Consider the following 56,606-nt stretch of genomic DNA (forward strand, 5'->3'; position numbering starts at 1 on the left):
CCCTTACAGCCCGTGCCGGGATCACGGGTTTTGAAAGCCCTGCGGCTGATTACTATCAGTTACCACTTAGCTTGGATGAGCTGCTAATTGAGCACCCCAGCTCCACCTTTATAGGCTTGGCGGCAGGTGAGTCGATGCATGGCGTGGGCATCTTTGATGGTGATGTGCTGATAGTGGATCGTCATGTGACAGTGCAAAGCGGTGATGTCATAGTGGCGAACCTTAACGGCGAGTTTGTCTGTAAGCTCATCGACACTCGCCGCCGGTTGTTGTTGTCGGCCAATGAATTCCATCAGCCGGTACCTGTTCAGGAGTGGGATCAGTTCTCCATCGAGGGGGTAGTGATCCGCTCCATTCGTTGCCACCGGCCAAGCAGAGTGCTGCAGGCCTGCTGATGTTTGCCCTGGTAGACGCCAACGCTTTTTACTGCTCGGCCGAGCAGGTGTTTCGCCCCGACTGGCGTGGCAGGCCTATTGTCGTGCTTTCCAATAACGATGGCTGTGTGGTGGCTGCCAATAAGCAGGCCAAGGCAGCAGGGGTCGAAAAGTTTAAGGCCTTTTTTGAAGTGCGGGAGCTTTGCCAACGCGCAGGAGTGATCGCGCTTTCTTCCAATTATGAGCTCTATGGTGACCTGTCGGCCAAGATGATGCAGATCATCGGACGCTTTGCGCCGGAGCAGCACATCTATTCGATTGATGAATCCTTCCTTTCTTTCCGCCGCGTTTATCCCGCCATTAAAGACCTGACCAGCCAGGGTGCAGCCATTCGCCGTGCCGTTTGGAAAGAGGCGAGGCTGCCTGTATGTGTTGGCATCGGTCCTACCTTGACACTAGCTAAAGCTGCCAACCATGCCGCCAAGAAACTGGACGGTTTTAGTGGTGTATGCGTCATTGATTCAGAAGAACGCCGTCAGCAGATACTCGAGCAAATGGCAGTTGGCGATGTATGGGGAATTGGCCGGCGTATTTCCGCAAGGCTTGAGCAGATGGATATCTGCACCGCTTGGCAGCTGTCGAAGATGCCACCCCAGCTTGCACGAAAGCAATTCAGTATCGAGATAGAGCGCACCGTGCGCGAACTTGGCGGCATACCCTGTAAACAGTGGGATGAGGCGAGGGCAGATAAAAAGCAGATATTCTCCACTCGCTCGGTTGGGAAGCGGATAACTGACGTTAACTCACTTAGCCAGGCCATTGCGAAACACGTAGGTATTGCCGCGGCCAAGGCCAGAAAGCAGGGCAGCCTCACCTCAGCAGTATTGGTGTTTGCCAACAACAGCCCCTATGACGAACGCCCTGTTGGCTTTAAACAAATAGTAAGGTTTCCTGTACCCACCAATTGCTCGGCGGTGATCACATCGGCGGTGAGTCGGGTGGTGCCTGAACTTTACCGCCCAGGAGTGCGCTACTACAAAATAGGTGTCGGGTTGCTGGAGCTCATCAGTGACTTACATTATCAGCCAGACCTCTTTGCTCCAGCCCCGGCTGATCCCCGCCTGATGCAAGCCTGCGATGCACTCAACAATCGCTATGGTTCCAGCACTCTGTTTCTTGCAGCTCAAGGTATCGAACAGAAGTGGGCTATGCGTCGTGAGCTACTTACCCCACAATACACTACTAATTGGCGGCATCTGCCGTTAATCATGTGTAAATAGTGCTATACAAGCTGTGAGTACATAAAATTGTACATTTTGAGATAGTGTCTTTTGATAAACCTATTCTATATCAATGCAATAGGTATCATGGTCTCATAAACGTGCCAGAAGATCGTGGGCTGAATGTAATGCTCCATCGGGAAGTCTCTGTCCGTGAAAAATAAAGCCGTATCTTATCATTTGTCGCCCCATAATCATCCTTTGGGCGAATTTGAGCCGTTTTATTGGCTGAATATACGTCAAAGTTTGATTTTTCGCCGAATTTGCCGGTGAAAGAGGATGAATGCAGATCTTATCGGGAGTAAAATGCGTCGCCAGCGAAAGGATTTGTGTATGTTCAATCAGTATTATCGACTGCCTGAGTTGTTAAGTGTTAGTCAGTCATCCCGAATAATTATCAGTTTGACTAAGGATGTCAGCGATTATGTGCTGATGCAGGCGATTCGTGCGCCGCTACTTGAGCTTGTGGTGGTCAGTACCGATGCTGATGGGGAATTGCTGCTAAGGCTGCAGGCCGGCTTCGATAGCGCGCCCTACGATGAAACAAGTGTCGACGTCTCCGATAGTGCCAAAACTCATGCCCTGAGCCGCGGCGTTGGCCAGGGAGTTCGCCTCTATGCCTGCGGCGCAAGAGCGCCCGCGCGGCTGATTGAGCGCCTGAGAAGAGGGCTGCTACTGTCGTTCACTCGCCTTGACGACGAACTTGCCATTTACCTTGAAAGTGATGGCGACTTTGAGCTTGTTCGGCTCGAAGCTGATTTAAGGCTGTCAGAAGATCCGGCGGTGTTGCAAAACGCCAAGTCGGTGCTCGCCAGAGAACCCGAATACGGCGCGCCCAGTGTCTCGTTGGCACTGCTTATCACCGAGCTTGAACAGGCTCGTCGTGAATTGCACGAATATCTTGCCGGAGCCGATAAACACCCCGGGCTTGCCGCCGAAGCATTGCGGCTGGAGCCTATGCTGGCCCAGCGGCGCCAGTGGCTTTTGCGCCAATACGCCTCAACCCAGGAGCGCCACCACCTCGGTGCGAGCGCCAATGACCTTGGCACAGACATCGAAAAGCTCAGGCGCCTGTTAACCTGTTATGAATTACTGTCGCCGCCGGACGTGAATGCCATGGTGCTCGCGATTGCGACAGACGAATAATCGTGGAGTGTTTTTTGCCAGCACAACAACCAGACATGCAGCTTCAACCACAGGGTGAGCTTAGCAGCGGTTTTATCTGCCCACTGTGTCAGCAGCGACTGGCCGCCGACGCCAACTCACTTGTATGCGCCAAAGGTCATCGTTTCGATTGGGCCAAAGAAGGCTATATCAATCTGCTGCCGGTGCAAAAAAAGCGCTCAAAAGATCCCGGCGACAACAAAGAGATGATGCAGGCCAGACGCCTGTTTCTCGAGTCCGGCTTTTATCAGCCATTAAGTGACAGGGTGAACGAACTGGCGGCATCCTTACCGCAGCCTATTCATCAGCTTTTGGACCTTGGCTGTGGTGAAGGCTATTACACCGCCAGGCTGGCAGATGCATTGACTGAGGGCGGCACAGAAGCTGCGGCAAAGGATACTGATAATGATGCTGCATACAGCAGTGCCCTGAGTCATCCGAAGCAAGTGCAAACCTATGGGCTGGATATTTCCCGTGCGGCCCTCAAAGTCGCGGCAAAGCGTTATAAGTCGATTCACTTTTGCGTGGCTAGCAGCTTTGATACGCCCTTTGCTGATGGCTTTTTCGATTTGGTGCTGCGGATTTACGCGCCATCCAAGCCACAGGAGCTTGCCCGGATTGTCGCCCCGGGAGGTTATCTGCTGACGGTATCGGCAGGGCCCATGCATCATTTTGCGGTAAAGCAGAAGATTTACGACACCCCAAGATTGCACGAAGATAAAGATGAGTGGCTCGAAGGGTTTGCGCCGATTCACAGCGAACGATTGCAATGGCAGCTCGAGCTCACTGAGCCTGAGCATATTCTCGCCTTTCTGGAGATGACGCCCTACGCCTGGAAATTCAGCCCGGAGGCGAAAATCGCGCTTGCTGCCAAGCCATTTTCCTGTGAACTGGATTTTCGGATAAATTTGCAGCAACGAATCGGACAAAGCGAGTAAATAGAACGGCTTGCCATAACCTTGAGTGATTGCACCAGAAAAATGGCATACCGTATTCAGGCAAATTTCAGAAAATTAAGTAAAAAATGCGTGTATCAGCCTCATTGGCATGTTGACTTATACCTTGAATAGGTTATAGTCGATGAGGCTTGAAGGTTGGATTTATTTTGTGTTCCGCACGACCAGTTTTGTCCTGTAAACATTAAGTAATACCGGCTTTTCCCGCTCCATCGCCAAATAATGGCAATTGTTAAATATTTAATGTTACAGGATTTGCATATGTCTCAAGTGACTGGTGTAGTAAAGTGGTTCAACGCTGATAAAGGCTTTGGTTTTATCGCTCAGGAAGCTGGCCCAGATGTGTTTGTTCACTTCCGCGCCATCAACACTGACGGTTTCAAGACTCTGGACGAAGGTCAGAAGGTGTCTTTCACCGTGACCCAGGGTCAGAAAGGTCCTCAGGCTGAGAACGTAACCGTAATCGGTTAATTCTCGAAAGAGATGTAAGAAAAGCCGTGGCAATTGCCGCGGCTTTTTTGTATCTGACATTCACCGCGCTGCGATGTTTCAGGGTTTGCCTTTTTACGACTTTCCGTGCCGCCTTTGTTTCTGTCGACGTTTTCTCTGTCTGCGTTTTCTCTATCTGAGTTTCTTTGTCCGACCGGCTTTGTTTTAGCTATTTTGTCTTAGCTGCAGTGTTTGAATTGCTCTGTCTCAAAACCTCGGTTTTAGCTCTTGTGTTTTAGCTCTGCTATTTCAGGAGCACTGCATAGTCCTTGCTGTTTTCTGTCATTTTTGTCTGCTTTTCGAAAGGCTAGGCTAACCTGTCACTTGGGATCTGGCTGCTGGTTGTTTGAACCAGAGACTGCACAGCCGCTGTTATCGTTTTACATTGCGCTGGTAGGCACCACCTCCATCGCAGCAAACCCTTTGCATCAAACCTTTTGCATTAAATTCATGGCGGCGATCGCCGACATAAAAAAGCACCCATCAGGGTGCCTTTGGATTTGGTCAGTATTTAAGAGAACAGCTTGTCTTCAAGGCTCTTGCCGTTCAGTAACTGACGGTATTTCACCCCTTGCTCGGCCATCAGGCCAAGCAGTGCCTGCTCCAACTGGTAAGGCGTATCGCCAAGCTGATAGCCGATAATAAACTCGCGGCCATTTTGCTGCAGCTTAACATTGGCCACACCGCCCAGAGCCGCCAACTTGCTTGCAAACGCTTCATCTGCGTTGTTTTGCAGGCTAAGGGTAAGGTAGCGCTCGTCCGTGTCGGATTTAATCGACAGAGACTGGCTGAGCTTGCCTTTGTCGAGGTAGAGCACGGTATCGCAAAGCCGCTCAAGCTCCTCAAGGTTGTGGGATGAGATAAGAAAGGTGGTCTTGTCTCCCGCGTGGGCGATAAGCTCTCGAATGCCACGGGCGTTGGCGGGATCCAGTCCCGCAGTGGGTTCGTCCAGCAATACCAGCTCAGGGCTGCCAATCAGTGCCTGGGCGATGGCAACTCGTTTTCCCATACCGTGGCTCAGCGCCGTGGGTTTGTGTTTGCTGGCTTCAGCAAGTTGCACTAACTCAAGCACCCGCTCGGTTTCCATTTTTGCCGCTTTCGCGCTGAATCCCTGCAACTTGGCAAAGAAGGTCAGTTGCTCGCCAACGGTGAAGTTGGGATCAAGCAAGGCATCCTGTGGCAGGGCGCAGACCCTGCCAAGCAGGCCGCGATGGCCCGGCGGTAAGCCAAGAATGTGGATGCTGCCGGCGTCTGGCTGAATATAGCCGCACATCAGGCTCATCAGGGTCGTTTTACCGGCGCCATTTGGGCCTACCAGTGCTACCGGGGCGCCGGCGCTAACTTCAAGTGTGACCGCGTCCAGCGCGGTCTTGCTGCCATAGTGTTTGGTCAGCTTGTCGGTCACAATCAGGTTCACAGTGCGCTCCTTCTCATATACACCAGTCCCAGTCCGAGCAGCACTGCGGTTTGGATAAGTGGCAGTGGCGAGTGAAGCAGGGCGCCTGCGGGGGTATTGTCTACCAGGTTGTCAATCTGACTGCCTGGCAACAGCCAGTCAATGGCAGGCAATCCCGGTACGTAATAAGCCACCAGTGCGGCAGCGATTTTAATCACACACCAAATAAGCACGGCAAACAGCGTAGCCTGTCTGGCGCTGGACGCATACAGTGACAACAGTGCCATCATGGCGATGTAGGGCAGGATCACAATCAGCAGGTTGAGCAGGACCAGCACCCCATCGGTAATGGCTACGCCCACCAGATCGGTGTCACGAACCATGGTCAGCAGCAGGGTCGCCACGCCCGCAGTGATGATATAAGCGCTTTGCAGTAAGGTTTGCCCCAACACCCTGCCAAAGAACAGCGCGTCGCGTCCGGTGCGCTGTACCAAAAAGCGGAAGGTTTTGCGGCTTTTATCCGAGGCGAACTGATCGGCACTGCTTAAAATGGCAAATAACGGGAACCAGTAGAGGCTTATCACCCAAAAAAGCGCAAGTTCTGCTACATCCCAATTCAGCAGGTATTTGGGACTGACAACCCCGAGCAAGTCGGTCAACATACTGCGCATATGCGGATCGGCCAGATACTTGGCGGCGCCGCGAATGGGGTAATACAGAATAAGCCCCCACACCAAACAGTAGGCGATAAGGGCTATCAGCCCCCGAAAGTTAAAAAAGCCCTTAATGACTTCCTGTCTGGCAATTAGCCACACATGGGTCAGGGCGCCCGGCTGAGCAGGGGCATTGGATGACATGGTAACGTCCTGTTTTTATGTTAGCTATTAGTTTTCGAGTGTATCAAGACGCGCCTCTAAGGCGGCGATGCGCGCTTCGAGGGCGGCAATCCGTTCATCATTGTCGGTGCTGGCTGTTTGGGATGAACTGGCTACAGAAAAGGGGGCGCTGCCAGCGCTGGCGACAATAGCTTCGCTCTCTTCCAGAATGAGCAGGGCAAACCGGCTTTCGCGTTTACCTGGCTCTCGGGCCAGCTGGCTTACCAGCGGCGTTTCACGGCCAGCGAGGGCTGCGAGAGTGCGTTCTACTTCCTGAATGTCTTTAAATTCGTGCTGTCGGCCGGCGCGGGTACGCAGCTCACCTGGTGTTTGTGGGCCACGAAGCAGCAACAGGGCCACCACGGCGGTTTCGGCTTTACTTAGCTGCAGATCAGAAAATTCGGTGTTGCAGAACCTGTGCTTGTATTTTACAACGCGGCTGCCAAAGCCGGACTGATCGCTTACCAGGCGCTTTTTCGCAAGACTATCCAAACCCGCCTGCACATCGGATTCAGACAGGTCCATAACGGGATCGCGGCTGGTTTTTTGATTGCAGGCCAGGGTAAGTGCGTTCAGTGACTGGGGGTATTGATCTGGAGTGGTGACTTCTTTTTCTAAAAGACATCCGATTATTCTGGCTTCGATAGCGCTGAGTAGCATGCAAATCTCCTTGTAAATCTTTGACCTGTTATATCAAAGACACCAGAGCTTGCCCATAGGCAACGCACTTTGTTACCAGATAAAAAAACGCGGTGAACAGTCACCGCGTTTTTTCTGAACTGGCAAACATCGACGTTAACTTAAGTAGATGCCGTTATTCTCGATGCGAAGCTTGCCTTGCTTGAACAGGCCGCCAATGCTCTTTTTAAAGGCTTTTTTGCTCATACCAAGCTCGGCATAAATCACATCGGCATCGGTCTTGTCACCAAGTGGCAAAAAACCACCGGCGGCGGACAGCTTCTTCAGGATCTGGGCTGAATGGGCATCGAGTTCGTCCTTGGTGCCTTTGTTCAGCACCAAATCGATTTTACCGTCGTGGCGGACCTGCTTGATGAAGCCTTTGATTTTATTGCCGGCGCGCAGTGGTTTGAACACATCGCTTAGATGGATGAGGCCCCAGTGGCGGCTTTCGATAATCGCCTTATAGCCCAAATCGGTGCGTCCGGCGATGGTCAGTTTCACTTCTTGCCCGGGCTTGTAGAAAGCCGGGGTTTTATCGAGGAATTTATCCAACTTGGCCGAGGCAACAATGCGATCGTCGGCGCGGTTGATGTGCAGATGCACCAACTGATACTTGCCTTCTTCCGGTGGCCTGGTTTGCTCAGCAAAGGGCAGCAGCAAATCTTTATCCAGTCCCCAATCGAGGAAGGCGCCGACACGGCTCACCGAAACAATTTTCAGGTTGGCAAACTCGCCTACCTGCGCCAATGGCTTTTGGGTAGTGGCGATGGGGGTATCCTCAGAATCCAGATACAGGAACACCTCCAGTTCCTGACCTGCTTCCAGGCCTTCGGGGGCGAACTTGTTTGGCAACAGTACCTGGCCAAGCTCTCCTGCGTTGAGGTAAAAGCCGAAATTGACCTGTTTAACTACCGGCAGGCGGCAGGTTTTTCCTAACTGGATCATGAAATACCTAAATCTGACAATGAATAATCTTGCCGGCTGATTATATCGCAACCGCTGCGTTTTGGCTCGCGGGAGTTTACAGTTGGCTCGCACTCTTTTTTGCTGTTTTTGGTATTAAAAAATATTGAACACCCGTGATCTCCAACGCTGCTTTGTTTAACTCTATCTTTTTGAAATTAAGTTAAATTGTTACGTATCAATACCCGCTTTCGAAGTGCGGATGTAGTATATTCTGCAACTCAGTTAACAAATCCGAATTCTTGCTTGCAATCTTGGTTTTTGCAGGGTTTAATTGCGCCGTTTTCGGGTATTCGCCCGAGCTTTATTGCCTGTTATCTAACAGGTCTTTTCTTCAACAAAGGTGTTTGGATGGATCTACACCGCAGCGCCCACTAGAAGGCAGTTGCGGCGGTTAGGGGGTTGGCTGATGTACTATCATTTGCTGTCTGCACATTGCCTTAAATTGGCATCCTGCCTGACCCAGGATTTGGTTAACGTTGATACCGACGTGAAACACCTTACGCTCATCCGCATCAATTCCGGCCGCGAAGAGGCCAATAGTCCCCAGTAAGCCGGTCTTTGTTGACCCTTCGGCTTGTCTTTCCCGGCGTTTCTCCAGAAATGGCCGGGCGAGCGCATTCTACACTTGTCATACCGACGCAATCGGAACCCGGATACATGCTAGAAAACACGCGATATTTCGAGACGCTGCACAGCAGTTATGGCCAATATTTCGAGATAGATAAGCTGCTTTATGAGCAGAAAACCAGCCAGTGGCACCTGTCGATATTTGAAAATGCCCGCTTCGGCCGGGTGATGGCCCTCAATGGCGCCATTCAAACCACCGAGGCTGACGAATTTGTCTATCACGAAATGCTGACCCACGTGCCGGTTTTGGCCCATGGCAAGGTAAAAAGCCTGCTTATCATCGGTGGTGGTGATGGTGGCATGCTGCGTGAAGTGGTGAAACACAAAGGTATTGAGCGTATCGTGATGGTTGAGATTGATGGCGCCGTGGTGGATATGTGTAAAACCTGGCTGCCAAATCATTCTGCCGGCGCCTACGACGACCCAAGGGTTGAACTGGTTATCGCCGATGGCATGAACTATGTTGCCACCACAGATGCGCGTTTTGATGTGATTATTTCAGACTGTACCGATCCGGTTGGCCCCGGTGAGGTGCTGTTCAGCTCCGATTTTTACGCGGGCTGCAAACGCTGCTTAAATGAAGGCGGCATTTTTGTGGCGCAAAACGGTGTGCCTTTTATGCAGGTAGAATCCCTGCAGGACACTGTGCGTCGTATGAGCAGTTATACCCGGGAATGCTGGTTCTATACCGCCGCCGTTCCCACGTACATTGGTGGCACCATGGCGTTTGCGTGGGCTACCGACAATCTGGAGGCGCGCAGGCTTGAGCTTGCAACCCTCGAGGCGCGTTTCAACGAGTCTGGGATCAGCACCCGTTACTACACGCCGGCTTTGCATCAGGCAAGCTTTGCTTTGCCAAAATACGTCGAACAGGCGATCCGGTCAGCCATGACCGTGACCGCATAATATCTCTCTTTTTATAGGCACAATTGAGATGAACGAATGGTCTATTGACGACGCCCGCGCCGGGTACAACGTTGCCCACTGGAGCCAGGGTTTTTACGGGATTAGCGACGAGGGTGAGGTGACTGTCTCCCCGGACCCCAAAAATCCGTCTTACAAGATTGGCTTGAATGCGCTGGCCAAAGACATGGTGAAAGCCGGTGTGAGCCTGCCTGTACTGGTGCGTTTCCCACAAATTCTGCACCACAGGGTGGATCACCTGTGCCAGATGTTCAATCAGGCCATTCAGAAATACGACTATCAGGCAGACTACCTGCTGGTGTACCCCATCAAGGTGAACCAGCAGCAGACCGTGGTGGAAGAAATCCTGGCAAGCCAGGTGAGCAAAACCGTGCCTCAGCTGGGTCTGGAAGCCGGCAGTAAGCCTGAGCTGATGGCGGTACTCGCCATGGCGCAAAAGGCCAGCTCGGTGATCGTATGTAACGGTTACAAAGACAAAGAGTACATCCGTCTGGCGCTTATCGGTGAGAAGCTGGGTCACAGCGTTTACATCGTGCTCGAGAAAATGTCCGAGCTGCAGATGGTGCTGGATGAGTCCAAGAAGCTTGGCGTTACTCCTCGTCTGGGTCTGCGTGCCCGTCTGGCGTTCCAGGGCAAGGGCAAGTGGCAGGCAAGCGGTGGCGAGAAGTCCAAGTTCGGTCTGTCTGCCTCGCAAATTCTCAAAGTGGTTGAGCGTCTGCAGGAAGAAAACATGCTCGACTCGCTGCAGCTGCTGCACTTCCACCTGGGCTCGCAAATCGCCAACATCCGCGATATCCGCCACGGTGTAGGCGAAGCGGCGCGCTTCTACTGCGAACTGCGTAAACTCGGCGCCAAGGTGAACTGCTTCGACGTGGGCGGCGGTCTTGCGGTTGACTACGACGGCACCCGCAGCCAGTCAAACAACTCGATGAACTATGCACTGGCAGAATACGCCAACAACATCGTCTCTGTGCTGACTGACGTGTGTAACGAAAACGAGCAGCCAATGCCACGGATCATCTCCGAGTCTGGCCGTTACCTGACTGCTCACCACGCAGTGCTCATCACCGACGTTATTGGCACCGAAGCCTACAGCCCTGAAGTGATCCCGGCGCCTGCCGAGGATGCATCTCAGCTGCTGCACAATATGTGGCGCAGCTGGAATGAAATTAGCTCGCGTCTGGATCAGCGTGCCCTGATTGAAATCTATCACGATACTCAGTCAGACATGGCTGAAGCCCAGTCTTTGTTTGCCCTGGGTCAGCTTAGCCTGGCCGACCGCGCCTGGGCCGAGCAGTGCCACCTGGCGGTGTGCCATGAGCTGCAGGGGCTGATGAATGCCCGTAACCGTTATCAGCGCCCGATCATCGATGAGCTGAACGAAAAGCTGGCCGACAAGTTCTTCGTGAACTTCTCGCTGTTCCAGTCGCTGCCGGATGCCTGGGGTATCGATCAGGTGTTCCCTGTGCTGCCGCTGTCTGGTCTGGACAAGGTGCCTGAGCGTCGCGCCGTGATGCTGGATATCACCTGTGACTCCGACGGTATTGTTGATCAGTACGTGGACGGGCAGGGCATTGAAACCACATTGCCGGTACCAGCCTGGTCAGCAGAAGACCCATACCTGATAGGTTTCTTCCTGGTGGGTGCGTATCAGGAAATTCTGGGCGACTTGCATAACCTCTTTGGCGATACCAACTCAGCTGTAGTGCGTATTGACGATGAAGGTCAGACCAACATTGAGTCTGTGCTCGCCGGTGATACCGTGGCCGACGTGCTGCGTTATGTAAACCTCGATGCGGTGTCCTTTATGCGCACCTACGAGGAGCTGGTGAACACCCATATCGTTGAAGATGAGCGCGCGATGATCCTCGATGAGCTTCAGGTTGGTCTTAAGGGCTACACCTATCTGGAAGACTTTTAACGACTAACAAGGCAAGGTGAATACAGGCCGGGAGCCAAGGGCAGTTGCCCTCCCGGCCCTCAGGTAGAGTAAAGATGTTTTTTGAAGGCTCAGAAAAAAAAATAGAAGTTATCGTCACGCCACAGTTTGGCTCCCTGCGGGCGCTTGGGCGTGAGTTTTGGACAGAAATGGTGGCATGCGCCAATGCCGAAATTCTCTCCAGTATCAGCAATGAAAAATGCGATGCATACCTGCTCAGTGAATCCAGTCTATTTGTCTGGGACGACAGATTCCTGATGCTGACCTGCGGCACCACCACCCTGGCAAATGCCGTGGTGCGCTTTATCGAACGTGTCGGCGCCGACCATATCGCCTTCGCCAGTTATCAGCGTAAAAACGAGTACCTGTCGCACCTGCAATGCAGTGCTTTCAGCGACGACTTGACCGCCATTCGTGCACTCCTGCCCGGAGATGCGTTCCGTATAGGCCATCTGGACTCGCATCACCATTATATTTTTACCAGCAGCCAGCCCTACGAGGCGGCAGCAGACGATCACACCAGCGAGCTCTTGATGTACCACATCCGTGGTGAGGTCGCTGATTACCTGCGCAGCGAACAGCAAAGCGCCGCTGAAATCCGTCGCTTACTGCAACTCGATGCCATGCTGCCGGGTTTTGTGTTCGATGATTTCCTGTTCGAACCATTTGGCTATTCCATCAACGGCATTCGTGGCGATCGCTATATGACCATTCATATTACGCCGCAGGAAAACAGCTCCTACGTAAGCTTTGAAACCAACTTGCCGCTGGAAGGTGACTATCGGCAGATTTTCTCGCGCCTGCTGAGCATTTTGAACCCCGGCAGCTGGGATGAAATTGGCTTTAATGCCGAGCGCCACACCGAGAACTACCCGGCGCATTTATGCCTTGGCAGCTGCAGCTTGGCCATGGCGCAGGGTTATAAGGTCGAATTCAGCCACTATCAGCAGCTGTGTCACGAAGTGCTGATCCCGGAAGCCATGTGATTTTTACAAAGCTGGCCAACGGCGCCGTATCTCAGTAATTGCTTAAATAATTGCCAAGTGCGCATTTGGTGGGATAAAAAACAAAAGCCGACGTCACAGTCGGCTTTTTTGTTGCCCGTCAAGCGGCTAGAATGCCTCAAACGATACTGTGCCCATAAGGATTTACCATGACAGATCTGAGCGACATCCGCCGTGAATACACCAAAGGGGGACTCAGGCGCAGCGAGCTGCCCACCGAGCCCATGGCACTCTTTGAACGTTGGATGGAGCAGGCCAAGGAGGCGCAGCTGTCAGATCCCACTGCCATGTGCGTGGCCACAGTGGATGAGCAGGGCCAGCCGTATCAGCGGATTGTGCTGCTTAAACGCTTCGACGAGCAGGGCTTTGTGTTTTTCACCAACCTTGGCAGCCGCAAAGCGACTCAGCTTAAACAAAATGCCCATATCAGCTTGCTGTTCCCCTGGCATCCACTCGAACGTCAGGTGGCTGTGACCGGCATCGCCGAGCAATTGTCGACCGCTGACGTGCTCAAATACTTTATGACTCGTCCGAAAGATAGCCAGATCGCGGCCTGGGTATCTGCACAGTCATCCAAGCTCAGTGCCCGCCAGGTTCTGGAAGCCAAGTTTATGGAAATGAAGCAAAAGTTTTCCAGCGGTGAGGTGCCTCTGCCGTCATTTTGGGGCGGTTATCTGGTTCGCCCCAGCAGTATTGAGTTCTGGCAGGGGGGCGAACACCGCCTACACGACCGCTTCCTGTACAGCAAAGAGGCCGATGGCTGGCAGATTGACCGTCTGGCGCCCTGAGGGCTTACAGCGGGGTGACGTTCTCGGCCAACAGACCCTTTTGGCTCTGAACCACCATAAAACTGACTTTTTGTCCTTCTTTCAGGGTGCGACGACCCTGGGAGTTGATGGCGCGGTAATGGACGAACACATCGGTCTCGTCCTCGCGGCGCAAAAAGCCAAAGCCTTTTTCATCGTTAAACCATTTTACCGTGCCTGTTTCCGGAATTGCTGACATCACTCGCTCCTTTGCGGGTTGGATTAGGGAATTGCTGGCCTCAGGCTAACGGCCTTTTATTGCAACCAATTGACAGCCAACTGGTGCATTTCGGTCTAGAGTAGTATCAGACCTGCGCATCCGGGGCTTGCAAAGCCGGGGAATAACCCCGCAAGATAGTTAAGCAATTACCTAAATACACAAGGAGATAAGTGATGTTTATCCGTACTCTTTCTGCTGCAGCCCTGATGGTGACCAGTCTTGGCGCCTTTGCGGGCTGGCAGGTAAACAGCGACGCCTCCAACGTAAGCTTCGTGTCGGTGAAAAAAGGCGACGTTGGGGAAGTTCACCGATTTAAAGCTTTGCAGGGCAGCCTGAACGATACCGGCGAATTTGCGCTGACCATTCCCCTGGCTTCGGTGGATACCGGCATTGAAATTCGTGACGAGCGCATGAAAACCATGTTGTTTGAAGTAGAGCAATTTCCCTCGCTCACACTTTCTGCGAAAATAGACAAAGCTGCGGTGGATGCGTTGCCGGTGGGGCAAATTCTGCAGCTGGAATTACCTGCCGAGATTTCACTGCACGGTAAAACCGACAAGGTGAATGTGGATGCCACAGTGGCGCGTCTTGCCGATAATCGTTTGCTGGTGACCAGCCGTGGTATGGTGATGGTTAATGCCGGTAATTTCGGTCTGACCGGTGGGGTGGAAAAACTGCGTGAAGTCGCGGGTTTGTCTGCCATCAGCAAGGCAGTACCGGTTTCTTTTGTTTTGGTGCTTGAAAAATAAACGGATTGCAGCGCTTTAAGGAAGAAGACTTGATTTTGTTCCATACTGAATGAGTCGGGACATTCCCGACAAAGACATGCAATACGGGATTTGACATGGTCACAGATAAAGACGGTTATACGCATCTCATCCAATACCTGACGGAGAATCTCGGGCTGTTCGAAACCCCAGAGGGGCAGGGGCTGTCCGATGAAACCGTAATGGAGCTGTTTGAAGAGCAGTTGTCTGCGCAAATCATCATGGTCTGTGGCCAGAATCCCGAGCTGTCCTTTGCCCAGCGCAATATGATCATCCGCGAGGTCGATGCCATTGTGTATGATCTCGAAGAGATTTTGGCGCATGTGGGTAAAAAGAAAGCCACGCCGGAGCAAACGCACTTTATTTCGGATTTCTCGGGACTTATCAAAAACCTGTTCGATCAGGAAATCGTTAAGCTCACCGCCTGATGCGTCCCCGTCGTGGCCCATTTTCCAAGGGAGGGGCCATGATAAGCATTGAAACCGGATTCGAACACGACACCCTGGCCGTTCGTGCCTCGGGTGTTATCTCTCCTGAAGACTATACCGAGGTGCTGGTGCCGGCACTGGAAGCGCGCCTGCGTGACCATGCATCGGTGCGTCTTTGGTATCAAATCGACGACAAGTGCCGCGGCATGCGGTTATCTTCCCTGTGGCAGGACTTTCTGCTGGGTGTGTTTCATCTCGATGATTTTCGCTGTGTGGCCATCGTCACCGACCGGCCGCTGTTTCGGCGCATGGGGGAAATCATGGCGATTTTTTTGCCCTGTCCGGTCAAGGTGTTTGCCCAGGAACAGCAGCAACACGCCCGTGAGTGGCTGGCCCAAAAAGGCTGAATCGTTCGTTCCTGATTGGTAATTGCAGCGGCTTTCCGTTATGGTGTCTTTGGTCAGACACCATGAATACCTATTTGTAATCATAATGTTTTCAGGATGTTATCTATGTTTCGATCCGGGATTGCCCTCATTCTTTTGTCTTTGTCTGCATCGGCGCTGGCAGATAAAGCTGTCGTTGGTCAAACTACAGAAATCCATCTGCCTGGCGCAGGCCTCGCCATGACAGCCCGGGTTGATACCGGTGCTTCTGTCAGCTCCATTCACGCCTTTGATATCGAAGTGGTGGGCGGCGCCGGCAAGAAAATGAAGGACGATATTGGCAAGCTGGTACGCTTTTCCACCGAAAATGCCAAAGGTGAAACCCAGCGCCTCGAAGCGCGTATCGTGAAGGTGAGCACTGTCTCCAACTCTCAGGGCACCGAGAGCCGCTATGCGGTGGATCTCGAACTCTCCCACGACAAGGATGTCCGCAGCATTCGCGTCAACCTGCGAGATCGTGGCCATATGGACTACAAACTGCTGCTGGGGCGCAATTGGCTCGAGGATACCTATGTGGTGGATGTGGCTGAAAAGAATGTGATTGGCCCGCGCGCACCCATTCATATTGTCGAAGCGGATTTGACCATAGATACCCGTATCGACACAGGTGCGGTGGAAAACAGCCTGCATGCTGTTGATTTAAAGATTGAAAATGAAAACAAAACCGATATGGAAGCCAATGTCGGTAAAAAAATCAGCTTCACCACCGCCAATGAGAAGGGGGAAAGCCGCCGGGTGCACAGCCGGATTGTGGAAACATCGCTTATCCGCAACGCCCAGGGCAGTGAAATCCGTTACATGGTGGAGCTGACGCTGGGTGAGCCCGGTAAAGAGTTCAAGGTGAAGGTGAACCTGAAGGACAGAACAGATATGACCCATAAGCTGCTGATTGGCCGCAACTGGCTGCAAGGGCATTATCTGGTCGATGTAAGCCTGTAACTACTCCACCAGAGGCAGACGGCAATCAATCAGGGTTGCCACTGCCAGGGTGGGCAGCTGCGAGAGACTGCCGCCAAAGTGCTGCGACAGCCACATAGACAGCTCTTCGAGTTCTGTTGCAATCGCCGCCGCACCTACACCCTGACGTTCGAAGCGAAGAATACAGTCGCTGCCATCTTTTTGAATATCGATATTGATATTACCCGCAAAGCTTACAGCATCGTTGCCGCCAAGGCTTATCAAAAGCCGCATCAGCCCAAGGCTCAGCAGCGCCAGTTGCCAACCTTCAAGCACGGTCACCAACCTGCGCTCGCCGCTTAAGTGAATTTCGATGTGACGGCTGGCAAGCTCGGCCTTAAACAGGGTTTTCAGCGCCTCCAGTACGTCAAACGGCACAGCTGCCTGGCCCCCTTTATGCTTGCCGGCCAAGACATCGAGCAGTCGCAGACGCTCAGCCTGTTCGCTGAGATTATCTCTTAAGCTGTCGAGGCTTGCCTGACTGCTGCAGGCGCGGGAAAGGAGCGCATCCTGCTCGTGGGCTATCAGGGCTACCAGATCGCGATACCAGGCTTTCACCAGCCGCCGCTCGGTCTGCCAGGCATGGTCACGAATATCGCTGCGGGCGACTTCTGTGTCTTGTTGGCCGAGGGAAAACTCCGCTTGCCTCAGCATGGTATCCAATTTGAGCCGCTCTTTGGTGGACTCTTCCAGCGCGCTTTCCAGCTGGCTGACCCGGGTTCGCAGTTCATTTTCCAGTCGTTTACGGCTTTGAATATCAAAGGCGATGGCGCCGATGCCGCGCAGGTTATCGTCTTCATCGCGGATGGCAAACTTGGTCATCTGAAACCTGAGCTCGCCGAGGCGGGTCGGCAATACTTCTTCGTATTGCAGCGGCGCATCCTGTGACACCACCCGCTGATCGCTCTCGGTGTAGCTTTGCACCAGGTCTGAAGAGAAAATTTGATGGTCGGTAGCGCCTACCACCCGGTTACGATCCAGGCCAATGGTTTCACAGAATTTATCGTTCACCAGCACATAGCGGCCAGAGATGTCTTTGATATAAATAAGGTTGGGTGAGGACTTCAGCAGCGCCAGCAGGTGCTCTCTGTGGGCAAGTAAATCCTGCTGGGCTTCGCGTTGCACCTCGAGTTGCTGCTCGAGGGCGAGGTTTGATGCATCAAGGCTCGCCATGGCAATTTCAAGCTGGCGGGTGCGGGCCACAAAGGCGCTGGCAAGTACGCCAATCTCATCCTGACGGTCACCGGCTTCCAGTTCAAGGTAGGCGGCATCATTGGATTTAAGCGCGCCGACCATGCGGGCCAGCGGCCGGATAAACAGTCGCTGCTGGATCAGGAACATCAACGCCAGCGCTATCAACTGAGCCAGCAGCAAATAAAGCCCGGCTCGCTCGGCAAGCAGCATCGCCTCGTGCTTGAACGAGGTTTTGGGGGTAACAGTAACCACTTTCCAGAAGGTGCCCGGCATTCGGTATACCGATATCAGGCTGGCTTCGTTCAATACCGGGTCGGATTTGATTTCCAGCGTCCCTATCAGCTCGGCGCTTTTGGGCTGGCCGCGGGCGGCATTATTGATAATGGCTTCGAACATCTTGCGCTGCAGAGGGCCGCTGCTGGGGGCTAGGGCGGAAAATTGCTCTTGGGTAATGATAAGGTGCTCGTGGGCGCTGCCGATAAAGGCTTTATCTGCGGTATCAATCATTTCAGCCAGCGGCGCAAACTGACTGAAACGCGAGTACAGGGTACCCAGGTTGGCGCTCGTCATGTTTTGTGGTGAATCGCCCACGGTTCCAGGCAAGGGGAAAGAGAGGATTTGGTTGAACTGATCCAGCAGCATCACATAGCCACCCATTTCGTGGCTGGCAGCATTCACCAGATGGGTGAGGCTGGTGAGGCTGACATCAATAGTGGCCGCGCCCTGAAACTCATGGTCTTCCCAGATGGGCACTGAGGCAGTGACCATGGATTCCTGGGTATAAGGGTCAACATAGGATGGCGACCAGAACACCCGCCCGGCGGGGAACAGGCGCACAGGCTTGTACCAGTTTTCTTCCAGATAGCCGCGGCCTGAGTCGTAGCCATCGTTCTTTCTGAGTTGCCCAAGCATATCGCGAACCCAGAAAAAGCTTTTTGCCTGATTATCGTCGCCAAGGGGATGGGCCGATTCGGGCCAGATCCCGCCACTGGCAATTACGTCCCTGTGCTCGGGAAGTGACAGCAGCCCGGGGATGGTTTCATCAATCACCTGCACGGATTTACGTTGGGTACCGGCAACGTCGGCGATGGCGATGACCAGGGTGTCGAGCTGTGCGGTGAGATCGTGTAGCTTGGCCAACATCAATTGGCCCTGGGAGAGGTTGAGATTCAGCTCTTGTTGCAGGCGCTCTTCTTTGAGGGTGCCCAGCATGATCCATAAGGTGGCGACCAGCAAAATAGCCGCAACCAGTGTCTGCAGCAGACCGACCCGGAAGGGCAGGCTGTTGCGCCACTTGGGATGAATTTGCCGTGACACTGAGGCCTTGGATTGATTCATGGCAGTGCCGGTTCCTTGGGCTTACTGGGTGTCCAAAGATGTCAGTCTACTGGATAATCTGTTGTTTGCCATTAGCTTAAAGTAAAAAAGGCACCCGAAGGTGCCTTTTACTGTGTGCCTAGATTTTCAGGCCGACCAGCAATTGGTCGAGTTTCTCGGCGGTGGCATGCAGCTCATCACAACCGGAAACCGACTGATTGGCCGATTGCTCCACGTCGTGAGACTGATTGCGGATTTCCATCAGGTTACCGGCAATTTCGTTGGCAACGGCAGATTGCTCTTCGGCAGAGGTGGCTATCAGCACGCTCATTTCAAACACCTTGGCGCTATGATGGGCAATGCTGTCGAGATCTTCACCGGTTTTAATCACATGCTTTTTGCCTTCCTCGGCCTGATCGACAGTGCGTGCCATCACCTGGGTGAGGTTACGCGAGCCACTTTGCAGCGCTTCAATCATGGATTTGATTTCCACCGTGGCAGCCTGGGTGCGGCCAGCGAGGGTACGCACTTCATCGGCCACCACAGCAAAGCCGCGGCCTTGTTCACCTGCACGGGCAGCCTCAATGGCCGCGTTGAGCGCCAGCAGGTTGGTTTGCTCGGAAATCGCATTAATGGTGGTGACTACCTCATCGATGCGGCTGGCGTTGTCGTTAAGCACGGTTACCGCATCCGAGGCATTGGCAATCTCGTTGGACAGCTCGCCAATGGCGCCTACCGTGGTGGCAATGTCGGCAGAGCCGGCGGCTACCTGTTGGTTGGCGTCCTGGGTTTCCTGGGAGGAGCGCTCGGCGTTACTGGCCACTTCACGCACGGCGGCGGTCATTTCTTCCATGGCGGTGGCCAGGGAGTCCAGATGCGCACGCTGATTGGCAGCAAGCGACTGGCCGCTGCGGGCATTTTCACGGAACGAGCCCACCACAGAGCGGATCTGCGAGGTGGCATCGCTGATGTTTTTCACCAGATTATGCTGACGCTCAACCAGAGTATCTATGCTGATGGCGAGAATACTGAACTCATCTTTCACTTCAAAAAAGTTAAGCCGGCTGGTCAGGTCCCCATCGGCCGCCCGCTTAAGAGCCATCACAGTGGTGTAAAGGGCGCCGCCGACGAAGGTGGAGATGTAATAGCTGCAAAAAAAGATGATGATAAGCGCCACTGCCACAGCGCCACCGACAAACAACAGGTTATCGTCGGTGGAGAGCGTGGCGCTCTTGGCCGAGAAATCCTGCACTGTGACATATTGTGAGCTGCCAACGGCACTTACTGCCTTGTATTGACCGCGCTCTTGCAGGCTGCCGCCGCCACTGCGGGCGAGTTGGGCGCTTTTGCCATCAAGGCTTCCCACTGGCACCACCCGGGCGTCGGCCTGGATACTTTGCAAAAAGGCCTGCTGCTTGTCCTGGGGGATAAAATTCAGCGCCTGGCTTACCACTTGATTGGTCTGGTTTGCCTGTGCACTGGCCCGCTCGAGATGGCTCTCCAGCAGGGTGTCACTGAAGCGCAGATTCAGCACAAAGGCCAGCGCAAGCAGCATCAGTACGGGAACGATTGCCAGAATGGCAAATTTGGTTTTGAGCGTCATGTGGATGAGATACTGATCTATCCAACGAAACTTCACTTCTTTCATCGATTACCTCAAATAGGCATGGCTGCGTGTGACCCTATGTTTATCGGTCCCCTGATTGGGAACTTTATTGTTGCAGCCGGTTTATGCTTGTGGATGAATACTTTTTATTCAATATGTTGTCGTAGAGTATTCATAGCATAGAGCACAGCTCTCAATTTTACATCTCACCAACATGGCTCGCCAGTGACCTGGTAAGTAAAAAACAGGACTCAGGTGCAAAATTACGCACATCATATTGAAAAATGCATCGGAAAATACGGGTTTTTTTCCTGATGTAAGCCGATTTATGCCTAGTCAAATGCACTTGGCTGCCGTAAAATTTCCCTCTTTTGTTATTTTTGACAAATTAAGCGGCAAAGAACGTCGACATGTCGTGAATTCCCCTGGCAAAAGGCCAATGGGGGGCAAATGCAGTGGAAGAGAAAATGCAGCAATTAACAGAGATTGTGGAACAGGCTCTGGCCGCCATTGAACAGGCGCCGGATCTGAAAGTTCTGGACGATATTCGGGTTGACTATCTGGGCAAAAAAGGCCGGATCACCGATATGATGAAACTGATGGGCACCCTGAGCGCAGAAGAAAAGCCCAAGTTTGGTCAGGCGGTTAACGACGCCAAGCAGGCAGTACAGAAAGCCCTGTCTGAGCAAATTGATCAGTTCAAGGCCCGCGAACTGGAAACCAAGCTGGCCGCAGAGCAAATCGACGTGACTCTGCCCGGACGCACCTTGGAAAACGGTGGTCTGCACCCGGTAACCCGCACCATAGAACGTATTGAATCCTTCTTCGGTGAACTTGGCTTTACCGTAAAGCACGGCCCTGAAATTGAAGATGACTTCCACAACTTTGATGCACTGAACATTCCTGAGCATCATCCGGCCCGTGCCGATCACGACACTTTTTACTTTAATCCCAAGGTGATGCTGCGTACCCAAACATCGGGCGTGCAAATTCGCACCATGGAAAATGAGAAGCCACCGCTTCGGATCATCTCACCGGGCCGTGTGTATCGTAACGACTACGATATGACCCACACCCCAATGTTCCATCAGGTGGAAGGTCTGCTGGTAGACGAGCACGTCAACTTTGCCGAGCTCAAGGGCATACTGCACGACTTCCTGCGCAACTTCTTTGAAGAAGATTTGCAGGTGCGCTTCCGTCCATCTTACTTCCCCTTTACCGAACCCTCGGCCGAAGTGGACGTGATGGGCAAAAATGGCAAATGGCTCGAAGTGCTGGGCTGCGGCATGGTACACCCCAACGTACTGCGCAGCGTGGGCATCGACCCTGAGAAATATTCCGGTTTTGCTTTTGGTATGGGCGTTGAGCGTTTGACCATGTTGCGCTACGGCGTAAACGATCTGCGCGCCTTCTTCGAAAACGACCTGCGTTTCCTCAAGCAATTCAAATAACGGAGCAAATTAGTAATGAAATTCAGTGAATCCTGGCTTCGTGAATGGGTAAACCCCGCCATCAGCCGTGACGACTTGAGCCATCAAATCACCATGGCTGGCCTGGAAGTGGACGGTGTAGACGCAGTAGCAGCCGACTTCAGCGGCGTATTCGTGGGTGAAGTGGTTGAATGTGGCCAGCACCCGGATGCCGACAAACTGCGTGTGACCAAGGTCAACGTGGGCGGCGATGCGCTGCTCGACATCGTGTGTGGTGCGCCAAACTGCCGTTTGGGCCTCAAAGTAGCCGTGGCTACCGTGGGCGCCGTGCTGCCCGGCGATTTCAAAATCAAGAAGGCCAAACTGCGTGGCCAGCCTTCTGAAGGCATGCTGTGTTCCTACAGCGAGCTGGGTATCGACATCGAAAGCGATGGCATTATTGAGCTGCCGCTGGATGCGCCTATTGGCACCGATATCCGTGAATACCTCGACCTGAACGACGCCGTTATCGACGTTGATCTGACCTCCAACCGTGCCGACTGCCTCGGTATGGCCGGTCTGGCCCGCGAAGTGGGCGTACTGAACCGCGCTGAAGTCAGTGAGCCCAGCTGGGAAGCGGTTGTGCCTGCCACCGAGCAGGGTATCGACATCAGCCTGAGTGCACCTGAAGGTTGCCCACGTTATCTGGGCCGCGTTGTTCGCAACGTGAATGTAAAGGCCGAGTCGCCAGAGTGGATGAAAGAGAAGCTGCGTCGCAGCGGTATTCGCTCAATCGACCCCATCGTCGACATCACCAACTACGTGCTGATTGAATTTGGCCAGCCAATGCATGCCTTTGACCTTGCCAAAATCGACGGCAAGATTGAAGTGCGCTACGGCAACGGTGAAGAAAAGCTCACGCTGCTCGATGGCAGCGAGATCACTGTGCCAAACGATACCCTGGTCATTGCCGACAACAGCAAAGCACTGGCGCTGGCCGGGGTGTTTGGTGGTGAATATTCAGGCGTTGGTGAAGAAACCCAGGACATTCTGCTGGAATGCGCCTTCTTCGCGCCGCTGGCCATTATGGGCAAGGCCCGTAAGCTCGGTCTGCACACAGATTCATCACACCGTTTCGAGCGTGGTGTTGACCCTGAGTTGCAACACAAGGTAATGGATCGCGCCACCCGTTTGGTGCTGGACATCTGTGGCGGCGAAGCCGGTCCCGTATGTGAAGCCAGAGCCGATGAATTCCTGCCCAAGGCCAAGCAGATAGTATTGCGCCGCGCCAAGCTGGATAAAACCCTGGGTCATGTCATTCCCGACAGCGACGTGGTGGAAATCCTCAGCCGTCTTGGTTTTGCTGTTCAGGCCGAAGCAGGGCAGTGGCAGGTCACTACTGCTACCTATCGCTTTGATATGGCTATTGAAGAAGATCTGATTGAGGAAGTTGCCCGTATCTTCGGTTACAACAACATCCCTAACAAGGCGCCGATAGCCGCGCTGCGTATGTCAGATCATAAAGAAGCCGCCATCAGCCTGAAAAAGGTGCGTGGTCTGCTGGTTGCCCGTGGTTTCCAGGAAGCCGTTACCTACAGCTTCGTTGACCCCAAATTGCAACAGCTGGTGCACCCTGGCGAGCAGGCGATGATCCTGCCTAACCCCATTTCCAGTGAAATGTCGGCCATGCGCCTGTCCATGTTCACTGGTTTGCTGAACGCCGTCGGCTATAACCAGGCGCGTCAGCAGGGTCGTGTACGCCTGTTTGAGACAGGTTTGCGCTTTGTGCCTGATGACAATGCAGAATCCGGCGTAAGGCAGCAAGCCATGCTCGGCGCGGTGATCGCGGGCCCTCAGAGCGACGAACATTGGTCGATGGAGAGCAAAACCGTTGATTTCTTCGATCTTAAGGGCGATTTGGAGGCCATTATTGGCTTGACAGTTGCTGGAACAGAATTTAGCTTTAGAAGAGCGACACATTCGGCCCTTCACCCAGGCCAATGTGCTGAAATACTGAGAAATGATCGAGTCATTGGCTACATTGGTGCCGTACATCCGACCCTTGAGAAGCCATTTGGCCTGAACGGCAAAACCATCGTATTTGAGCTGGAATTGGACGCGCTGCTAACCGCCAACTTGCCTGCAGCCCAGGCTGTGTCTAGGTTCCCGGCCAACCGTCGCGACATCGCTGTAGTAGTGGATGAAACTGTTGCCGCAGCCGATGTGATAAAAGTGATAAGAAAAGTTGGCGAAAATCAGTTGGTTGGCGTAAACTTGTTCGATGTATACCAGGGTAAAGGTGTTGAGCCCGGTAAAAAGAGCCTGGCTATCGCACTGACGTTACAAGACAACACTCGTACACTTGAAGAGAAAGAAATCGCAGAAGCAGTAGAAACTGTGGTTTCAGCCCTCAAGTCCGAGTTCAACGCATCGTTGAGGGATTAAAGTATGGCACTTACCAAAGCCGAAATGGCAGAGCATCTTTTTGAAACGCTTGGCATTAACAAGCGGGTCGCGAAAGAGATGGTAGAGGCGTTTTTCGAAGAGATCCGAACCGCCCTCGAAAGTGGTGAGCAGGTCAAGCTGTCTGGTTTTGGTAACTTTGACCTCAGGGACAAAAACCAAAGACCGGGGCGCAATCCGAAAACCGGTGAGGACATCCCGATTTCTGCCCGTCGTGTGGTGACCTTCCGCCCCGGACAGAAACTGAAGAGCCGCGTTGAAACGGCAAATTCAGAGAAGTAATATCGGAACACACCGAGGGAAAGCCACTCATCCGAGTGGCTTTCCTGTTTGTGCTGTCCATAAACCGAGGTAAAACATATACAAATGCGGTATTTCGACCGACGCTTTTATTGGGGTCTGTTGCATCCACGCCTTTGGGGCACCTGGATTGCCATCGGGATCCTGCTGTTTTTTGGCGCCATGCCTGCCGCGATTCGCGATCCTATGGCACGGGGCCTTTCCAGACTGGTACTGCGTATCGCCAAAAAGCCCATTCGGGTGGCCAGGGCCAATATCAAGGCCTGTTTCCCAGACAAATCCGAGCAGGAAGTCGACAGCCTCATTCGCGAGAATGTGGCGCAATTCGTGATGATCCTGATTGGTCAGGCAGAGTTACTGTTTGGCAGTGAGGCCCATTTACGCCGCCGCGTTTCGCTGCAAGGCTTTGAGCATGTCAAAGCGGCCCGTGATGCGGGGCAGCCGATTATTTTCATCATGCCGCATGTATGGGGCATCGACTATGCGGGGCTCAGGCTTAACCTTGAACTGCCCATGGCAACCATGGCCAAAGCCCACCGCAATGAGCTGTTCAATTGGTTTTCCAATCGCATTCGCAGTCGCCTTGGCGGTCATGTGTACATGCGCGAGGCGGGGCTTCGGGTGCTGATCAGTGAGATGCGCCAGGGCAACAGCTTCTTCTATCTGCCTGACGAAGACTTGGGTCCTGAGCAGAGCGTCTTTGCACCGCTGTTTGCCACCACCAAGGCAACCTTGCCCGTGGTAGGGCGACTGGCGGCGGCAGGCAAAGCTCAGGTGATGCCGGTTACCATAGGTTACGATGATAAGACCCACAACTTTACTCTGACCGTACTGCCTGCCATCGATGAAGCCAGCATGGCTGGCAAAGAGAACGAAGCACTGGCGCTCAACCGTGCAGTAGAGCAGGTTATCGCCGCTTACCCAGAGCAGTACATGTGGTTTTTAAAGCTGCTTAAAACCCGTCCCGAGGGCCAGGCGTCAATATACGATTGACCCAAATCCCTTGCGGGCAACTATACTTATCCGAAGTTAGCCTTCCGGAGTGTACATGTTGCCCGCACCAATTCCCTTCGATGAGGCCGAAAGGCTTGAGGCGCTCCGTGGCCTGAATGTGCTCGATACTGAAGCCGAGGAGCGTTTCGATCGCCTGACCCGTTTGGCGCGGCGGCTGTTTGATGTGCCTATTTGCCTGATAAGTCTGGTCGATTCCGACAGGCAATGGTTCAAATCCTGTATCGGTTTATCCCAATCTGAAACCCGCCGCGACATTTCCTTTTGTGGCCATGCGATTATGCAGGCCGATATCTTTGTCATTGAAGACGCCCATGAAGATCCGCGATTTGCCGACAATCCGCTGGTAACAGGTGAGCCCCATATCCGTTTTTACGCCGGTTATCCGCTTACCCTGAGTAATGGCCACAGAGTTGGCACCCTGTGCATCATTGACCGGATGGCACGCCACTTTGAGCCAGAGGCATATCGCGATCTGGAAGATCTCGGCAAATTGGTGGTGTCTGAACTGGAAGCGGTGCAAACCGCCACTCTGGATCCTTTGACGGGCCTGTCGAACCTGCGTGGCTTTGAACTGCTGGCCAAACAATGCCTCGCCAAGTGCCAGCGGCAACAGCAGGATGCGACATTGTTTTTCCTCGATTTGGATTACTTCAAAGAAATCAATGACCGCTTTGGACATCAGGAAGGAAACAGCGCCCTTGCGGCGTTTGCCAGCCTGCTGAAAGAAGCGTTTCGCGAGTACGATGTGATTGCCCGCATCGGCGGCGATGAGTTTGTGGCATTGGTGAGCCATGAACGCTCGATGTCGCCAGCTGCCGGGATCTTAAGCCGCCTGCGCCAAAACCTTGCCAGACACAATATAGATACCCCAATCGGCTATCAGCTGGAATTTAGCTGCGGTACCGCCCGTTTCGATGCCCTGGTGCCAAGCTCCCTCGAGCGGCTCTTGAAGGATGCCGATATTCATATGTACCGCGAAAAGCAAGTCCACCACCAAAAACATGACGAGCAGAACTGAGGCAGGGAGAGGGTGTGCAGTTTCTGCCCGCGTCACTTGTAAGAAAGGACGTCTGAAAACAAAAAAACGCTGCCGTGGCAGCGTTTTTTTAATAGCCAAAGCGTCAGCTTCTGGCCTTATGACGCTCATAGAGGTTCGCTGTGATGTCGGCAAGCGACAGCCCCTGGTCCTCCAGCAATACCATCAGGTGAAACAGCAGATCCGAAGCTTCATCAACCAACTCTTTCTTATCGTGGGTTGCGGCGGCAAGCGCCGTTTCCAGCCCTTCTTCACCTACTTTTTGCGCAATACGTTTGGTGCCGCTGGCGAACAGAGATGCGGTATAACTGCTGCCGCCTTCACCTGCGTCACAGGCTTGTTTCCTGCCCTGGATCAAGCTCTCGAGCCCGGCGATAAAACTGTGGCTGCCATCTTGCCAACATGACTCTGTGCCTGTGTGGCAGGTTGGGCCCTTGGGCAGAACCTGCACTAACAGGCTGTCGTTGTCACAGTCGGCGGCAATGCTGACAAGGCTCAGCACATGGCCGGACGACTCGCCTTTGGTCCACAGCCGCTGCTTGCTGCGGCTGAAAAAGGTGACCATGCCGGTCTGCAGCGTCTTTTCCAGCGCGGCCTTGTCCATATAGCCCTGCATCAGCACCTTGCCGCTTAAGTAGTTTTGCACAATAGCGGGTATGAGCCCGTCTTGTTTGTCCCAGTCGAGACGGTTTAAAAGGGTTTCGTCAGCCATGGGCCATTACTCCGTTAACCTGATGGCAATCCCCTGAGATGCAAGGAATTGTTTAAGCTCACCTATATTGATAATGCCTTTGTGAAACACACTGGCGGCAAGTGCGGCATCGACCCGGGCATCGCTGAACACCTCAGCAAAGTGGGCCATGGTGCCGGCACCGCCGGAGGCAATCAGCGGCACATCGCAGATGGTGCGTACCTTCAGCAGCTGCTCAATATCATAGCCCTGACGCACACCATCCTGATTCATCACATTCAGCACTATCTCGCCGCAGCCCTGACGCTGCACTTCTTCAACCCAATCCAGGGTGTGCCAACGGGTGTCTTTGGTGGCGGCTTCATCGCCGGTAAACTGCTTTACGGTGTAGTTGCCGCTGTCGCTATCGTAAAAGCTGTCGATACCCACCACCACACATTGGCGTCCAAATTCATCGTGCAGCCTGCGAATAAGACTGGGATCTGACAGAGCAGGCGAGTTGATGGAAATTTTATCGGCGCCGAAGGCCAGAATTTCCCGTGCCTGAGCTGCCGTTTTAATGCCGCCAGCCACACAAAAGGGAATGTCGATACGCTCGGCAATGCGGCTCACCCAGGATTTATCCACCACATCGCCTTTGGCACTGGCGCTGATATCGTAAAACACCAGCTCATCGGCACCTTCTTCGGCGTAGCGGGCGGCGAGGGGGACTATATCGCCCACAATTTCGTGGTTACGAAATTGCACCCCTTTAACCACTTTGCCGTCTTTCACATCCAGGCAGGGCACTATGCGTTTGGCCAGCATGCAATTGCCTCCTTTGCAGTAAATACGCCGGTCAGCAGTGCCTTACCGATAATGATGCCGCTGGCACCGGACTCCCTGACGGCTTTTACGTCTTCCAGGGTGGCAACGCCGCCGCTGGCCTGCCACTGTACATCGCTAAAACGCTCGGCCAGTTCTCGGTAAAGCGCTGTGTTGGCGCCGGTCATGGTGCCATCGCGGCTGATATCGGTTACCAAGGCGTGTTTAAGGCCCGCGGGCATAAAGGTATCCACAAGGGATTCGAGCGACTTTCCGCCGCCCTGTTGCCAGCCGTGAACTGCCACTATCTTGTTGCCTTGGGCATCGATATTGACATCGAGGGCAAGGCAAATGGCATCGCCGCCATATTTATCAAACAGGCTCAGTACTACCTCGGGTGATTTGACCGCCAGCGAGCCAATCACGACCCGGGCAACGCCTGCATCCAGCAGGGCATCCACATCGGCGGCGCTGCGAATGCCACCTCCTACTTGCAGTGGGGTGGACAAACCGGCCGCAATCTCTTCAATTAACCTGGTTTGCCTTTTGTCGGGGTCTTTAGCGCCGGTCAGATCAACAAGATGCAAGAGCGCTGCGCCGTCTTGCTGATAACTCAGCAATTGTGTTTTGGGATCCAGAGAAAATTCGGTCTTTTTGGCGTAATCGCCCTGAAACAGGCGCACCACCTGACCATCAATAAGGTCGATTGCAGGAATGATCATGATTGCTCCAAGGCGTCGACATTAGCTTGCGCCGGTGAATTTTCAATAAGCTCTGATTCGGCAGCTGCAAGCCCCAGGTCGGCCAGTGTGAGTCCCAGAAAGTTTTTCAGGATTTTGGCGCCGGTGGCAGCGCTTTTCTCCGGGTGGAACTGCACTCCCATAAAATTATCTTTGGCGATGGCCGCGCTGAAGGCTTCGCCATACTCGCAGCTGGCGATGGTGGCTGCGGACTCGGGGGCACAGAAGGAGTGCACAAAGTACACCCACTCGCCAGGCTCAATGCCGGCAAATAGCGGGTGGCCGGACACCTTAAGCTGATTCCAGCCCATGTGGGGCAAAGGTTGGCTGCCTGCATCCAACTCGCGAATTTCACCAGGGATAATATCCAGGCAATCAATATCTTCACCCTTGGCGCCGCGCTCGTGTGAGCGGGTCATCAACAGCTGCATCCCAAGGCAGACGCCGAGCACCGGCTGGCGCAGGGTTGGGATCAGTTTATCAAGCTCTCTGGCTCTCAGGGCGTCCATGGCTGCCGCTGCCGTGCCAACGCCCGGCAGCACCAGACGTGGCGCAGCGCGAAGCACTTCGCTGTCGCGGCTTACCAGCACCCTGGCACCGAGGCGCTCAAAGGCAAACTTCACCGAGCTTAGATTGGCGCAGCCGGTGTCAATGATGACCAAATCGGCGCTTGCGGCTGCTTCAGCGGCAGAGCTGGCCGAAATAATGGACTCTTTCATCAAAGCATTCCCTCTCTCATCAAAGCATTCCTTCTCACGTCACAGCACGCCTTTGGAGGATGGCAGGGCATCACCTTCGATGGCAATGGCCTGACGCAGGGTTCGGCCCAATACCTTGAACAGGGCTTCTACTTTGTGGTGATCGTTGTCGCCGTCGCAGCTGATGTGTAAGGTGCAGCGCAGGCCATCGGCAAATGAGCGGAAAAAGTGCGGCACCATTTCGGTGGCCATTTCGCCCACTTTATCGCGGCTGAAGCTGGCATCAAACTTGATAAACGGCCGACCCGAGATGTCCATCAAACACTGACCCGAGGCTTCATCCATGGGCAGGGCAAAGCCGAAACGGCCGATGCCGCGCTTGTCACCCAGTGCCTGGCGCAGTGCATCCCCCAGCGCCAGCGCTGTATCTTCCACGCTGTGGTGATCGTCTATTTCAAGGTCTCCATCGACGTTAAGCTTCAGGCTGAAATTGCCGTGGGTGGCGATTTGATCGAGCATGTGGTCGAAAAAGCCGATGCCGGTGGCGATTTGATTGTTGCCGGGGGTATCCAGATCAACAGTGACCCGAATGTCGGTTTCGCGGGTAGTGCGCACCACGGAGGCGCAGCGACCTTTGGCGAGCAGCGCATCGGCAATGGCATTCCAGCCGAGGGTTTCACGCTGATATTTAAAGCTCTTGATACCCATGGCGTTGCCAAGCTCAACGTCGGTATCGCGATCGCCAATTACTGCTGAGGCGGTGAAATCCACCAGACCTTGGGTCAGGAAGGATTTAACCAACCCGAGTTTGGGTTTGCGACAGCTGCAGTTTTCATCATTGAAGTGCGGGCAAATCAGCACCTCATCAAACTTAACGCCCTGACTTTCAAAAACCTGCATCATCAGGTTGTGGGGCGCATCGAAATCTTCCTGGGGGAAAGATGGGGTGCCGAGGCCATCCTGATTACTGACCATAATCAGTCGATAACCGGCTTTTTGCAGCCGCAGCAGCGCGGGAATGGCGTTTGGCTCAAACACCAGCTTGCTGAGACTGTCGACCTGCTTATCTGTTACCGGCTCTTCAATCAGGGTGCCATCGCGGTCGATAAAAAGCATTTTCTGGGGCATGGGTACTCTGTCCTTATGATTATTTGCTGTCGATGCGGCCGATGGCCTCGATAATGGAATCCGTCTCTTGCTCGCTGGTGTAGCTGATGCGGATGGCATCTTTAAGCCTTGGGTGGCTGTAGCGTCTGGCAACTATGCCTGCGTTGGCAAGGGCTCTGGCGAGTGCTTCCACATCATTGCTGAAGGCGAGCACATAGTTGCCGCCGCTTGGCAGGACGCGAAGCCCTGCGTCTGTGAGCGCTGCTGAGAGTCTTGCACCTTGCTTATTAAGCAGTACCACATCGGCGCACATTTGGGCGACGCCCTGCACGGAAAGGGCTTTTTCGGCAATCACAGACACAGGTACAGGCACCGGATAGGGCGCAATCACCCGCATCACCAGCTCGCACACCGAGGCGCTTGCCAGCAGGAAACCGCAGCGGGCACCGGCGAGACCAAAGGCTTTGGAGAGGGTGCGCAGCACCACCAGATTCCCAAATTCTGCCATCAAACCTGTAGCACTTTGGGCGGGTGAGCCGTCTGGGTTGCGGGCAAATTCGATGTAGGCTTCATCAACCACCACCAGCGCATTGGGGAAGGTTTTCGCCACCCGCGCAATTTCACCAAGCGGCAGCAGGGTGCCGGTTGGGTTATTGGGGTTGCAGACAAACACCAATTTGCTGCCTGTTAAGGCCGAGATGTCCTCAGGCAGGCAGAAATCTTCTGCCAGCGGCAGGGTGTTGACCGCCACATTAAAGGTGGCGGCGCTGATGGCGTACATGCCATAGGTTGGGCTGAAAATGCCGATGCTGTCTTTGCCGGGTACACAAAAGGTGCGAATAAGCAGTTCAATGGCTTCATCGGCACCGCGGCCACATATTAGCTCATTGGCCGCAACGCCGGCATACGCCGCGTAGGCGGAAATCAGCCCGGGTGGCTGGCATTCCGGGTAGCGGTTGGCGCCATCAATGCCAGTGCGGTTAAAGGGCGACTCGTTGGCGTTCACCCAAATTTCGCCGCTGCCACCGATGCGCCGAGCGCTCTGGTAGGGCTCCAGGCTCAAAAGCTCAGGGCGAGCGAGGCGGGCAGCCAGGCTATCCGCTGGAATTGTGTTTACCTGAGATGTCATTGACCATTTTCCTCATGTGCGATGGCATCAAGCCTTACTTTTACCGCATTTTTGTGGGCATCCAGTGACTCGGCCGCAGCCAGTGTCATCACAGTTTGACCAAGTCCTTTCAGTCCGTCCGCAGTTAATTCCTGCACCGTAAAGCGGCGACAAAAATCAGCCAGCGACAGGCTGGAGACGGTTTTGCTGTAACCGTAGGTGGGCAGCACGTGGTTGGTGCCTGAGGCATAGTCGCCAACTGATTCCGGCGTAAAGGCGCCTAAAAATACCGACCCTGCCGCACGAATACGTGGCAGCAGCGCCCTTGGCTCCCGGGTTTGAATGATCAGGTGCTCCGGGGCATAGAGGTTGGAGACCATTGCCGCTTCATCCAGGGTATCAGTCATGATAATGCGACTGCATGACAGCGCACCTTCTGCGGTTTCTCTTCGTGGCAGCAGCGCAAGCTGGCGCTCAAGTGCCGCTTCAACGGCCTTGGCCTGGGCGCTGGAGTCGGTGACGAAAATCACCTGTGAGTCACTGCCGTGTTCTGCCTGAGATAAGAGGTCGGCAGCAATAAACTCAGGACTGGCCGTATCATCGGCTATTACCAGCACTTCGGAAGGACCGGCTGGCATGTCGATGGTGACCGCTGCCTGAGTATCCCTTGCCACCTGGGCCTTGGCTTCGGTCACATACCGATTGCCGGGGCCAAAAATTTTATCGACTTTTGGCACGCTTTCGCTGCCGTAGGCGAGCGCAGCAATTGCCTGGGCACCACCTATCTGGAACACATCGGTAATGCCGCACACGCTGGCCGCGTAAAGAATGGCGTCATCAATGGGCGGTGGGCTTACCAGCACCCGCTTGGTACAACCAGCGATAGAGGCAGGCACTGCCAACATCAGCACAGTGCTGATAAGGGGGGCGCTGCCGCCAGGAATATAAAGCCCCACCTTTTCAATAGCTTCACTTTTAAGCTCACAGCGAACCCCCGGCTGGGTTTCCAGGCTGATTTCACTGAACTGCTGGGCGCTGTGAAAGCGGGCAATATTGGTGCGGGCGGCGTTGATGGCATCTTTAAGCTCGGGGCTGACGCGCTCGCAGGCTGCCGCGATGGCCTCAGCACTCAGCCCCAGCGTATCGATTTCGGCTTTATCGAAGCGCGCCGCGTATTCAATCAGCGCCTTGTCGCCGCCACGCTTCACATTGTCAAGAATGTCACTGACCGATGCTGCCAGACTGTCGTCACCCACCAGAGGTGAGCGGGACAGCGCCTTGCGCTTGGCATCCTCGCTTAAGGTGTTCCAGACCAAGGTTTCCATCGCTTACCCCATCATTTTTTCGATTGGCATCACCAGAATGGAGCTGGCGCCGAGGGCGGTCAGTTCTTCCATGGTGTCCCAGAACAGGTCTTCGGTGCTGACCGCGTGGATGGCAACCCGATTGGTCTCATCATTGAGCGGCAACACAGTGGGGTTTTCGGCGCCGGGCAGCAGGGCGACGATTTGCTCCAGGGTTTCGGTTGGGGCGTGCAGCAGGATGTACTTGCTTTCCCGGGCTCGAATAACACCATTAACCCGTGACAGGATTTTATTGATAAGTGCCTGCTTGGCATCGTTTTGTGGCGTGGTGGACTGAATAATACAAGCCATGGAGCGGAAGATGACTTCGGTTTCGTACAGGCCATTGGCTTCGAGGGTGGCACCGGTCGATACCAGATCGCAGATACCATCGGCAAGGCCGGCACGGGGCGCCACTTCCACAGATCCTTTTAATTGGCAGTCCTGATAGGATATGCCTTTATTCTGCATAAAACGGCGGAGTAGGTTGGGGTAGGAAGTAGCGATCCTAAGGCCTTCCAGCGAGCTTGCATCGCCATAAACAAATTCGGTGGGTACCGCCAGAGACAGGCGACAGGCACCGAAGTCCAGTTGTCTGAGCTTAATAACTTTCGCGGCATTGCCGAGGCACTCGCGCTCAAGTTGCTCTTCTTCCAGCACGTTTTCACCGACTATGCCCAAATCGACTACGCCGTCCATCACCAGACCTGGGATGTCATCGTCACGCACCCGCAAGATATCCACGGGCATATTGTCGGCGTGGGCGATAAGCCGCTGTTCATTCACGCTGAATTTTACCCCGCAGCTTTTCAGCAACTGTTGGGATTCGGTGGACAGGCGTCCGGATTTTTGGATGGCGATTCTCAGTCTGGCAGTCATGGCGAAATATCCTGGTATCTAAAGTAATGTTTAAAATCAAAAGCTTTGGTGCAAAGAAAAACCCCCGGAATTCCTTCCGGGGGTTGTCCTGAAACTTTAGATCATGACCGCCAGAAGGAATGCACCTTCGGCAGTGAGCTTCCGAAGGCTACCGCTTATGATGGTGATGATGGTGCTTGGCAGTCGAAAGCTGGAACATGTGTCTTTAATCCTGTGTCTGGCGCCGTGCGCTCGTTACATTTGCTGTCTGGCCGAATTTATCGGACGCTTTTTACACTAATGACTTTGAGGACGCTTTGCAAGGGTGTTTTTCGTCAATATTAAAAAAGTTCAGCTTTGCATGAATATTCACGTTGGGCATGCCTGCTTTGCTGGCTTAGCTTTGCTGCCCTTGTGACAGGCAGTGAAATCGGCATAATGCACTCAACCGAGCGCTGAATTCTCCCGACACCGGAGCCTGTTTGTCTTCCCAATCCGCTGCCAATAACCTGATAACCCGTACGCAGGCCGTCTTCGATGAAGGTGGGTTGCTGTCACGTTTTATCCGCGGTTATCGGCGCCGTGAGGTGCAGCAGCAGATGGCTGAGGAAGTGGCATCCTGCTTAAGCTATACCCATAAATTGGTGCTGGAGGCCGGTACCGGTGTGGGCAAAACCTTTGCCTACCTGGTACCTGCGCTATTAAGTGGCAAGCAGGTGATAGTCAGTACCGGCAGTAAAAATTTGCAGGAGCAGTTGTTTTATAAAGACTTACCTGCATTGCTGGAGATGCTTAAGCTCAAGGTGCCGGTCAGCCTGTTAAAAGGGCGCAGCAATTATTTGTGTCAGCGGCTGATGGCTGCGCAGATGGATGCGGCTTTCAGTCACGATGAGAAGCTGTTGGATGATTTACTGAAGCTCAATCAATTCGCACAAGCCACTGAAGATGGTGACCTTGGTAATTTGACCGGCGTGGCCGAAGATGCCCGCGCTATCAGTCTGGTGGCCAGTGCTCAGGATAGCTGCACCGGTCAGCGCTGCGCCTTTTATGATGAGTGTTTTACCCGTAAAGCCCGTGCCCGGGCAATGAATGCCCGCTTGATTGTGGTGAACCATCATTTGTTCTTTGCTGACAGGGTGCTGAAAGACACAGGTTTTGCCGAACTCTTACCCGATGTGGATGCGGTGATATTTGATGAGGCGCACCTATTGCCTGATATCGCCATTCAGTATTTTGGCTCTCAGCTTTCCACCGGCAGTCTGCGACGGCTGCTTGATGGCATAGAGCGGCTCACCGAAGGTGAGCTTGGCGATACCCAGGGGCTTAAGCTATTGCCGCAGCGTGCCCGGGTTAAGTTGGATGCCTGGCAAAATTGCCTGCTTGATGCAGGCAGCAGTGATTTCAGGCAACTGCTTAAAGATAAAACAGCAGCATTGGCCGCAGCTGAGCTGATTGGCGAACTCTCGGCACTGGAAGCTCTGCGGCTCGCCAATCTGGGGCGCAGTGAGCCACTTGATGATTTTGCCGTTAAGCTACCGGAGCTTAAGCAAAAGCTCGAGCGTTTTATTGCCTGTGACGATCCGGGCTCTGCTTATGGTATCGATATCGGTGAGCGCCATTTGATGCTGCGTATTTCCCCCATCGATATTGCCAAGGCGTGCCGTGAGTTGTTCAGCGAAGACACCGCTTGGGTGTTTACCTCGGCGACTTTGCAGGTGGAGCGCAGCCTGCAGTTTTTTACCCGTGAGCTTGGGCTGACATCGCCAGTGCCAGCTTCAGCCAAGCGTTCTCAATCCAGCCGGACTCAATCCAGCATTGCTCAATCCACTCGCACCCAATCGAGTACTGCTGGTGCCAAAGCGGCAATGTGTAAAGAAGTGCTGCTCGACAGTCCCTTTGATTACCCCAGGCAATCCCTGTTGTGCGTGCCGCGCCGTCTTGGCAGCGTTGCCAATCAGGATGCCATGGTGCGCCAGCTCACCGAGGTGTGTCTGAAACTGATTAAGGCCGCCAAGGGGCGCACCTTTATCCTCTTTACCAGCCACCGGATGATGGAGGCCGTCGCCCGCTCTCTGGTGGGGCGCTGCCACTATCCACTGCTGGTTCAGGGGCAGGGCAGTAAGCAGCAATTACTATCCAAATTCAGACAGTTGGGTGAAGCGGTGCTGCTTGGCACAGGCAGTTTTTGGGAGGGGGTAGACGTGCGCGGCAAGCTACTGTCCTGCGTGATTATCGATAAGTTGCCCTTTGCCTCACCGGATGACAGTCTCTACAAAGCCCGCGCCAGTCGGGTGGAGGCCAGAGGTGGCGATCCCTTTCTGGAAATTTCGCTGCCCCAGGCGGTGATTGCCCTGAAGCAGGGCGCTGGCAGGCTTATCCGCGATGAAACTGATCGCGGCGTCCTGGTGATCTGCGATAACCGCCTGGTGAATCGGCCCTACGGTCAGGCATTTTTGCAATCTTTGCCGCCGATGGCACGTACCCGTGACCTGAATGCTGCCTGCGCATTTTTAGAGGCAATTGACTGAATTTAATCCGACTGCTGGTCTTAGCCGTTTTATGGCCGGCGGTTTATCGGGTAAAATCATCGCAATGACCGACTGGGCCCCCTTTCTGTGGCCAACGATTTTGGAAACTCATACCCCATGACGCAGCCTATTGCACTGCCGGACAATCCGGTGATCCTCGCGCTCGACACCTGTACCGAAGCTTGCTCTGCCGCGCTTTTTGCCAAGGGTGAAACCTATGCCGATATGGCTGATGCCCCCCGTGAGCACAGCCAGCGCCTGCTGCCCATGATTGATGGGCTGTTAAACGAGGCCGGGCTCAGCATTAGCGATGTCAACATCATTGCCTACGGACGTGGTCCCGGCAGTTTTACCGGCATTCGTATCTGTACCAGCATGACCCAGGGCCTGGCACTTGGTCGCGAGCTGCCGGTGATTGGTATTTCTACCCTGGCCGCCATGGCGCAGGAAGCGATGGAAAAGAGCGGTGAAACCCGGGTGCTGTGCGCTATTGATGCGCGCATGTCTGAAGTCTATGTGGGTGAGTACCGGATGCAGGATGGCGTGGCAACCTTGGTGGGCGAAGAAACTGTATTGCCACCGTCGATGGTGAAGGTATCTGATGGTGTCAGGCTGGCCTGTGGCACAGGTTTTGATACCTATCCTGAGCTTTTGACGCTTGGGCATGGCCTGGAGCTTAGTGCTGAGGTGAAATTTCCTGCCGCCGAAGCTATGCTGACATTGGCAAGGGACGGCATTGCCCGTGGCCTGCACACCGCAGTGGATGACTTGGAGCCTGTGTATCTTCGTGATACGGTGGCGTGGAAGAAATTGCCGGGGCGCGAATAGTCGCGACGTGAACAAGTGTGCCGCTTTTGTGGCTTAGTTGGTGGCTTACCTGGTGACTTCGCTGGAAGCTTTCTCGGAAACCCCATTGGCGCGCTCTCCCATTAGCGTGCTTGGTAAGCAGGTTTCCCACACCCAGAGTAAAGGAGTGATTGGCGGTGCATATTCAATCGGCACAGCTTGAATTCTTTTCCGCCCGGGGCATTAAGTTGCCCGGGGCCGCGGGTGTGCTGTCAAATCCTGCCGCACTAAACGGCGAGCACGGTAAGACAAGCGCTACTACGGCAACTGATAGCCGTGGTCAGCTTCCCCGTGAGCGGGGTGAGTCGGCGCGGTTTTTACTGCAGGAATACCGGGATGCTCAGGGAAGCGTCGATTACGACACCCCCGGCCGTTCCCGTGAAGCCATTTCCGAATATCTTTTGAATCAACATGCTCAGCGGCGCGAGGAAATACGTGCCATGGTGGGCGTGGATCTCTATGCCTGAACCGCGCGCAGAGTTTGCAGCCATCCCCGAGACGGCCCCAGCCAACAGTCCCTTGCAGTTTATGATGCTGCTCGCTCTTGCCGGCGCCGTGACTTACGTACCTTATCTTGGCGTGCCCTTTAAATGGCTTGAAAGCTTTTTCCATGAGTTATCCCACGCGCTGGCAACCTTGATCACGGGCGGCGTGGTCAGTCATATCCAGCTTTTTCCCAATGGCGCGGGACTGTGCTTCTCAGCAGGTGGCAGCCCGGTATTGATTGGCTTTGCCGGATACGCCGGGGCTGCGCTGTGGGGGTTGCTGCTGTTTATGATGGCGAGTTGGCCCAAGGGGATCCGGCCTGCATTTACACTACTCGGCGCGCTTGTGTTGGTGGTACTGCTCTTTTACGCCCGGGATGTGCTGACCATTGGCATTCTGATTGTGCTTTCGGGGCTGTTTTTTCTGCCGTTAAAACTTGCAGGCGCTGCTTGGCTGGTGTCCATGTTGCGTTTTATGGCGCTGATTGTGCTGCTCAATGCCATCAAAAGCCCCACCTACCTATGGGGGCTCGATGGTCAGGGTGATGCAGAGCTGCTCGCTGGGCTTATCTGGGTGCCGGCATTTGTGTGGATTGGATTGTGGCTGCTGATTGCCGCCGGGTGTCTGTGGCTGTGTTGGCGGCGGGTGCTTGGTCCAGGTGCTGGACCAGGTAATTGCAACAAAATATGAATCCGTCTTGGCAATTCTGCTTTGCCTTGGTAGCTTCGAGGTCTCTTCCCGCCGGGATAGGCTGATGAAATTCAAGGAGAACAGGATGAAGACGTTGTTAGCGGCCTCCGTGGTTGCGCTGATTGGATTAAGCGGTGCGGCCAGTGCCACCACCCTTGATGAAGCCCTGAAGAACGATTTGCGTCAGGCATCGAGTATGGCGCGGGACATGTATCGCCACCCAGGTGAAACCCTGAGCTTTTTCGGTGTCGATGGCCAAAAAACCGTGATTGAACTCTGGCCGGGTGGCGGCTGGTACTCTGAAATTCTTGCGCCTTTGCTGGCCAAAGATGGCCAGTACATTGCCGCTAACTTTGAAACCAACCCTGCGCCGGACGCCAAGAGCCCAGCATATCGTCTTCGTTTGGGCAAAGCCCTCGAAAGCTGGATTGAAACCAACGCTGCTAAAGTGGGTAAGGCCAAAACCGTGACCTTCGACCCGCCTCACAAGACCTCCCTTGGTGACAGTGGCAGCGCCGATGTGGTGCTCACCTTCCGCAATATCCACAACTGGGCCATGTCAGGCCAGGCTGAAACCATGTTTGCCGCGGCATTTGATGTGCTTAAAGAAGGCGGCGTGCTCGGTGTGGTGGAGCACAGGGCAAACGAAGGCATGAGCCTCAAATCGGGTTACATGACAGAATCTGAGGTGATTAAACTTGCAGAGACTGCAGGTTTTGTGCTGGCAGCCAAAAGCGAAATCAACGCCAACCCCAAAGACACCAAGGATTATGAGCAGGGTGTCTGGACCTTGCCGCCATCGCTGCGCCTTGGTGAGCAGGACAAGGACAAGTACCTTGCCATCGGTGAGAGCGATCGCATGACCTTAAAGTTCGTAAAACCGGCAACTAAATGAGTCTTGGCGGTTTTTGCGGGATAAATAACAGGTAATCGCCCCGCAAGCGTGGGATAATGCCGGCCTCAGTGCCGGCGTTTTTCTGTCTGAGGTCTTGATTTTCCATAAGACGATACAAAAGAATGCGCACCCATCCGCAGGCGTTTGGAACTGCAGGAGTTGCAAGGAGCTTTGCCATGACCATTGCCGTAAATGAGTTAACTCTCGCGTTGCCCCATATCAGGCTTGCGGCAATAGCATACGGCGATGCCGACAAGCCTTTGCTGCTGGCGCTGCACGGCTGGCTCGATAACGCCAGCAGCTTTGCGCCGCTCGCCGATGTACTAACCGATTACCGACTCCTCGCCATTGATTGGCCGGGTCACGGTGATTCTGAGCACAGGCCGGGTAGTTACCCTTTGCACTGGATTGACTATCTTTATGATTTGCACGGGGTTCTTATGCACCTTGAAGGCGAGGGAGTGCGGCCAAAGGCCATTATCGGCCACTCTCTGGGGGGCATAGTGGCGTCGGCATATCTTGCCAGCTATCCGGATGCGACCGACGCGCTGGTGCTGATTGAAGCCCTTGGGCCCTTAACAGAGCGGCCGGGTAAAACCCGCGAACGGCTCGCCCGGAGTTTCGACAGCCACTGGCAATGGGCTACCAGCTTTGCAAACCCCAAGGTTTATGCCAGTTTCGAGACTGTGATTGAGGCAAGGCATCGCCTGACCGGGCTTGATAAAGCGGCCTGTGAGCTGTTGCTCAGGCGCAACTTTGCTGCTACTGATGCCGGTGTGGTTTCGAAAACAGACCCCCGACTTAAGTTTGATTCGCCCATGCGGCTTACGCCTGCCCACGGGGAAGCCTTTATCCGGGGCTTTGCGCTGCCGAGTTTGCTGCTGATGGGCGACAGTGGCTATGAGCAACTGAAAACCTTGTTTGAGCTTAGTGCTCCGCTGTATCAAAACTTAACTCAGGTGCAGCTCTCGGGCGATCATCATTTGCACATGACCCATCCACAAGCGTGCGCGGCGGCCATTAACGCGTTTTTGGCATCCCAGGCGCAGGGGTAAAAAAGAGGCTGGGCTTTTTTGCTCATTTGTGTGATGATTGTCAAAAATTTAAACGCTTGTATGATTTCGAGCGTGATTCAATAATAACAAGTTAAAACAACCGTATCGGTGATCTCTCCAGCCGTATTCGAGCCTCACCGTTACCTCGGGGTTTTAGGAGATTTTTGTGGACAAGCCTTGGATTAATCATTTGCCACATGATGTGCCTGCCGACATAGATGCAGGCCGTTTTGACAGTCTGGTCGCCATGTTTGAACAGGCAGTACGTGACTATGCTGATCAGCCCGCCTTTATCAATATGGGCGCCGTGCTGACCTACCGCAAACTCGAAGAGCGCAGCCGCGCCTTTGCCGCTTATTTGCAAAACGAGCTCGGTCTGAAAAAGGGCGATCGCGTCGCGCTGATGATGCCAAACCTGCTGCAATATCCCATTGCGCTCTTTGGTGTGCTGCGCGCCGGGCTTGTGGTGGTTAACGTCAATCCCCTTTACACCCCGCGGGAACTTAAGCATCAATTGATTGACTCTGGTGCCAAAACCATTGTTGTCGTGTCTAACTTTGCCCGCACGCTGGAAGAAGTAGTGGATGAGACTCCGGTGGAGAGCGTTATTGTCACCGGCCTTGGCGACTTACTGAGTGCACCCAAGCGCACTTTGGTGAACTTTGTGGTGAAGTACATCAAAAAGCTGGTGCCCAAGTACGATTTGCCCCATGCCATTTCTTTCAGAAAGGCGCTGCAAAAAGGCCGCCGTCTGCAATATGTCAAACCCGAGCTGACCAACAGCGATCTCGCATTTTTGCAGTACACCGGCGGTACCACAGGGGTATCCAAGGGTGCCATGCTGACCCACGGCAACGTAACGGCCAACGTGCTGCAGGCTAATGGCGCCTATGCGCCGCTGCTGGCCGATGGCAAAGAGTTTGTGGTGACTGCGCTGCCGCTGTATCACATCTTTGCCCTGACAGTGAACTGCCTGCTGTTCCTGCACAAGGGCGCCAACAACCTGCTTATCACCAATCCCCGTGATATTCCGGCGTTCGTGGCCGATTTGAAAAAATATCCTTTTACCGCGCTGACCGGGGTGAACACCCTGTTTAACGCGCTGGTGAATAACGAAGAATTCACTCAACTGGATTTTTCACGCCTCAAGCTGTCCATCGGTGGCGGCATGGCGGTGCAGCGTGCGGTAGCTGACAAGTGGCAGAGCATCACCAAAACCCGTTTGCTGGAAGGTTATGGTCTTACCGAAGCCTCGCCGCTGGTGACCTGCTGCCCTTATAACCTTGAAGGTTACAACGGCTCTATCGGCTTCCCTGCGCCTTCGACTGAGATGCAGGTGCGTGACGATGATGGCAAGGTACTGGCTCAGGGCGAGACCGGTGAGCTCTATGCCCGTGGTCCTCAGGTAATGAAAGGCTACTGGCAGCGCCCAGAAGAAACCGCCAAGGTGATAGATGCCAATGGCTGGCTTGCCACAGGCGACATAGGTTATATGGACGAGCAGGGCTTCTTCTACATTGTCGACCGTAAGAAAGACATGATCCTGGTATCCGGCTTTAACGTGTTCCCCAACGAGGTGGAAGATGTGATTGCCATGCATCCCAAGGTGGTGGAAGTGGCGGCTATCGGCGTGCCCAATGAAGTCAGCGGTGAAGTGGTGAAGGTGTTTGTGGTCGCCAAAGACAAATCTTTGACCGAAGGCGATATTATCAAGCACTGTAAACATCATTTAACGGGCTATAAGATCCCCAAACTGGTAGAATTCAGGGACGAGTTACCTAAAACCAACGTGGGTAAAATATTGCGCCGTGAGCTTCGAAACGAAGAGCTCAACAAGGCGTAATAAAAAACCGGCGTAAGCCGGTTTTTTATTGTTCGATTATTTTCAGAGGGGAGAGATAGTTTGCTGGAGTTTCAATACGTAAAGGACGATGAAACCCTGGGGGCACTTGTTGAGCAGTATCGTCAAAGCCCGGTGCTGGTGCTGGATACCGAGTTTGTCCGCACCCGGACTTACTATGCCAGATTGGGGCTTATTCAGGCGTACGATGGCAAAACACTGGCCTTGATTGACCCGCTGGATATTCAGGATCTGTCTCCCTTTTGGTCACTGCTGATCGAGCCTGGCATTATTAAATTGGTGCATTCCTGCTCTGAAGATTTGGAAGTATTTGCCCGCTACGGCAAGGTGCAACCATCGCCGCTGTTCGACAGCCAGATTGCTGCGGCGCTTTGCGGTCTAGGCCATGGCGTGGGGTATGCCAAGCTGGTGGAAGAATGCCTTGGGCAAACTCTGGATAAAGGCGAGTCACGTACCGACTGGATAAAGCGGCCGCTGACCGATGCCCAGTTGCAATATGCCGCCAATGACGTGTTCTTTTTGTACCAGCTTTATCCCATGCTGGCGCAAAAGCTTAATGAGCTTGGCCGTATGGACTGGCTGTTGGAAGAGGGCGCCCGCCTCACGGAAGGGCGGCTTGAGCGCCCCTCGGCAGAAACAGCGTTCCTTAAGGTGAAAAATGCGTTTCAGTTAACGCCCAAGCAGCTGGCATACCTTAAGGTGCTGGCGGCCTGGCGTCTGGAGCGGGCGCTGGACAGGGATCTGGCCCTTGGCTTTGTGATTAAAGATCACGCCCTTATCGCTTTGGCAAAAAAGCAACCTAAATCATTAAGTGATTTGCTGAAAATCAATGACTTGTCTGAGCATGAAAAACGTATTCATGGCAAAGAGCTGCTGAAGGTGTTGCAGCGCGCCGATCTGACCCATTTGCCAAAGCCAATCGATGTACTGGCGTTGAAGCCAGGTTACAAGCAGGCATTCAAGGCCATCAAGGCGGTGCTGACCGAGGTGTGTGAACGTGAAGGCTTACCGGCGGAGCTTTTCTGCTCCAAGCGGCATATTCACGAATATCTGGAGTATCGCTGGCAGGTGCAAGCGGGCGCGCAGCTGCCGTTGCTGTTGCAAGGCTGGCGCGGCGCGCTGGCAAAAGACTGTCTGGACGCGTTAACCGACGCCGAGCTAGCGATGTAACCTGCGGCCAGGACGCATTATAGATGCCGTAAACAATAAAAAGCCGCCCGAGGGCGGCTTTTTTGTCGTTTTTGCATTGTGCGTTTTTGCATCGTGCTTGCGCCTGTTTCGCGCCATTAACCGCCTGGCGGCGCTGGAGCCCGGCAAGGAGGCAAGGGCTTATCAGCGCTCCGGCAGCGTAACGTTTAGCTCGAGTACCGACAGGTTATCGTCGTTTTGCTCAAGCTGCACTGACACCTGCTCTTCGGAAATGTGCACGTACTTGCGGATCACCTCGATGATTTCCTGCTTCATTTGCGGGAAATAATCCGGCGCGTCGCGCTCACCCCGTTGATGGGCCACGATGATTTGCAAGCGTTCCTTGGCCATGGAGGCCGAGTTGGGTTTCTTGCTGCTTCTGAAGTAATCGAGTAAAGACATAATCAGCTACCAAAGATCCTTTTTAACAGGCCCTTCTTCTCTTCGGTTACGAAGCGAAGGGGAAGTTCTTCACCGAGCAGACGCCCGACCGTGTCGCTGTATGCCTGACCGGCATCACTTTCCTGATCGATAATCACAGGCACGCCTGAGTTGGACGCGCGTAGCACTGCCTGAGATTCAGGGATAACACCCAGCAACTTGATGGCGAGGATTTCTTCCACGTCAGCCACACTCAGCATTTCGCCATTTTTCACCCGAGTTGGGGAGTAGCGGGTCAGCAGCAGGTATTCCTTGATGGGCTCAAGATTTTGCTCTGCGCGGCGAGACTTGCTTTGCAAAATACCCAGGATGCGGTCTGAGTCGCGGACGGAACTCACTTCCGGGTTGGTGGTTACAATGGCCACGTCGGCAAAGTAAAGCGCCATCAGGGCACCGGTTTCGATACCAGCAGGGGAGTCGCAGACGATAAATTCAAAGTCCTTAGATAAATCGTCCAGCACCTTGCCCACACCTTCGCGGGTGAGAGCGTCTTTGTCGCGAGTCTGCGATGCGGGCAGCACATACAACTTTTCGCAGCGTTTATCTTTAATAAGTGCTTGATTCAAATTGGCTTCGCCGTTAATCACGTTGACGAAGTCATACACAACGCGGCGCTCACAGCCCATGATAAGGTCGAGGTTACGCAGACCGATATCGAAGTCGATAACGACGGTTTTATGGCCGCGCAGGGCCAGGCCGGTGGCGATGGCTGCGCTGGAGGTGGTTTTGCCTACACCACCTTTTCCTGAAGTGACAACAATAATCTGTGCCATGTTTATTTCTGTCCTTTAATTCTGCCCCATCACAATGGCAGTGATTCTACTGTTAGTGAGTCGCCTTCGAGGCGCACACAGCCGCTTTTCGCAGTCACACCGTGCTTTTGTAAATTCTCTGTCAGCCAGTATTGACCCGCGATGGAAATCAGTTCGGGCTCAAGGGATTTGGCCAGGATAACGGCATCCTTGGAACCGTTGGCTCCAGCCATGGCTTTGCCCCTGAGTGCACCATAAATATGTATGCTGCCATCGGCAATCACTTCTGCGCCATTTCCCACGGCGCCAATCACCACCAGATCGCCGTTTTTGACGTAGATCTGCTGACCGGAACGCACGTTTTGTCTCACGATCCGGGTGGTTTTGGGCTCTGAAGAGGACGCGGCGGCAGGGGAGGTCTGACCGTTGGCGGTTTTGCCAGCCTTGACGATAGCCAGTCCTAAGGATTTGGCTTGCTCGGCAAGGGCTTTTGAAGCGGAAGTCACGCCTACTATTACCAGCTGGCGCGATACAAGAAGTTGTTTCAGCGCGGCTAAATCCATTTCACCGTCGTCAATCGCACCCAGGTTAAGCACCAGGGGCGCACCAATGAAAAATTGCGGGGCCTGGGCGAGTTTACGGTCCAGTTCACTGGCAAGGCTGTCCAAATTTGCGCTGTTAATATGCAAAACAGAAAGCGTGAAAGAAGATCCCTTTAATTCAAGGCTTGCTTTTGGCATCGCCGTATAATACTCCAGAAATTAATCAGTCTCGCGCTGATCTACATTTTTTTCTAAAGAGCCCATGTTATAGTGTGCCCCAATGACTGGCAAGTTTGATATTTTCGGAAATTGACACACTTATGATATGTGCCGTTTATAAGAGCAGCCGAAAGGAAGAAACCTTTCTGTTTGTCCCCAAACGAGAGGATTTCAGCCAGGTGCCTGAGCCGCTGATGCAGATGTTCGGGCAACCTAAATTGGTAATGTTGTTACCGCTGGATAAAAAAGACAAACTGGGGATAGCGGACATCAGCAAGGTACGCGCCGAACTCGAACAAAAGGGTTACTACTTGCAAATTCCGCCCCCAAAAGAGAACTTATTGACCGAACACCGCCGCAGTTTAGGCATAGAGGATTGATAAAGGACTGACCGATTCGTTAGGAGGCGTTCGTTACTGTGAAGTCATTACTCTGTACTTCCCTGTCTGCTTTGGCACTGTTGTCCGGCGTGGCGCTTGCCGAAGATAGTCACAGTGGCAGCTTTGCTGACTACCTCGAAGGGCTTCGTAAAGAAGCCCTTGAAAGACATGACATTCGTCCGGAAACCATTTCCGCGGTATTCCCCAAGGTGAAAGAGTTCCGTTTGGCCAAAAGCCAAAACGGTGACGATGAAGCCACACCTGAAAGTGCCGGCAATCTCGATAAATACCTGCCAAGTGTGCTGACTGATACCCTGGTCGATGAGGCCAAGTTTCAGTACCAGGGCCACAGCGAGACCTTAACGCGGATCGGTGACGCCTACGGCGTGCAGCCGCGGTTTATCGTGGCGCTGTGGGGGCTTGAATCGCGCTATGGTCGTGAGTCAGGCGCATATCCTGTACTGTCGGTGACGGCATCAAAAGCCTATCGCGGGGTACGTGAAGCCTTCTATCGAGAGCAGTTTTTTGCTGCCTTGAACATCCTAGACAGCAGCAGTTGGCAGCTTGAGCAGCTTTTGGCGACCCCCGATGGCCGCATGGGGCAACCCAAGTTGCTGCCGGCGGGTTTCCTGGCCTATGCCAAAGACGGTGACGATGATGGTAAAGCGGATATCTGGACCAATCCTGCCGACGTATTCGCATCTATCGCTTCTTTTATGAAGGAGTCCGGCTGGCGCGCCGACGAAACCTGGGGCCGCCAGGTGAAGATCCCAGCAGATTTTGATGTGACGCTGGCTTCGAGTGGCGTCAAGAAAGGCTTTGCCGATTGGCAGGCACTGGGCGTTCGGCGCTTCGATGGCACGGATTTACCGGCCCGCAGCGATATGTTGGTCACCATGGTTATGCCCGATGGCCCCAAGGGGCGGGTGTATCTGGTGTACGACAACTATCTTGCTATCAAGCGTTGGCGGGACAGCGACTATTTTGCGCTCGCGCTGGTGCATCTGTCGGATCGCATCAAGTTTCAACTGGGAGAATAGGGTATACTCCCGCCCTTTGCAGTGTGATTGGTATAGGTTGTGACTGAGTTCTGGAAACAAAAACGCCTCGATGAAATGACCACCGAGGAGTGGGAATCCCTGTGTGACGGCTGCGGCAAGTGCTGTTTGAATAAGCTTATCGACGATGAAACCGATGAGCTTTATTACACCAACGCGGCCTGTAAACTGCTGGACAGAGACGCCTGCCACTGCCGCCATTACACGGAAAGGTTTACCTTTGTGCCGGGCTGCGCCGCCATCACGGTGGACAACATCGCCAGCCTCACCTGGCTGCCCGATAGCTGCGCCTATATCCGCCTGTATCAGGGCCGTGATTTACCTTCCTGGCATCCGCTTATCACCGGCAGCAAAGAGGCCATGCACGCCGCAGGTATGTCGGTGAAGGGCAAGGTCGTATGTGAAACCAAGGTCAGGGACATGGAAGACCACATAGTGCTGTGGCCGCTGAAAGATATCGACTGAGTGCTTCGACTGAGTCCTTCGACTGAGTGCAGCTGACGTCGCCGTGCATAATGACTATTCACTGTCTGATTGTGATTGCTGCCGCTCTTAGAAAATCCGACGAAGCCTTTGCCAAGTCAACAAAAAACGCCCGTCAGGGCGTTTTTTCGTTTATGCGGCCAGTGCCAGGCAATCAGCCTTGATAGCAAGCATCAGGCGGACTTTTTAAAAATAGGTACCAGAAATACCAGCAGTGCCAGCAGGTAGACACTGAAGGCCACAATCATCCACTCGCCCATGGTGACACCGGCAAACTGCCAGGGGATATCGGTGCACATGCCGGTGGGCATAAACACATCCGGCAGCCATTCGTGCAGTGGCATCCAGCTTGGAAATTCCGGCAGGAACGAGCAGGTTGAGAAGGGGTTGGGGTTATTTTGCATATCTACCAGTTCCAGGGCGAGCTTGAGGCCCCAGATACTGCTGACGCCCCAGAGCAGGCCACCCAGCAGACGCATGATACGGCTTGCCGGGGCAATAAGCCCAAGTACCCCGGCGCCAAGTAAACCAAACACTGCAAGGCGCTGGTAGATACACATAACGCAGGGATCTAGCTTCATCCCGTACTGAAAATACAGTGCCGCCAACTCTAATGACAGGGCGCTCAGGGCCAATATCGCCCAGGATAAGCGACTGTGGGCGAAAGAAATCAGGCTGGACATAGGGTCTCCGTGAAAATGGCATTCCATAAAAAAGCCCGCACACTGAGGTGCGGGCTATTTCTGACTTTACTTAAGCAAAGAAGTTCAGTCAATCGAAGGAATTAATGTCCACCCACTGCTTTACCGGCAGCCTCGGCCACGCTGTGGTGGTTAATCAGGTTTACATCGTAGAAGTACTGGGTCATCTGCTCCAAAAGCCCCATTTCGATAGTCAGAATACCGACAATCGACAGCACGATAGTGTAAGGCAGTGCCATCATCACCATGCGGCCGTAGGACAGGCGAATAAGTGGCGCCAACGCAGAGGTCAGCAGGAACAGGAATGCAGCCTGACCGTTAGGCGTGGCAACCGAGGGCAGGTTGGTACCGGTATTGATGGCGACAGCCAGCAAATCGAACTGATCACGGCTGATTTGGCCATTGAGCAGCGCGGCTTTCACTTCGTTGATGTACACAGTGCCCACGAACACGTTGTCGCTGACCATTGAGAGCAGTCCGTTGGCGATATAGAAAATCACCAGCTGCACATTACCTTCAAAGCCAAGTGCCCATTGGATAACAGGACCGAAGAGTTGCTGGTCGATAATCACCCCCACCACGGCAAAGAATACGGCCAGCAGCGCAGTAAAGGGCAGGGCTTCTTCGAATGCTTTACCGAGCGCGTGCTCATCTGTTATGCCGTTAAAGGCGGTGTTGAGGATGATGACCGACAGACCAATCAGACCCACAGAGGCCAGGTGGAACGCCAGGCCCACAATCAGCCACACACCCACGAGGGCTTGCACCAGCAGCTTGACCTTGTCTCTTGGACTGCGGCGCGCATCTTCATAAGCGTCGTAATCTGACAAAATGCGGTGTACTGCATCGGGCAGCTTGGCGCCATAACCGAAGATTTTAAATTTCTCTACCAGGAAGCAGGTCAGGATCCCGGCAAAAAATACCGGCACTGTCACTGGCGACATACGAATCGCGAACTCGGCAAACTGCCAGTTGGCCTGGGCGGCAATAATCAGGTTCTGTGGCTCGCCCACCATGGTGCACACGCCACCCAGGGCAGTACCCACACCGGCGTGCATCAACAGGTTACGCAGGAAGCCGCGAAAAGATTCGAGCTCTTCTTCATTAAGTTGCTCGGGTGCTTCGGAGGTGTGGTCGTGATCGGAGCTGAAATCTTTACCCGACGCCACCTTGTGGTAAATCGAGTAGAAGCCCACAGCCACAGTGATAATCACGGCGATTACCGTCAGCGCATCGAGGAAGGCCGACAGGAAGGCGGAGGCGATACAAAACAGCAGTGATACCACCACCTTGGAGCGTACCTTGGTCAGCATCTTGGTGAAGGCAAACAGCAGCAGCTGTTTCATGAAGTAGATACCGGCCACCATAAACACCAGCAGCAACAGTACTTCGAGGTTAGCCTCGATTTCATGCAGTACCTGACTGGGGGTGGTCATGCCAATAATGACCGCTTCGATAGCCAGCAAACCACCGGGCTGCAGCGGGTAGCACTTGAGTGCCATCGCCAGGGTAAAAATAAACTGAATGACCAATACCCAGCCCGCAACAAAGGGGTTTAGATAAAAGAGTACCGGGTTTATCGCGAGAAACGACAGAATCGCGAGTTTATACCATCTGGGGGAGTTTCCCAGAAAGTTGGCAAATAACGACTGCCCTAGAGTAGATGGCATGTTCCCCTCTCCCATATGCTTGATAATCAATGAGGATTATTGTTGTTTTGAGTATTACTGAATAGATGTAGTTCAGTCTAGCCTAAACCTTACCCCAAAGTAATCCAGGATAGGCAGCGTGGCATTTCAAAAAGCCGATCCGACTTGCAAAAACTGTCAATTACCGCGGTTGTTCGCTGTCTTTTTAAACAACAATGTGAATTCAAGCACTTTCCGGGGTTGCTAATGCAAGCGGGGAGGTTTCCATTTTTTGCCGCTCTGGTATGATCAGTGCCTTACAAGAGGACAAACCACCGGAAATTGGGGCTGATGATTATCAATGCCAAAGGTCCTGCGAGTTTCGCAGAGAAATACATAGTGCGTTCTATCTGGGAAAATAAATTTCCCCCCGGCTCCATTCTTCCCGCCGAGCGCGAATTGTCAGAGCTTATCGGCGTTACCCGTACCACCTTGCGTGAAGTGTTGCAGCGGCTGGCCCGTGATGGCTGGTTGACTATCCAGCACGGCAAGCCAACCCGGGTTAATAATTTCTGGGAAACCTCTGGCCTGAATATCCTTGAAACCATTGCCGATTTGAACCCTGAGGGTTTTCCGGTATTGGTAGACCAGCTGCTGTCTGCCCGCACCAACGTCAGTGCCATCTATTTCCGCGGCGCTGTACGTCACAATCCGGAAACCGCCGTTGAGGTGCTGGGGAAGATCCACGGCATGCCAGATACCCCGGAAGCCTACGCCGAGTTTGATTACGAACTGCATCACACGCTGGCGTTTTCCTCTGGAAACCCACTGTATGTGTTGATCCTGAACGGCTTTAAAGGCCTTTACAGCCGTGTTGGCCGCTATTACTTTTCCAGCGGTGAAGCCCGTAAAATGGCATTGGATTTCTACATCGAGCTGGAGCAGCTGGCCAAGCGCCACGCCTACGGCGAAGTGCCTTCTTTGATGCGCACCTATGGCATTAACAGTGGCAAAATGTGGCAAAAGCTGAAAGATGCCATGCCAGCAGATATTAATCAGGATCCGCACGGCTGATTATTTTGAAGGCTGTACTGCTGTAGATGCAAGGCTTCCACAGCAAGCCTTTTATAGAACTTCAGTTATAGAAAGCCAGTTGCAGAAAGCTTTTTACAACGCACAGAATTAAAAAACGCAGCCCCAGGGCTGCGTTTTTGTTTTGAAGCGACAGGAGTCAGATGCTGCCATCGTCTGAATGCGCAGGCGGGCAGCGCCCCAGTTCTTTTAAGGTGCCATCACTTTCTTCCTGCTGCAAAATCACCGTAAAGCCCCATAGGCGATGCAGGTGTTTAAGCACTTCAAATGAGTCCTGTGCCAGCGGTATGTCGTTGAAGGGGACGTACCTTAAGGTAATGGATCTGTCGCCCATCACTTCAACGCTATGTACCTGAATATTGGGCTCAAGGTTGGAAAGGTTATATTGCTGCGACAACATCTGCCTGATATCACGATAGCCCTGTTCATCGTGAATGGCGGAAATGGACAGGTAATTTTTCCGCTCGTCATCCACAATGCCAAACAGCTTAAACTGGCGGATCAATGTCGGTGACAGATATTGGCTGATAAAACTCTCATCCTTAAAATTCTCCATCGCGAAATGCAAGGTATCGAGCCAATTGCTGCCGGCGATTTCAGGGAACCAGGCCCTGTCTTCTTCGGTGGGGTTTTCACAAATGCGGCGGATATCGGTAAACATATTGAACCCCAGTGCGTAGGGGTTAATGCCTGAATAGTAGCGGCTGTTGTAGGGCGGCTGCGCCACCACGCCGGTGTGGCTTTGCAGGAATTCCAGCATAAAGCGGTCGGTCACCAGACCTTCGTCATAGAGGTGGTTCAAAATGGTGTAGTGCCAGAAGGTGGCCCAGCCTTCGTTCATTACCTGGGTTTGTTTTTGCGGATAAAAATACTGGCCCATCTTGCGCACGATACGCACAATCTCCCGCTGCCATGGCTCCAGCAGTGGCGCGTGTTTCTCAATAAAATAAAGGATGTTTTCCTGCGGCTCTGCGGGGAAGCGTTTTTTCGGCTGCTTTTCTTTTTCGGTGGCGCTGGTGGGCACGGTACGCCACAAATCATTCACCTGACTTTGCAGATATTCTTCGCGCTCTTTCTGGCGGGCTTTTTCTTCGCGGAAGGAGATCTCGGAAGGGCGCTTGTATCTGTCTACGCCGTAATTTTGCAGCGCATGGCAGGAGTCCAGAATATTCTCAACAGCTTCAACGCCGTAGCGTTCCTCGCACTCGGCAATGTAATTTTTGGCGAACACCAGATAATCGATAATGGAGCTGGCATCGGTCCAGGTTTTAAATAAGTAGTTGCCCTTAAAGAAGCTGTTATGGCCGTAGCAGGCGTGGGCCATCACCAGTGCCTGCATGGTGATGGTATTTTCTTCCATTAAATAGGCGATACAGGGGTTGGAGTTAATCACAATCTCGTAGGCCAGCCCCATATGACCACGCTTGTAACTTTGCTCGGTTTGAATAAAGCGTTTGCCGAACGACCAGTGGGTGTAACCAATGGGCATGCCTATGCCTGCATAGGCGTCCATCATCTGCTCGGCGGTGATTACCTCAATCTGATTGGGATAATAATTGAGCCGATAGTGCGTCGCGACACGCTCAATTTCATGCTGATAGGCCTCCAGGAGCTCAAAGGTCCAATCGGGTCCATCATTTAACGGTTTGCGTTTCCCCATAAAGCCCCCTTACACCGCCTGCTTTTTAAACAGTTCTCTGAAAACAGGGTAGATATCTTCGGCCTGGCGAATGTGCTGCACGGCCATGTTGTCGAATACTTGCATGAGGGATTCATATTCACGCCACAGGGTTTGGTGGGCGCGGTTGGTGATTTCGATATAGCTGTAGTAACGCACCATGGGCAAAATTTGTTGTTCCAGAATTTGCCTGCAGGTGGGTGAGTCATCAGCCCAGTTGTCGCCATCGGAAGCCTGAGCAGCGTAAATATTCCACTCATCTGCCGGATAGCGCTCTTTTTGGATCTCAACCATCAGCTTCAGTGCCGACGAGACTATGGTGCCGCCGGTTTCCTGAGAGTAGAAGAACTCATGTTCATCCACTTCCTTGGCCTGGGTGTGGTGGCGAATGTAGACCACTTCCAGGTTTTTGTAGGTGCGGGTCAAAAACAGATACAGCAGAATATAGAAGCGTTTGGCCATGTCCTTGGTGGCCTGATCCATAGAGCCTGACACATCCATCAGACAAAACATCACCGCCTGGCTGGAGGGCACTTCGCGCTTGGCGAAGTTGTTGTAGCGTAAGTCAAAAGTGTCGATAAAGGGCACCGCATCGATTTTCTTTTTGAGTATCTCAATCTGGTCCTTCAGCGCCAAAATCCGCTCGGCATTGGCCCCCGGGGTGTTTTCTAGCTCATCGAGTTCGGCCTGAAGGGCACGTAATTCTCGCTTTTTGCCCGCACTCATGGCGGTGCGGCGCGCAAGGGATGAGCGCAGAGACCTGACAATGTTGATGTTGGCAGGCACACCATCATTGGTAAAACCTGCGCGGTAGGTTTGAAACTCAACCAGCTTGTTCAGCCGGTTTTTTTGCAGGTTTGGCAGCTCCAGATCTTCAAACAGCAGCTCCAGATACTCATCTTTAGAGATCTGAAATACAAAGTCGTCCTGACCTTCGCCGGAGTCGGATGCATCACCCTGACCACTGCCCTGACCGCCACCGCCCTGAGGAGGCCGGTCAATCTTATCGCCACGGGTGAATTGGTCATTGCCGGGATGTACCCGCTCGCGATAGCCGCCTTTGCCCTGGTGAAACATGGGCTCGGTGATATCCCGGGTGGGAATGCTGATTTTCTCGCCTTTATCGACATCGGTAACACTGCGACGGGTGACCGCGTCGCTCACGGCCTTTTTGATTTGTTTTTTATATCGGTTGATAAACCGCTGCCGGTTTACCGTGCTTTTCCCCTTGGCGTTCAATCGCCTGTCAATAAAATTCGCCATACGCACCTCCCCAAATCCGGCCACCCGCCTGCAATCAGGCGGGCGCCAGTCAGTATCAAGACGATTTACGTACCCGCAGATACCACTCGGACAGCAGGCGAACCTGTTTCTTGGTGTAGCCTTTTTCCATCATCCGATTGACGAAATCATCGTGCTTACGCTGATCGTCGGTGGAGGTTTTGGCGTTGAAGGAAATCACCGGCAGCAGATCTTCTGTGTTGGAGAACATCTTCTTCTCGATGACGGTTCTGAGTTTTTCGTAGCTGGTCCAGTTGGGGTTTTTACCTTCGTTATTGGCCCGGGCCCGCAGCACGAAGTTCACTATCTCGTTACGGAAATCCTTGGGATTGGAGATCCCGGCGGGTTTCTCGATTTTTTCAAGCTCGGCGTTCAGGGCGGCGCGGTCAAACAACTGGCCGGTTTCGGGATCGCGATATTCCTGATCCTGAATCCAGAAGTCAGCATAGGTGACATAACGGTCAAAGATGTTCTGGCCGTACTCTGAATAGGACTCAAGATAGGCGGTCTGGATTTCTTTACCGATAAATTCCACGTATTTGGGGATCAGGTAACCTTTTAAAAACTCCAGATAACGCTCGGCGGTCTCGCCGGGGAACTGCTCTGCTTCGATCTGTTTTTCAAGCACATAGAAGAGATGCACCGGATTGGCGGCAATTTCTGTGTGGTCGAAGTTAAACACCCTTGAGAGGATTTTAAATGCGAAACGGGTTGAAAGGCCGTTCATGCCTTCATCCACGCCGGCGTAGTCGCGATACTCCTGATAGGACTTGGCTTTAGGATCGGTATCTTTCAGGCTTTCACCGTCATACACCCGCATCTTGGAGTAGATGGAGGAGTTTTCAGGCACTTTCAGCCGTGACAGCACACTGAACTGCGCCAGCGTTTCGAGTGTACCGGGTGCGCAGGGCGCCTGGGTCAACTCGGAGTTCTGGATAAGCTTTTGGTAAATCTGAATTTCTTCAGTTACCCGCAGGCAGTAAGGCACCTTGACGATATAAACCCGGTCGAGGAAGGCCTCGTTGTTTTTGTTGTTCTTGAAACTGGACCATTCTGACTCATTGGAGTGCGCCAGAATGATGCCACCAAAGGGCAGGGCCGACAGACCTTCGGTGCCGTTATAGTTGCCTTCCTGGGTGGCGGTGAGCAGTGGGTGCAGCACTTTGATGGGCGCCTTGAACATCTCCACAAATTCCATCAACCCCTGGTTGGCACGGCAAAGGGCGCCTGAGTAGGAGTAAGCATCGGCGTCGTTCTGGGCAAAATGCTCCAGCTGCCGAATGTCCACTTTACCCACCAAAGAGGAAATGTCCTGGTTGTTTTCATCACCGGGCTCGGTTTTGGCCACAGCAATCTGATCCAGCACCGATGGGAACACTTTTACCACTTTAAAGCGGCTGATATCGCCACCAAAATCGTGCAGCCGTTTTACGGCCCAGGGCGACATAATGGTTTTTAAATAGCGGGCTGGAATGTCGTACTCATCCGCCAGCAGTTTGCCATCTTCATCGGCATCGAACAGGCAGAAGGGATGGTCGTTGACCGGGCTTCGAACCCCATCGGCGCTCAGCACATAAATGGGCACCTTTTGCATCAGAGCCTTGAGCTTTTCGGCGAGGGAAGACTTACCACCGCCCACAGGGCCCAGCAAATACAGGATTTGCTTGGCTTCTTCGAGGCCCTGGGCCGAGTGCTTGAGATAAGCCACTATCTGCTCGATAGCGTCTTCCATGCCAAAGAAGTCTTTAAAGGCGGGATAACGAGAAATAAGCCGGTTGGAAAAGATCCTGCTGAGTACGGGATTTTTGGAGGTGTCTATCACTTCCGGCTCGCCGATGGCCAGCAGCAGACGTTCTGCCGCGGTCGCGTAAGCGCTCTTGTCCTGCTTGCAGATTTCAAGAAACTCCTGGAGTGAGTATTCTTCTTCGAGTTTCTTTTCATAGCGCTGTTGGTAATGTTCAAAGATGCCCATGCTAACCCCCTGAAACGCCATTGATGTGATGCCGGGAACTGGATACGGTTTGCTCCCTACCTGTAATCTTAGACATAAATTCTTGAGCTGTGTCAAAAAAAGATGTGTAAAAACAATGACAAATAGTTGCAAAAGCAACAGTTGCATCTGCTTCTATTCGGCGGGACGCGAAAAAATGCGGGCAAAGATTCGGGAAAGAGGCATAAAAAAAGGAGCCTGAATGGCTCCTTTTTTGACCTGAAAAACGCGGGATTAGCCGGCGAAGTTCTGGTTCACGAAGTCCCAGTTTACCAGTTCCCAGAAGTGGGCCAGGTAGTCAGGACGTACGTTGCGGTAATCGATGTAGTAAGCGTGTTCCCACACATCCACAGTCAGGATTGGGGTAACAGAAGCATCGGTCAGCGGGGTGGCTGCGTTGCTGGTGTTAACGATAGCAACAGAACCGTCAGCGTTCTTCACCAACCAGGTCCAGGCGCTGCCGAAGTTGTTCACAGCGGCGTCGGTAAACTTGGCTTTGAACTCTTCGAAAGAGCCGAAAGCAGCGTTGATGGCATCGGCTACTGCGCCAGTGGCAGCGCCGCCGCCATTTGGAGACAGACAGTTCCAGTAGAAGGTGTGGTTCCAAACCTGAGCGGCGTTGTTGAAGATACCGCCGGTAGAGGTCTTAACGATCTCTTCCAGGCTCTTGCCTTCGAACTCGGTACCTGGGATCAGACCGTTCAGCTTAACCACGTAGGTGTTGTGGTGCTTACCGTAGTGGTACTCGATAGTTTCCTGGGAAATATGGGGTTCCAGTGCGTTCTTCGCATAAGGCAGTGGTGGTAATTCGAAAGCCATTAGTAT

Annotated in this window: 55 protein-coding genes (1 of these 55 cut by a window edge); 31 read left to right on the forward strand and 24 right to left on the reverse strand. The window is 53.5% G+C overall.

Annotated elements, in window-relative coordinates:
- The 5 genes from MJ923_RS07935 to MJ923_RS07955 all read left to right on the forward strand — a co-directional run.
- A protein-coding gene (locus MJ923_RS07935) for a LexA family protein (RefSeq protein ID WP_240590625.1) crosses the window boundary here: on the forward strand, window positions 1-395 show its 3' portion. The gene continues 13 nt to the left of window position 1, outside the view; 395 of the gene's 408 nt are visible here — the last part of the coding sequence; its start codon lies beyond the left edge, outside the window; it ends in the stop codon at window positions 393-395.
- A complete protein-coding gene (locus MJ923_RS07940; protein WP_240590626.1) occupies window positions 395-1,654 on the forward strand; it encodes a Y-family DNA polymerase in 1,260 nt (419 codons plus the stop codon). The genes MJ923_RS07935 and MJ923_RS07940 overlap by 1 nt, the downstream gene beginning before the upstream one ends.
- 333 nt (window positions 1,655-1,987) lie before the next feature.
- Window positions 1,988-2,800 (forward strand): hypothetical protein, encoded by an 813-nt coding sequence (locus MJ923_RS07945; RefSeq protein ID WP_240590627.1) that lies wholly within the window; start codon window positions 1,988-1,990, stop codon window positions 2,798-2,800.
- Between the two features lie 35 nt (window positions 2,801-2,835).
- Complete coding sequence (locus tag MJ923_RS07950) at window positions 2,836-3,756, forward strand: 23S rRNA (guanine(745)-N(1))-methyltransferase (protein WP_240590628.1); 921 nt, start codon at window positions 2,836-2,838, stop codon at window positions 3,754-3,756.
- A gap of 279 nt (window positions 3,757-4,035) precedes the next feature.
- Window positions 4,036-4,245: a cold-shock protein gene (locus tag MJ923_RS07955; RefSeq protein ID WP_011760083.1), complete on the forward strand. Its 210-nt coding sequence runs from the start codon at window positions 4,036-4,038 to the stop codon at window positions 4,243-4,245.
- A gap of 529 nt (window positions 4,246-4,774) precedes the next feature.
- Here MJ923_RS07955 and MJ923_RS07960 read toward each other — a convergent pair.
- The 4 genes from MJ923_RS07960 to MJ923_RS07975 all read right to left on the reverse strand — a co-directional run bounded on the left by MJ923_RS07960 (window position 4,775) and on the right by MJ923_RS07975 (window position 8,160).
- Entirely contained in the window at window positions 4,775-5,680 is a 906-nt protein-coding gene (locus MJ923_RS07960; RefSeq protein WP_240590629.1) for an ABC transporter ATP-binding protein, read from the reverse strand.
- Window positions 5,677-6,516 carry an ABC transporter permease subunit gene (locus MJ923_RS07965; protein WP_240590630.1) on the reverse strand — a complete coding sequence of 280 codons (840 nt, stop codon included), beginning with the start codon at window positions 6,514-6,516 and terminating at the stop codon, window positions 5,677-5,679. The genes MJ923_RS07960 and MJ923_RS07965 overlap by 4 nt, the downstream gene beginning before the upstream one ends.
- 27 nt (window positions 6,517-6,543) lie before the next feature.
- Entirely contained in the window at window positions 6,544-7,194 is a 651-nt protein-coding gene (locus MJ923_RS07970; RefSeq protein ID WP_240590631.1) for a YceH family protein, read from the reverse strand.
- A gap of 135 nt (window positions 7,195-7,329) precedes the next feature.
- A complete protein-coding gene (locus tag MJ923_RS07975; protein WP_240590632.1) occupies window positions 7,330-8,160 on the reverse strand; it encodes a CvfB family protein in 831 nt (276 codons plus the stop codon).
- A 427-nt stretch (window positions 8,161-8,587) separates the two neighbouring features.
- Here MJ923_RS07975 and MJ923_RS07980 point away from each other — a divergent pair, with 427 nt between their 5' ends.
- The 5 genes from MJ923_RS07980 to pdxH all read left to right on the forward strand — a co-directional run bounded on the left by MJ923_RS07980 (window position 8,588) and on the right by pdxH (window position 13,463).
- A complete protein-coding gene (locus MJ923_RS07980) occupies window positions 8,588-8,731 on the forward strand; it encodes a hypothetical protein (protein ID WP_164551167.1) in 144 nt (47 codons plus the stop codon).
- A 107-nt stretch (window positions 8,732-8,838) separates the two neighbouring features.
- Complete coding sequence (gene speE, locus MJ923_RS07985; RefSeq protein ID WP_240590633.1) at window positions 8,839-9,714, forward strand: polyamine aminopropyltransferase; 876 nt, start codon at window positions 8,839-8,841, stop codon at window positions 9,712-9,714.
- 28 nt (window positions 9,715-9,742) lie between these two features.
- On the forward strand, window positions 9,743-11,653 hold the full coding sequence (speA, locus tag MJ923_RS07990) for a biosynthetic arginine decarboxylase (RefSeq protein ID WP_126167105.1): 1,911 nt from the start codon (window positions 9,743-9,745) through the stop codon (window positions 11,651-11,653).
- Window positions 11,654-11,727: 74 nt separating this feature from the next.
- On the forward strand, window positions 11,728-12,657 hold the full coding sequence (locus MJ923_RS07995; protein WP_240590634.1) for an S-adenosylmethionine decarboxylase proenzyme: 930 nt from the start codon (window positions 11,728-11,730) through the stop codon (window positions 12,655-12,657).
- 167 nt (window positions 12,658-12,824) lie between these two features.
- A complete protein-coding gene (gene pdxH, locus MJ923_RS08000; protein ID WP_240590635.1) occupies window positions 12,825-13,463 on the forward strand; it encodes a pyridoxamine 5'-phosphate oxidase in 639 nt (212 codons plus the stop codon).
- A 4-nt stretch (window positions 13,464-13,467) separates the two neighbouring features.
- Here pdxH and MJ923_RS08005 read toward each other — a convergent pair whose 3' ends face one another.
- Window positions 13,468-13,680 carry a cold-shock protein gene (locus MJ923_RS08005; RefSeq protein ID WP_240590636.1) on the reverse strand — a complete coding sequence of 71 codons (213 nt, stop codon included), beginning with the start codon at window positions 13,678-13,680 and terminating at the stop codon, window positions 13,468-13,470.
- Window positions 13,681-13,874: 194 nt separating this feature from the next.
- On the opposite strand from MJ923_RS08005, the gene MJ923_RS08010 reads away from it, so the two are divergent.
- From MJ923_RS08010 to MJ923_RS08025, 4 genes are all read left to right on the forward strand, one after another.
- Window positions 13,875-14,450 (forward strand): YceI family protein, encoded by a 576-nt coding sequence (locus MJ923_RS08010; protein ID WP_240590637.1) that lies wholly within the window; start codon window positions 13,875-13,877, stop codon window positions 14,448-14,450.
- Window positions 14,451-14,545: 95 nt separating this feature from the next.
- Window positions 14,546-14,896 (forward strand): DUF3802 family protein, encoded by a 351-nt coding sequence (locus tag MJ923_RS08015; RefSeq protein ID WP_126167100.1) that lies wholly within the window; start codon window positions 14,546-14,548, stop codon window positions 14,894-14,896.
- Window positions 14,897-14,934: 38 nt separating this feature from the next.
- The gene (locus MJ923_RS08020) at window positions 14,935-15,303 is read left to right on the forward strand and encodes a SpoIIAA family protein (protein ID WP_240590638.1); all 369 of its coding nucleotides are present in this window, start codon (window positions 14,935-14,937) and stop codon (window positions 15,301-15,303) included.
- Between the two features lie 105 nt (window positions 15,304-15,408).
- A complete protein-coding gene (locus MJ923_RS08025) occupies window positions 15,409-16,281 on the forward strand; it encodes a putative ATP-dependent zinc protease (RefSeq protein WP_240590639.1) in 873 nt (290 codons plus the stop codon).
- On the opposite strand, the gene MJ923_RS08030 is transcribed toward MJ923_RS08025, so the two are convergent.
- Both MJ923_RS08030 and MJ923_RS08035 read right to left on the reverse strand, forming a co-directional pair.
- Window positions 16,282-18,831: a PAS domain-containing protein gene (locus tag MJ923_RS08030; RefSeq protein WP_240590640.1), complete on the reverse strand. Its 2,550-nt coding sequence runs from the start codon at window positions 18,829-18,831 to the stop codon at window positions 16,282-16,284.
- Between the two features lie 118 nt (window positions 18,832-18,949).
- The gene (locus tag MJ923_RS08035) at window positions 18,950-20,458 is read right to left on the reverse strand and encodes a methyl-accepting chemotaxis protein (protein WP_240590641.1); all 1,509 of its coding nucleotides are present in this window, start codon (window positions 20,456-20,458) and stop codon (window positions 18,950-18,952) included.
- Window positions 20,459-20,883: 425 nt separating this feature from the next.
- Here MJ923_RS08035 and pheS point away from each other — a divergent pair, with 425 nt between their 5' ends.
- The 5 genes from pheS (at window position 20,884) to MJ923_RS08060 (ending at window position 26,620) form a co-directional block, all read left to right on the forward strand.
- Window positions 20,884-21,867, forward strand: a complete 984-nt coding sequence (pheS, locus tag MJ923_RS08040; protein ID WP_126167095.1) for a phenylalanine--tRNA ligase subunit alpha — start codon at window positions 20,884-20,886, stop codon at window positions 21,865-21,867.
- 15 nt (window positions 21,868-21,882) lie between these two features.
- The gene (gene pheT / locus MJ923_RS08045) at window positions 21,883-24,270 is read left to right on the forward strand and encodes a phenylalanine--tRNA ligase subunit beta (RefSeq protein WP_240590642.1); all 2,388 of its coding nucleotides are present in this window, start codon (window positions 21,883-21,885) and stop codon (window positions 24,268-24,270) included.
- Window positions 24,271-24,273: 3 nt separating this feature from the next.
- Window positions 24,274-24,570, forward strand: a complete 297-nt coding sequence (ihfA, locus tag MJ923_RS08050; protein ID WP_126167093.1) for an integration host factor subunit alpha — start codon at window positions 24,274-24,276, stop codon at window positions 24,568-24,570.
- Between the two features lie 84 nt (window positions 24,571-24,654).
- The gene (lpxM, locus tag MJ923_RS08055; protein ID WP_240590643.1) at window positions 24,655-25,581 is read left to right on the forward strand and encodes a lauroyl-Kdo(2)-lipid IV(A) myristoyltransferase; all 927 of its coding nucleotides are present in this window, start codon (window positions 24,655-24,657) and stop codon (window positions 25,579-25,581) included.
- 55 nt (window positions 25,582-25,636) lie between these two features.
- Window positions 25,637-26,620, forward strand: coding sequence for a GGDEF domain-containing protein (locus MJ923_RS08060; protein ID WP_126167091.1), 984 nt, complete (start codon window positions 25,637-25,639; stop codon window positions 26,618-26,620).
- 103 nt (window positions 26,621-26,723) lie between these two features.
- Here the strand turns inward: MJ923_RS08060 and hisIE are convergent, their stop codons facing one another.
- Genes hisIE through hisG form a run of 8 tightly spaced genes read right to left on the reverse strand, consistent with a single transcriptional unit; the run spans window position 26,724 to window position 34,008 of the window.
- Window positions 26,724-27,350 carry a bifunctional phosphoribosyl-AMP cyclohydrolase/phosphoribosyl-ATP diphosphatase HisIE gene (hisIE, locus tag MJ923_RS08065; RefSeq protein WP_240590644.1) on the reverse strand — a complete coding sequence of 209 codons (627 nt, stop codon included), beginning with the start codon at window positions 27,348-27,350 and terminating at the stop codon, window positions 26,724-26,726.
- Between the two features lie 6 nt (window positions 27,351-27,356).
- Complete coding sequence (gene hisF / locus MJ923_RS08070) at window positions 27,357-28,136, reverse strand: imidazole glycerol phosphate synthase subunit HisF (RefSeq protein ID WP_240590645.1); 780 nt, start codon at window positions 28,134-28,136, stop codon at window positions 27,357-27,359.
- Window positions 28,118-28,855: a 1-(5-phosphoribosyl)-5-[(5-phosphoribosylamino)methylideneamino]imidazole-4-carboxamide isomerase gene (hisA, locus tag MJ923_RS08075; RefSeq protein ID WP_240590646.1), complete on the reverse strand. Its 738-nt coding sequence runs from the start codon at window positions 28,853-28,855 to the stop codon at window positions 28,118-28,120. The genes hisF and hisA overlap by 19 nt, the downstream gene beginning before the upstream one ends.
- Window positions 28,852-29,592 (reverse strand): imidazole glycerol phosphate synthase subunit HisH, encoded by a 741-nt coding sequence (gene hisH / locus MJ923_RS08080; protein ID WP_240590647.1) that lies wholly within the window; start codon window positions 29,590-29,592, stop codon window positions 28,852-28,854. The genes hisA and hisH overlap by 4 nt, the downstream gene beginning before the upstream one ends.
- Window positions 29,593-29,631: 39 nt before the next feature.
- The gene (gene hisB / locus MJ923_RS08085) at window positions 29,632-30,699 is read right to left on the reverse strand and encodes a bifunctional histidinol-phosphatase/imidazoleglycerol-phosphate dehydratase HisB (RefSeq protein ID WP_240590648.1); all 1,068 of its coding nucleotides are present in this window, start codon (window positions 30,697-30,699) and stop codon (window positions 29,632-29,634) included.
- Between the two features lie 19 nt (window positions 30,700-30,718).
- On the reverse strand, window positions 30,719-31,807 hold the full coding sequence (gene hisC, locus MJ923_RS08090; RefSeq protein ID WP_240590649.1) for a histidinol-phosphate transaminase: 1,089 nt from the start codon (window positions 31,805-31,807) through the stop codon (window positions 30,719-30,721).
- Complete coding sequence (gene hisD / locus MJ923_RS08095; protein ID WP_240590650.1) at window positions 31,804-33,111, reverse strand: histidinol dehydrogenase; 1,308 nt, start codon at window positions 33,109-33,111, stop codon at window positions 31,804-31,806. The genes hisC and hisD overlap by 4 nt, the downstream gene beginning before the upstream one ends.
- A 3-nt stretch (window positions 33,112-33,114) precedes the next feature.
- Window positions 33,115-34,008: an ATP phosphoribosyltransferase gene (hisG, locus tag MJ923_RS08100; RefSeq protein ID WP_240590651.1), complete on the reverse strand. Its 894-nt coding sequence runs from the start codon at window positions 34,006-34,008 to the stop codon at window positions 33,115-33,117.
- A 461-nt stretch (window positions 34,009-34,469) separates the two neighbouring features.
- On the opposite strand from hisG, the gene MJ923_RS08105 reads away from it, so the two are divergent.
- The 8 genes from MJ923_RS08105 (at window position 34,470) to rnd (ending at window position 43,518) form a co-directional block, all read left to right on the forward strand.
- On the forward strand, window positions 34,470-36,515 hold the full coding sequence (locus tag MJ923_RS08105; RefSeq protein WP_240590652.1) for an ATP-dependent DNA helicase: 2,046 nt from the start codon (window positions 34,470-34,472) through the stop codon (window positions 36,513-36,515).
- Window positions 36,516-36,632: 117 nt separating this feature from the next.
- A complete protein-coding gene (gene tsaB / locus MJ923_RS08110; protein ID WP_240590653.1) occupies window positions 36,633-37,343 on the forward strand; it encodes a tRNA (adenosine(37)-N6)-threonylcarbamoyltransferase complex dimerization subunit type 1 TsaB in 711 nt (236 codons plus the stop codon).
- A 155-nt stretch (window positions 37,344-37,498) separates the two neighbouring features.
- Window positions 37,499-37,828, forward strand: a complete 330-nt coding sequence (locus MJ923_RS08115; protein WP_240590654.1) for a hypothetical protein — start codon at window positions 37,499-37,501, stop codon at window positions 37,826-37,828.
- 61 nt (window positions 37,829-37,889) lie between these two features.
- The gene (locus MJ923_RS08120; protein WP_240590882.1) at window positions 37,890-38,537 is read left to right on the forward strand and encodes a M50 family metallopeptidase; all 648 of its coding nucleotides are present in this window, start codon (window positions 37,890-37,892) and stop codon (window positions 38,535-38,537) included.
- An 85-nt stretch (window positions 38,538-38,622) separates the two neighbouring features.
- Window positions 38,623-39,432, forward strand: coding sequence for a class I SAM-dependent methyltransferase (locus tag MJ923_RS08125; protein WP_240590655.1), 810 nt, complete (start codon window positions 38,623-38,625; stop codon window positions 39,430-39,432).
- A gap of 176 nt (window positions 39,433-39,608) precedes the next feature.
- Window positions 39,609-40,487 carry an alpha/beta fold hydrolase gene (locus tag MJ923_RS08130; protein ID WP_240590656.1) on the forward strand — a complete coding sequence of 293 codons (879 nt, stop codon included), beginning with the start codon at window positions 39,609-39,611 and terminating at the stop codon, window positions 40,485-40,487.
- Window positions 40,488-40,653: 166 nt separating this feature from the next.
- Window positions 40,654-42,330: a long-chain-fatty-acid--CoA ligase FadD gene (fadD, locus tag MJ923_RS08135; RefSeq protein WP_240590657.1), complete on the forward strand. Its 1,677-nt coding sequence runs from the start codon at window positions 40,654-40,656 to the stop codon at window positions 42,328-42,330.
- Between the two features lie 60 nt (window positions 42,331-42,390).
- On the forward strand, window positions 42,391-43,518 hold the full coding sequence (rnd, locus tag MJ923_RS08140; protein ID WP_240590658.1) for a ribonuclease D: 1,128 nt from the start codon (window positions 42,391-42,393) through the stop codon (window positions 43,516-43,518).
- A gap of 162 nt (window positions 43,519-43,680) precedes the next feature.
- Here the strand turns inward: rnd and minE are convergent, their stop codons facing one another.
- From minE to minC, 3 genes are read right to left on the reverse strand one after another with little or no spacing between them, the layout of a single operon-like run.
- The gene (gene minE / locus MJ923_RS08145; protein ID WP_240590659.1) at window positions 43,681-43,938 is read right to left on the reverse strand and encodes a cell division topological specificity factor MinE; all 258 of its coding nucleotides are present in this window, start codon (window positions 43,936-43,938) and stop codon (window positions 43,681-43,683) included.
- Between the two features lie 2 nt (window positions 43,939-43,940).
- Window positions 43,941-44,750 (reverse strand): septum site-determining protein MinD, encoded by an 810-nt coding sequence (gene minD, locus MJ923_RS08150; RefSeq protein ID WP_240590660.1) that lies wholly within the window; start codon window positions 44,748-44,750, stop codon window positions 43,941-43,943.
- Between the two features lie 29 nt (window positions 44,751-44,779).
- Window positions 44,780-45,469 (reverse strand): septum site-determining protein MinC, encoded by a 690-nt coding sequence (gene minC, locus MJ923_RS08155; RefSeq protein WP_240590661.1) that lies wholly within the window; start codon window positions 45,467-45,469, stop codon window positions 44,780-44,782.
- 122 nt (window positions 45,470-45,591) lie between these two features.
- Between minC and MJ923_RS08160 the strand changes: the two genes are divergently transcribed.
- Genes MJ923_RS08160 through MJ923_RS08170 form a run of 3 tightly spaced genes read left to right on the forward strand, consistent with a single transcriptional unit; the run spans window position 45,592 to window position 47,393 of the window.
- Complete coding sequence (locus tag MJ923_RS08160) at window positions 45,592-45,870, forward strand: YcgL domain-containing protein (RefSeq protein ID WP_126169465.1); 279 nt, start codon at window positions 45,592-45,594, stop codon at window positions 45,868-45,870.
- A 38-nt stretch (window positions 45,871-45,908) separates the two neighbouring features.
- A complete protein-coding gene (locus tag MJ923_RS08165) occupies window positions 45,909-46,910 on the forward strand; it encodes a lytic murein transglycosylase (RefSeq protein WP_240590662.1) in 1,002 nt (333 codons plus the stop codon).
- A 39-nt stretch (window positions 46,911-46,949) separates the two neighbouring features.
- On the forward strand, window positions 46,950-47,393 hold the full coding sequence (locus MJ923_RS08170) for a YcgN family cysteine cluster protein (protein ID WP_338092218.1): 444 nt from the start codon (window positions 46,950-46,952) through the stop codon (window positions 47,391-47,393).
- Between the two features lie 191 nt (window positions 47,394-47,584).
- Here MJ923_RS08170 and dsbB read toward each other — a convergent pair whose 3' ends face one another.
- On the reverse strand, window positions 47,585-48,094 hold the full coding sequence (gene dsbB / locus MJ923_RS08175) for a disulfide bond formation protein DsbB (RefSeq protein ID WP_240590663.1): 510 nt from the start codon (window positions 48,092-48,094) through the stop codon (window positions 47,585-47,587).
- A 101-nt stretch (window positions 48,095-48,195) separates the two neighbouring features.
- Entirely contained in the window at window positions 48,196-49,782 is a 1,587-nt protein-coding gene (gene nhaB, locus MJ923_RS08180) for a sodium/proton antiporter NhaB (protein ID WP_240590664.1), read from the reverse strand.
- A gap of 309 nt (window positions 49,783-50,091) precedes the next feature.
- Here nhaB and fadR point away from each other — a divergent pair, with 309 nt between their 5' ends.
- A complete protein-coding gene (gene fadR / locus MJ923_RS08185; protein WP_126167069.1) occupies window positions 50,092-50,814 on the forward strand; it encodes a fatty acid metabolism transcriptional regulator FadR in 723 nt (240 codons plus the stop codon).
- Between the two features lie 157 nt (window positions 50,815-50,971).
- On the opposite strand, the gene MJ923_RS08190 is transcribed toward fadR, so the two are convergent.
- The 4 genes from MJ923_RS08190 to sodB all read right to left on the reverse strand — a co-directional run bounded on the left by MJ923_RS08190 (window position 50,972) and on the right by sodB (window position 56,600).
- Entirely contained in the window at window positions 50,972-52,492 is a 1,521-nt protein-coding gene (locus MJ923_RS08190; protein WP_240590665.1) for a SpoVR family protein, read from the reverse strand.
- A gap of 9 nt (window positions 52,493-52,501) precedes the next feature.
- Window positions 52,502-53,773: a YeaH/YhbH family protein gene (locus MJ923_RS08195; protein ID WP_240590666.1), complete on the reverse strand. Its 1,272-nt coding sequence runs from the start codon at window positions 53,771-53,773 to the stop codon at window positions 52,502-52,504.
- A 55-nt stretch (window positions 53,774-53,828) separates the two neighbouring features.
- Window positions 53,829-55,763, reverse strand: a complete 1,935-nt coding sequence (locus tag MJ923_RS08200; RefSeq protein WP_240590667.1) for a PrkA family serine protein kinase — start codon at window positions 55,761-55,763, stop codon at window positions 53,829-53,831.
- A 252-nt stretch (window positions 55,764-56,015) separates the two neighbouring features.
- Window positions 56,016-56,600 carry a superoxide dismutase [Fe] gene (gene sodB, locus MJ923_RS08205; protein ID WP_126167065.1) on the reverse strand — a complete coding sequence of 195 codons (585 nt, stop codon included), beginning with the start codon at window positions 56,598-56,600 and terminating at the stop codon, window positions 56,016-56,018.
- Window positions 56,601-56,606: the final 6 nt, after the last annotated feature.

Origin of the sequence: Shewanella zhuhaiensis, from assembly GCF_022484835.1 — a bacterium.
Classification (GTDB): domain Bacteria; phylum Pseudomonadota; class Gammaproteobacteria; order Enterobacterales; family Shewanellaceae; genus Shewanella; species Shewanella khirikhana.

Bases quoted from the DNA above. Each gene is read 5' to 3' on its own strand.
- fadR (WP_126167069.1), top strand. From the start codon at position 50,092: ATGATTATCAATGCCAAAGGTCCTGCGAGTTTCGCAGAGAAATACATA.
- MJ923_RS08060 (WP_126167091.1), top strand. From the start codon at position 25,637: ATGTTGCCCGCACCAATTCCCTTCGATGAGGCCGAAAGGCTTGAGGCG.
- MJ923_RS08200 (WP_240590667.1), bottom strand. From the start codon at position 55,763: ATGGGCATCTTTGAACATTACCAACAGCGCTATGAAAAGAAACTCGAA.
- MJ923_RS08160 (WP_126169465.1), top strand. From the start codon at position 45,592: ATGATATGTGCCGTTTATAAGAGCAGCCGAAAGGAAGAAACCTTTCTG.
- MJ923_RS08120 (WP_240590882.1), top strand. From the start codon at position 37,890: ATGATGCTGCTCGCTCTTGCCGGCGCCGTGACTTACGTACCTTATCTT.
- MJ923_RS08195 (WP_240590666.1), bottom strand. From the start codon at position 53,773: ATGGCGAATTTTATTGACAGGCGATTGAACGCCAAGGGGAAAAGCACG.
- MJ923_RS07950 (WP_240590628.1), top strand. From the start codon at position 2,836: ATGCAGCTTCAACCACAGGGTGAGCTTAGCAGCGGTTTTATCTGCCCA.
- minE (WP_240590659.1), bottom strand. From the start codon at position 43,938: ATGTCTTTACTCGATTACTTCAGAAGCAGCAAGAAACCCAACTCGGCC.
- lpxM (WP_240590643.1), top strand. From the start codon at position 24,655: ATGCGGTATTTCGACCGACGCTTTTATTGGGGTCTGTTGCATCCACGC.
- MJ923_RS08125 (WP_240590655.1), top strand. From the start codon at position 38,623: ATGAAGACGTTGTTAGCGGCCTCCGTGGTTGCGCTGATTGGATTAAGC.
- hisG (WP_240590651.1), bottom strand. From the start codon at position 34,008: ATGACTGCCAGACTGAGAATCGCCATCCAAAAATCCGGACGCCTGTCC.
- minC (WP_240590661.1), bottom strand. From the start codon at position 45,469: ATGCCAAAAGCAAGCCTTGAATTAAAGGGATCTTCTTTCACGCTTTCT.
- MJ923_RS08020 (WP_240590638.1), top strand. From the start codon at position 14,935: ATGATAAGCATTGAAACCGGATTCGAACACGACACCCTGGCCGTTCGT.
- speA (WP_126167105.1), top strand. From the start codon at position 9,743: ATGAACGAATGGTCTATTGACGACGCCCGCGCCGGGTACAACGTTGCC.
- speE (WP_240590633.1), top strand. From the start codon at position 8,839: ATGCTAGAAAACACGCGATATTTCGAGACGCTGCACAGCAGTTATGGC.
- hisC (WP_240590649.1), bottom strand. From the start codon at position 31,807: ATGACATCTCAGGTAAACACAATTCCAGCGGATAGCCTGGCTGCCCGC.
- MJ923_RS08025 (WP_240590639.1), top strand. From the start codon at position 15,409: ATGTTTCGATCCGGGATTGCCCTCATTCTTTTGTCTTTGTCTGCATCG.
- MJ923_RS07975 (WP_240590632.1), bottom strand. From the start codon at position 8,160: ATGATCCAGTTAGGAAAAACCTGCCGCCTGCCGGTAGTTAAACAGGTC.
- minD (WP_240590660.1), bottom strand. From the start codon at position 44,750: ATGGCACAGATTATTGTTGTCACTTCAGGAAAAGGTGGTGTAGGCAAA.
- hisH (WP_240590647.1), bottom strand. From the start codon at position 29,592: ATGAAAGAGTCCATTATTTCGGCCAGCTCTGCCGCTGAAGCAGCCGCA.
- MJ923_RS07970 (WP_240590631.1), bottom strand. From the start codon at position 7,194: ATGCTACTCAGCGCTATCGAAGCCAGAATAATCGGATGTCTTTTAGAA.
- sodB (WP_126167065.1), bottom strand. From the start codon at position 56,600: ATGGCTTTCGAATTACCACCACTGCCTTATGCGAAGAACGCACTGGAA.
- MJ923_RS07955 (WP_011760083.1), top strand. From the start codon at position 4,036: ATGTCTCAAGTGACTGGTGTAGTAAAGTGGTTCAACGCTGATAAAGGC.
- MJ923_RS07945 (WP_240590627.1), top strand. From the start codon at position 1,988: ATGTTCAATCAGTATTATCGACTGCCTGAGTTGTTAAGTGTTAGTCAG.
- MJ923_RS07980 (WP_164551167.1), top strand. From the start codon at position 8,588: ATGTACTATCATTTGCTGTCTGCACATTGCCTTAAATTGGCATCCTGC.
- MJ923_RS08015 (WP_126167100.1), top strand. From the start codon at position 14,546: ATGGTCACAGATAAAGACGGTTATACGCATCTCATCCAATACCTGACG.
- MJ923_RS08035 (WP_240590641.1), bottom strand. From the start codon at position 20,458: ATGAAAGAAGTGAAGTTTCGTTGGATAGATCAGTATCTCATCCACATG.
- pheT (WP_240590642.1), top strand. From the start codon at position 21,883: ATGAAATTCAGTGAATCCTGGCTTCGTGAATGGGTAAACCCCGCCATC.
- tsaB (WP_240590653.1), top strand. From the start codon at position 36,633: ATGACGCAGCCTATTGCACTGCCGGACAATCCGGTGATCCTCGCGCTC.
- hisA (WP_240590646.1), bottom strand. From the start codon at position 28,855: ATGATCATTCCTGCAATCGACCTTATTGATGGTCAGGTGGTGCGCCTG.
- hisF (WP_240590645.1), bottom strand. From the start codon at position 28,136: ATGCTGGCCAAACGCATAGTGCCCTGCCTGGATGTGAAAGACGGCAAA.
- nhaB (WP_240590664.1), bottom strand. From the start codon at position 49,782: ATGCCATCTACTCTAGGGCAGTCGTTATTTGCCAACTTTCTGGGAAAC.
- hisIE (WP_240590644.1), bottom strand. From the start codon at position 27,350: ATGGCTGACGAAACCCTTTTAAACCGTCTCGACTGGGACAAACAAGAC.
- MJ923_RS07940 (WP_240590626.1), top strand. From the start codon at position 395: ATGTTTGCCCTGGTAGACGCCAACGCTTTTTACTGCTCGGCCGAGCAG.
- pheS (WP_126167095.1), top strand. From the start codon at position 20,884: ATGCAGCAATTAACAGAGATTGTGGAACAGGCTCTGGCCGCCATTGAA.
- pdxH (WP_240590635.1), top strand. From the start codon at position 12,825: ATGACAGATCTGAGCGACATCCGCCGTGAATACACCAAAGGGGGACTC.
- MJ923_RS08005 (WP_240590636.1), bottom strand. From the start codon at position 13,680: ATGTCAGCAATTCCGGAAACAGGCACGGTAAAATGGTTTAACGATGAA.
- MJ923_RS07995 (WP_240590634.1), top strand. From the start codon at position 11,728: ATGTTTTTTGAAGGCTCAGAAAAAAAAATAGAAGTTATCGTCACGCCA.
- hisD (WP_240590650.1), bottom strand. From the start codon at position 33,111: ATGGAAACCTTGGTCTGGAACACCTTAAGCGAGGATGCCAAGCGCAAG.
- MJ923_RS08190 (WP_240590665.1), bottom strand. From the start codon at position 52,492: ATGGGGAAACGCAAACCGTTAAATGATGGACCCGATTGGACCTTTGAG.
- MJ923_RS07965 (WP_240590630.1), bottom strand. From the start codon at position 6,516: ATGTCATCCAATGCCCCTGCTCAGCCGGGCGCCCTGACCCATGTGTGG.
- ihfA (WP_126167093.1), top strand. From the start codon at position 24,274: ATGGCACTTACCAAAGCCGAAATGGCAGAGCATCTTTTTGAAACGCTT.
- MJ923_RS08130 (WP_240590656.1), top strand. From the start codon at position 39,609: ATGACCATTGCCGTAAATGAGTTAACTCTCGCGTTGCCCCATATCAGG.
- MJ923_RS08030 (WP_240590640.1), bottom strand. From the start codon at position 18,831: ATGAATCAATCCAAGGCCTCAGTGTCACGGCAAATTCATCCCAAGTGG.
- hisB (WP_240590648.1), bottom strand. From the start codon at position 30,699: ATGCCCCAGAAAATGCTTTTTATCGACCGCGATGGCACCCTGATTGAA.
- dsbB (WP_240590663.1), bottom strand. From the start codon at position 48,094: ATGTCCAGCCTGATTTCTTTCGCCCACAGTCGCTTATCCTGGGCGATA.
- MJ923_RS08010 (WP_240590637.1), top strand. From the start codon at position 13,875: ATGTTTATCCGTACTCTTTCTGCTGCAGCCCTGATGGTGACCAGTCTT.